Source organism: Streptomyces sp. NPDC032161, assembly GCF_040636995.1.
Classification (GTDB): Bacteria; Actinomycetota; Actinomycetes; order Streptomycetales; family Streptomycetaceae; genus Streptomyces.
The window spans coordinates 344,119-400,159 of the sequence record NZ_JBEZVN010000002.1; the positions used below are offsets into that span (position 1 = coordinate 344,119).

Genomic DNA, 56,041 nt, shown 5'->3' on the forward strand with positions numbered 1-56,041 from the left:
CGAGCCTGGCGAGCACCTCGGGCAGTTCGTCGTAGACCGCGTGCACCAGGGTGGCCCGGTCGCCGTACGGGGCGAGCCGTTCGCCGGAGAGCCGCAGCGCCTCCTTGTCCCGGTCGAGGGCGATCAGCCGCGCCGAGGGGAACGCCGAGAGCAGCGCCTCGCTGTGCCCGCCGAGGCCGAGGGTGCAGTCGACGACCACGGGATGCTGCGGCTCCGGCGCCTCCAGAGCAGGGGCCAACAGGTCCAGGCACCGCTGGAGCATCACCGGGACGTGTCGGGTCTGGCTCATGCGCCCTCTCAGGCTCAGGTCCGGTGCGGCGGACGTACGGGCGGGTCCCCGCCCGCTCAGAAGGGGAGGCCGTCCGGCGCCGGGGAAGGGGCACCGGGCGACCGTCGAGCGGGAGAGGGCCGGACCGTACGTACGCGGCACACGGGGGAATTCCACGGAATGTGCGGGGTGTCGTGACTTCCGGTCACTTTAGTCCACCCTGCCATTCGATCGATTCCCGATCAATCAGCCGGACAGCGCGTCGCCGGGCCCCTCGTCCACCTGGTCCTTCACCCGCAGGAATGAACTGTTGTGAGACTTGTGGGTTACCTCACAACAGAAGTCGTTGACGTTCTTTGTCCCCTTCCACAGCACGACGCGACCGGGCGCGGGAGATAACGTCGTAGCCATGTCGACTTCCGCGCACTCCCCCGCCGGGCCCTCCGCACCCGTTGCCGCCCCGGACCGCACCGGGGACACGGTCACCGACCGCCTGGTCGAGGCGAACGTCCGGTACGCCGCAGATTTCGAGGACCCGGGCATGGACGCCAAGCCGGTCCTGCACGTCGCCGTGGTCGCGTGCATGGACGCCCGGCTCGACCTGCACGACGCGCTCGGTCTCGCCCTCGGCGACTGCCACACCATTCGCAACGCGGGCGGTGTGGTCACCGACGACGTCATCCGTTCGCTGACCATCAGCCAGCGGGCGCTCGGCACCCGCAGCATCGTCCTGATCCACCACACGAATTGCGGTCTGGAATCGATCACCGAGGAATTCCGCCAGGAACTGGAGGCGGAGGTCGGACAGCGTCCGGTCTGGGCGGTGGAGGCGTACAAGGACGCCGATCAGGACGTGCGGCAGTCGATGCAGCGCGTGCGCACCTCGCCGTTCCTTCTGCACACGGACGACGTCCGCGGTTTCGTCTTCGACGTGACGACCGGCCTGCTGCGCGAGGTGCTCCCCGTCGCCTGACCGCCCCCGACCACAAGGACCGCCTCCTTGCCGGCAGGACCGCCTCCTTGCCGTCTTGGACGTCCGGACGGCCTCCCGTCCCCTCGGACGGCCCCTGCGGATCCCGACGAAACCCATCGAACCCGACATACCGCCCCGAGTTGTCCACAGGCGAGTGACACGAAGCGATAACGGCACAAGAATGCGCGTGTGACATCTCGCCGGACGCCTCCGGTGAGGTGTCCGTGTTTCGGGGTGGGCCGGACCGCCGCGCGCGCATCCGGTCCGTGAATGGGGTATCCCCTCTGCTCCTGGTGAGCGTGGGACAGGGCCGAGGAGGGCCGGGTGACGACCTATGACGATCGAGCGAGCCTCACAGATCTGACCGCGATCACGGAGCGGGTCCGCAGGTCGGTGGAGAGCGTGATCGAGGGCAAGCCCGAGGTCGTGCGGCTCTCGCTGACCGTGCTGCTCGCGGAGGGGCACCTCCTCATCGAGGACGTGCCCGGGGTCGGCAAGACGATGCTGGCCAAGGCGCTGGCCCGGTCCGTCGACTGCTCGGTGCGGCGCATCCAGTTCACACCGGACCTGCTGCCCTCGGACATCACCGGCGTGTCCGTCTTCGACCAGCAGCGGCGGGACTTCGAGTTCAAGCCGGGCGCGATCTTCGCGCAGATCGTGATCGGCGACGAGATCAACCGCGCCTCGCCGAAGACGCAGTCGGCCCTGCTGGAGTCGATGGAGGAGCGTCAGGTCACCATCGACGGGCACACGTACGAGCTGCCCGACCCGTTCATGGTGGTGGCCACCCAGAACCCGATGGAGATGGAGGGCACCTACCCGCTGCCCGAGGCCCAGCGCGACCGGTTCATGGCACGGGTGTCGATGGGCTACCCGAGCGCGGAGGCGGAGCTCCGGATGCTCGACGTGCACGGCGAGCTCTCGCCGCTCGACGATCTGCGGCCGGTGGCGCACGCCCATGAGATCGCGAAACTGATCGAGGCGGTACGGACCGTCCATGTGGCCGACCCCGTGCGGCGGTACGCCGTGGAGCTGGTCGGGGCCACGCGCGGCCATCCCGACCTCAGGCTCGGCGCGTCGCCGCGGGCCACCCTGCACCTGCTGCGCGCGGCGAGGGCCTCGGCGGCTCTGGCCGGCCGCGACTACTGCCTGCCGGACGACGTGCAGGCGCTGGCGGTCGCGGTGCTCGCGCACCGGCTGCTGCCGACGGCGCAGGCCCAGCTGAACCGCCGCACCGCCGAGGAGGTGGTGCTGGAGATCCTCGGGCGGACACCGGTGCCGTCCGCCGACGGCGGCGTCCGGATGCCCGCACCGGGCCGTCCGGGGTACGACCGGACGCGGCCCGGCGCGCGGCGGGTGTGATGGCCGCCGGGGGGCCGGACCCCAGGGACGACGGCGACGGCGGGGGCGGTCTTCGGGCCGCTCTGAGCGGGCTGACCACGCGCGGGCGGTCCTTCCTCGCGGCCGGTGTCGCCGCGGTGGTCTGCGCGTACGTGCTGGGCCAGGCGGATCTGCTGCGGGTCGGGCTGCTGCTCACCGCGCTGCCGCTGGTCTGCGTGGTGGTGCTCGTCCGCACGCGTCACCGGGTCGCGGGCACCCGCCGGCTCGCGCCGTCCCGGGTCCCCGCGGGCACGGAGGCACGGGTCCATCTGCGGATGGAGAACGTGTCGCGGCTGCCGACCGGGCTGCTGATGCTCCAGGACCGGGTGCCCTACGTGCTCGGGCCCAGGCCCCGGTTCGTGCTGGACCGGATGGAGCCGGGCGGGCGGCGCGAGGTGTCCTACCGGGTGCGGTCGGATCTGCGGGGCCGCTATCCGCTGGGGCCGCTGCAGCTGCGGCTGAGCGACCCGTTCGGCATGTGCGAGCTCACCCGCTCCTTCAGCGCGTACGACACGCTCGTCGTCGTACCGCGGACCGAGCCGCTGCCGCCGGTGCGGCTGGCGGACGGGGCCCCGGGGTACGGCGAGGGGCGGCAGCGGTCGCCCGCCCTCGCCGGCGACGACGACGTCATCCCGCGCGGCTACCGGCACGGCGACGACCTGCGCCGGGTGCACTGGCGCTCGACCGCGCGCCACGGGGAGCTGATGGTGCGGCGCGAGGAGCAGCCGCAGCGTCCGCAGTGCACGGTGCTGCTGGACACCCGGCGGACCGCGTACCGGGGGGCCGGGCCGGATTCCGCCTTCGAGTGGGCGGTGTCCGGGGCTGCTTCCGCTCTGGTGCACATGCTGGAACGGGGCTTCTCCGTCCGGTTGCTGACGGACGGCGGGAACGCCGTCCCGGCTGCGGCGGCGGGTGGTCTCGCGGGGTCGGCGCACGAGTCCGCCGAGTCGGCGAGCCTGATGCTGGACGTTCTGGCGGTGATCGACCACTCCGACGGAACCGGTCTGTCGCGCGCGTACGACATGCTGCGTGCCGGGGACGGGCTGCTCATCGCGTTCCTCGGGGACCTGGACGAGGAGCGTGCGGCGGAGGTGGCCCGGATGCGGCGGCGCAGCGCGGGTGCCGTGGCGTTCGTGCTGGACGGCGCGGAATGGGAGACGGACGACGTCCCGGCCGCGGGGACGCGGGAGGCGTTCGAGCGGCGGTTGCGGCTGCTGCGCGAATCGGGATGGACGGCGGTCCCGGTGGGGCGGGGGGCCGGTCTCGCCGATCACTGGCGGCGGGCGGGACAGGCCGGGGCGGCGGACGGGCCCGCTGCCGTCGGCACGACGGGTTTCTCCGGGGGGTGGTCATGAGCGGTCGTGGTCGGCTGACGCTGTGCGCCGTCGCGGCGACGCTGATGGCGGCGTGCTCGATGCTGCCGCTGGTCGAGCCGGCGGTGTGGATCCTGCCGGCTGCGATCCTGCTGGCGATGCAGGCCGGGGCGGGGGCGCTGATCCGTCGGGCGCCGGTGCCCCGGACGCTGGTCGTCGTCGCGCAGGCGCTGGTCGCGCTGGTCCTGCTGACACTGGTGTTCGCCAGGGAGCAGGCGGTGGCCGGAGTCCTGCCGGGCCCGGAGGCGGTTCAGCGGCTGGCGCATCTGCTGGTGTCGGGCGCGGAGGACGTCGGGCGGTACGCCACGCCCGCACCGGCGACGGACGGCATCCGGCTGATGCTGATCGGCGGCGTGCTGCTGGTCGGTCTGCTGGTGGACGCGCTCGCCGTGACGTTCCGCAGCGCGGCACCGGCCGGTCTGCCGCTCCTCGCGCTGTTCTCGGTCGCGGCGGGGCTGTCCGAGGGCGGGGCGGACTGGCTCTGGTTCCTGCTGGCGGCCGGTGGCTATCTGCTGCTCCTGCTGGCCGAGGGCCGGGACCGGCTCTCCCAGTGGGGGCGGGTCTTCAGTGGCGGCGCCGGGGCCCGGGGCGGTGCGGGCGGCGTCCTCTCCGGCGGCCGGCCGACGGCCCCGGTCCGTACCGGGCGCCGCATCGGCGTGCTGGCGCTGGGCATCTCCCTGCTGGTCCCGGCGGCGCTGCCCGCGCTCGACGGCGGTCTGCTGGCCGACGCGCGGTCCGGGGAGGGCAAGGGCGGCGGCACGATCTCCGCGGTGAATCCCCTGGTGTCCATGCAGGACAATCTGACGCAGGCGGACAACCGGCAGGTGATCTCCTACCGCACCGATTCCCGCAACCCGCAGGACTTCTATCTGCGGATCCTGGCCCTGGACACGTTCGACGGGAGCGAGTGGCGCCCCTCCACGCGCCGGCTGCGGGACGTGCCGAAGCGGCTCCCGACCCCGGAGGGTCTCGGCCCGGACGTCACGGTCACCGAGGTCAGGTCGAGCATCTCCGCCGCCCCTTCCTACCGGCAGACCTATCTGCCGCTCCCCTACCCCGCGACCGAGGTCGGGATCGACGGGAAGTGGCGGTACGAACCGGCGGGGCGGACCCTCGTCGGCGACGGCGGGGAGACGACGGGCGGCGCGCAGTACCGGGTCTCCAGCCTGGTGGTCCGGCCGACGGCCGACCAGCTCGCCACGGCGGGCGCCGTGCCGTCCGCCCTGCGGCAGGAGTACACCCGCGTCCCGCGGTCGCTGCCGAAGGTGGTCCGCGAGACCGCGGCCGAGGTGACCAAGGGCGCCGGCAACGACTACGAGCGCGCGGTGAAGCTTCAGGACTTCTTCGCCTCGGACGGCGGTTTCGCCTACGACACCTCCGTCGACTCGGGCACCGGGAGCGCCGCGATCGCCCGGTTCCTGAAGGAGAAGCAGGGTTTTTGCGTCCACTTCTCGTTCACGATGGCCGCGATGGCCCGGACGCTGGGAATTCCGGCGCGGGTCGCGGTGGGCTTCACTCCCGGCACCCCGCAGCCGGACGGTTCGATGTCGGTGGGGCTGCGCGACGCTCATGCCTGGCCGGAGCTGTACTTCGAGGGCATCGGGTGGACGCGCTTCGAGCCCACCCCCACACGGGGCACCGCCCCGTCCTACACGCTGCCGGACGCCCCGAGCGGTGAGACGCCCGCCCCCGCCGTGCCGGAGAGCGGACCCTCGGCGGTCCCGAGCGCCGAACCGTCCGTCGCGGACGACTGCCCGGCCCCCATGCGCAAGCAGGGCGAGTGCGGCAGCTCGGCGGCGCCGGGCACGGCGGTTCCGACGGACTCGGGGACACAGCCGGGCACCGTTCTCGGCCTGGCCGCGATCGCCCTGGTGATCCTGGCGCTGCCGCTGCTCCCCCTGATCTGGCGGCTCCGTGTGCGCAGACGGCGGCTGGGTCTCCCGGCGGGACGTACCCCGGGGGACACGACGGCCAGGACGCTGGCGGCCTGGCGGGAGGTCATCGACACGGCTTGGGACCACGGGATCGGGCCCGACGACTCCCTGACGCCGCGCAAGGCGGCCGACCGGCTGGTGCGGCTGGGGCGGCTCGGCCCCGACGCGTCCGCCGCGGTGCACCGGGTCGCGGGTGCGGTGGAGCAGGTGCTCTACGCCCCGGAGCCCCGGCCCGGCACGGGACTCGCCGAGGACGTGGAGGCGGTACGGGCCGGGCTGTGGGAATCGGCCGGGTGGAGGACGCGAGTCCGCGCCCTCGTCGCGCCGCGCTCGACCGCTCGGGTGGCCCGTGCCGCGTCGGAGCGCTGGACGGTGTTCGGCGAGGGGTGGGCGGCGCGGTGGGGCCGGATCCGGTGGACGGGTCGGCTGCGCGGGCCGTCCCGCCGGTGGGGATGACGTCTGCGGGAACGCGGTCCCCGGCGACGGCGTCCACGTCGGCAGGCGGCGGTGCGAGGGCCTGTCCTCGCGCCGCCGCCTGCCGTACGAAGCCTGGCATGCACGGCCCGGCCTCCGGCCGAAGGGCGGCGGTGCTAAGACGGGTCCGAGCACGGACGAGGGGCGACCGCGGTGTAGCGGTCGCCCCTCGCTCAAGCGTGCTTCGGGCCTCGGGATGCCTGTGTGCTCGCCCGGCCGGACGGCGGTTCGAGGACGGCGTCCCCGACAGCGCCCCCAGCGGCCCTGTTCGTCAGCGGCCCTGTTCGTCGCGGCGGCGCTGCCACCGCTGCTCGATCCGGTCCATCACCGTTCGACGCTGCTTGGGCCGACGGTTCGCACCGCCGACGTCGGCCGCCGGATGCTCCCCCGGCTTGGGCGCCTTGCGCCAACCAGTGACCGCGAGGACCGCGCAACCCAGCATGACGAGGAATCCCACCACGCCGATCCAGATCTGCTGGGCGACCATTCCGGCCATGAGGAGCGCGATACCCACAAGGAAGCCTGCGACCGCCTGGTAGACCCGTCGCCGGGTGTACGTACGCAGCCCGCTTCCCTCGAGCGCTGTCGCGAACTTGGGATCTTCGGCGTACAGCGCTCGCTCCATCTGCTCGAGCATTCGCTGCTCGTGCTCCGAGAGCGGCACGGAGTCCTCCTCGTCGTCGGCCGCGGGGGGCGGCCGGTCTGCGGCCCTTCCAGGATAGGCAGGGAATCGCCCCCGTGAAACCCGCCCTCTTTGCCACACAGCCAGTCCGGGCCGCCACGAAGGATCGGCTGTTGAGGCGTAGATTCCCCGACCTCCGATCCGTCATGCCGGATGCTGTCCTCCGATCATACGGGGCGCGGCCCCCGATCGGGCGTCTCGGGACGTACTCCGTCTGCGGCTGCGTCCCTGATCAGCCGCGCGGCGGCCGACCACCGCCGTGCGGCCGGGTTGCGGTCACCCGGCGGGCCGTGTCCTCGAACCGGTGGCGGTCGCACGACGCCTGGCCACGCGCACGCGCCGCGTTGCCGGAATCGTCCTTGTACGTCCAGTACGAGGGCGGTCCCCCGCCCCGAGATCAATGGGGTCTCCCCTGTTCGAGCGGAGCCGAGAACCCGGGGAAGCACCGGACGCCGCGCGGCCCGGCCGCCGGGCGAACGACGGCGGTTCGAAGGAACGGGCCCCGTGGTGCTCAGGCGCGCTTCGTGCCCAGGACGTGCAGCTGCGTCGCCACCGAGTGGAACGCGGGCAGCTCGGCGGCGGCCGCCTCCAGCCTGAGCAGCGCGTCCATGGCACCGGGCTCGGTGTCCACCAGGACGCCGGGCACCAGGTCGGCGAAGACCCGTACGCCGTGTACGGCCCCGACCTCCACGTCCGCCGCGGAGACCAGCTCGGTGAGCTGCTCGGCGGTGTAACGCCGGGGTACCGGGTCCCCCGCGCCCCAGCGGCCCGCCGGATCGGTGAGCGCCTGCCTCGCCTCGGTGAAGTGGCCGGCCAGCGCCCTGGCCAGGACGGCGCCGCCGAGCCCGGCCGCGAGCAGGCTGAGGGCCCCGGACGGGCGGAGCGCCTCGACGGCGTTGCGGACGCCCTCGGCGGGGTCGTCCACGTACTCCAGGACCCCGTGGCACAGGACCGTGTCGAAGCCGCCGCGCTCGACCACCTCGAACAGGCCGTGGATGTCGCCCTGGACCCCGCGGACGCGGTCGGCGACCCCGGCCTCGGCGGCGCGGCGCTCCAGCGCGAAGAGCGCGTTGGGGCTGGGGTCGACGACGGTGACGCGGTGGCCGAGACGGGCGACCGGCACCGCGAAGTTGCCTGTGCCGCCGCCGGTGTCCAGTACGTCCAGTGCGTCCCGGCCGGTCGCCTTGACCTGGTGGTCGAGGGCGTCCTTCAGGACCTCCCAGACCACGGCGGTACGGAGGGAGGCGCGGGGGCGCAGCTGGTCCGACACGGCAGTTGACTCCTCGGCACGGTGCCGCCGGTGACGGCGGAGCGTGAACAGTGCAGGTGGTACAGGTGCTCTCCACCCTATTGCCTCGCGCCGCCGTCGCCGTCATCGCGCGTCGGGCCGGTCCCTCCGGGGCCGCGGGAGGACCGGCTGGAGCCTCAGCATCCGTTCGACCAGTCGCAGGAACATCTCGGCGTCCCGCAGCAGGTCATCGGCGTCCCGCCGACTGGCCGCGCCCGGTATACCGGCTTCCGCTCGGGCCCTGCGCCGGGCTCCGGAGGCGAACAGCGCGCTCCACTCGGTCAGCTCCGGAGCCGTTTCGGGCAGAACCTCCCAGGCGCTGCGGATCCGTTCCCGGCGCCGCCGGGAGGTCTCCGGGCGGGCCCGGACGGCGAGCACCGCGGCGGCGGTGCGCAGGGCCGCGAGGTGGGCGGTCGCATAGCGCTCGTTCGGCACGTCGAGGGTGGCGGCCTCGTCGAGGCCGACGCGGGCCTGGGCGAGCAGGTCGAGGGCGGCCGGGGGTGCGGCGGTGCGGCGCGGGACGGGGTGGACGTCGTCGGCCGGACCGGTCGGCGAGGGGGCAGGGCCGCCCGCGCGGCGCCGGAGCGCGGCCGCAGCGGAGGAGTGGGCCATGACGGAACCTCCTGTCTCGTGCGACGACTTCCGTCGTGCAACGACTTCGTGGCCGTACGCATCCATGGTGGCGGGCACCACTGACAATCGGCCCGATCCGCCTGTCGACCTGCTGTTCCTCCCGGTGGCTGGGGGCACCCCGGCGGGCACCGCGGGGTGCCCGCCGGTGAGCACCGCGGCCGTGTTTTGCCTCGGGCCCGAGTTCCGGATAATCTTTTTGAACTGACTAGTCAGTTCAAAACAAGGGAGAGCCTGTGGACAGCCCGCACGGGGCGGCCGTCGCCGCCGGGGACTTCGGCCTCAAGGGGCCGCGCGGCTGGGTCTTCCGGGGCGTGGACATCGAGGCCGGGCCCGGGTCGCTGGTCGCGATCGAGGGACCGTCCGGCTCCGGCCGCACCTGCCTGCTGCTCGCGCTCACCGGCCGGATGCGCCCCACCGAGGGCCACGCGAAGATCGGCGGACTGCGTCTGCCCCGCAAGATGGCCGCCGTGCGCCGTATCAGCGCACTGGGCCAGGTGCCCGGGGTCAACGAACTCGACCCGGCCTTCACCGTCGCCGAGCACCTGCGCGAGCAGGCCCTGCTCCGGCACCGCTACGACGGCTCGCTGCGCGCCCTGCTGCGCCCGCGCGCCGAGCGCGTGGCCGCCGCGCGGGGACGGATCGACGCGGCGCTGGACGCCGCCGGGCTCGATCCCGCCACCCTGCCCAAGGGCGAGCGCACCTCCGTGCGGGATCTGGAACGGCTGGAGGCGCTGCGGCTGTCCATCGCCCTCGCGCTGATCGGCCGCCCCCGGCTGCTCGCGGTGGACGACACCGACCTCAAGCTCTCCGACGCCGAGCGCGCCCAGGCCTGGGAACTGCTGCGGTCCGTCACCGACGGCGGCACCACCGTGCTCGCCGTGTGCAGCCAGGCGCCCGAGGGCGCCGTCGTCGTACGGACCGACGCCACGGCCGCACCGGCGCACGCACGTGACACCGCGGCCGACGACACCCCGGCCGCCACGATCACCACCGACGGGCCCGCGGCCGACGGGCCCGCGGCCGACGAGGCCCCCGCCGACGGGACCACCACCGAGGAAGGACGGCCGGCCGATGCGTTCGCCGAGACTTGCCGCGCTTGAGCTGAGGCGTTTCGGCCGGGGGAAGCTGCCGGTCGCCGCGCTGATCGCGCTGCTGCTCCTGCCGCTGCTCTACGGCGCCCTGTACCTGTGCTCCTTCTGGGACCCGTACGGCCGCCTCGACAAGATCCCGGTCGCGCTGGTCAACGACGACAAGGGTGCCACCGTCGGCGGGAAGCACGTCAGGGCCGGTGACGAGATCACCGGCAAGCTGCTCGACTCCAAGACCTTCGAGTGGCACGAGGTGAGTTCCGCCGAGGCCCACAAGGGCGTGGAGGACGGCACGTTCTACCTCTCGCTCACCATGCCGTCGGACTTCAGCGAGCGGATCGCCTCCAGTTCGGGCGACTCCCCCGAGACCGGCGCGCTCCAGGTGCGCACGAACGACGCCAACAACTACATCGTCGGGCAGATCTCCCGTTCGGTCTTCTCCGAGGTGCGCACCGCCGCGTCGACCAACGCCTCCCGGACCTTCTACGACCGCATCTTCATCAACTTCTCCGATCTGCACGACGCGACGGCGAAGGCCGCCAAGGGCGCCGACGACCTCAAGGGCGGCATCGGCAAGGCGAAGAAGGGCTCGCAGGATCTCGCCGACGGGCTGAAGAACGCCAAGAACGGCAGCAGCAACCTGGCCGGCGGGATCATCAAGCTCAACAAGGGCGCCGGGGACCTCGAATCCGGCTCCCGGCAGGTCGCGAACGGAACCCAGGCGCTGGCCGACAAGGTCAACGCGGTGGCGTCCCACGCGCGCCCGTTCCTGAAGGACAACGGCAAGTCGATCGGCGACACCGCCCGGCTGGTGGCCGACTCCGCGCAGACCGTACGGGACAACCTCGACCTGCTGGTCGAGGCGGCGCCCGCCGCGGCCACCTCCGCCCGCACGGCCTCCGACGACCTGGCCGAGGTCTACCGCACCACGTGCACGCAAGCACCGCCCGCCGACGACGCCGTCTCCGCCTGCCCGCCTCTCGAGCGCGCGAAGACCGCGGCGGCCGATGTCGCGAAGGTCGCCGACGACGTCAACGCACTGGTGACGAACGAGAACGGGAACCTGAAGAAGCTGCGGTCCCAGCTGAGCACGTTGCAGCGGCAGGCCGACGACCTGGCCAAGAGCGCGCCGCGCCTGGACGAGGACCTCAAGTCCGCCGTGTCCAAGGTCAACGCGCTCAACACCGGTGCCCACAAGGTCGCCAAGGGAGCGGGCGAACTGCACACCGGTCTCGTCTCGGCCAGGACCGGCTCCGCCGACCTGGACACCGGCGTCGGCAACCTCAAGAAGGGCGCCACCGACCTGGACAGCGGCCTGGTCCGGCTCGGCGACGGCTCCGCCAGCCTCGCCCAGGGTCTCAACGACGGCGTCGGCAGGATCCCCGACTACGACGAGAAGGACCGCGAGGCGCGTTCGCAGGTCATGGCCGACCCGGTGCAGCTGGCCTCCAAGTCGCTGCACGCCGCCCCCAATTACGGCACCGGCTTCGCGCCCTACTTCATCCCGCTGTCCCTCTGGGTCGGCGCGATGGTGGCGTACATGCTCATCCAGCCGCTCAACCGGCGGGCACTCGCCGCCGGGGCCTCCGCCTGGCGGATCGCCTTCGCGGGCTGGCTGCCGGTGGCCGCGATCGGCCTGCTCCAGGTCGCCGCCCTGATGTCCGTACTGCACTGGGGACTTGGGCTGGAGATGACCAGAGCCGCCGGGACGATCGGCTTCCTCGCGCTGGTGACCTGCTGCTTCGCCGCGATCGTGCAGTGGCTCAACGCCCAGTTCGGGGCTGCCGGACGCATCCTGGTGCTGGCCGTGCTGATGCTCCAGCTGACCTCGGCCGGGGGCACGTATCCCGTGCAGACCAGCCCCGGCTTCTTCAACGCGATCCACCCCTATCTGCCGATGAGTTACATCGTCGACGGGCTGCGCAGGCTGATCACGGGCGGCGGGCTCGGCCCGGTCTGGCAGGGCTCCGCGGTACTGCTGGCCTTCACGGCGGGGGCGCTCGCCCTGACCGCGTTCGCCGCGCGCCGCAAGCAGGTGTGGACCCTGGACCGACTGCATCCGGAGCTGAGTCTGTGAGCGCGCCGGGACCTGTGAGAATCAAGGGCATGGAAAGCAGCAGCGGCACGCGCCGCCAAGCCACCCGGCAGAAGCTCTACGAGGCGGCTGTGACCCTCATCGCCGAGAAGGGTTTCTCGGCCACCACGGTGGACGAGATCGCCGAGCGCGCCGGGGTCGCCAAGGGCACGGTCTACTACAACTTCAAGAGCAAGACCGAGCTCTTCGAGGAACTGCTGCGCCATGGCGTCGGGCTGCTCACCGCGTCGCTGCGCTCCGCGGCCGAGGGGACGAAGGAGCGCGGCGGCACCCGGGTCGAGGCGCTGGACGCGATGATCAGGGCGGGCCTGGTCTTCATCGACCGCTACCCGGCCTTCACCCAGCTCTACGTCGCGGAGCTGTGGCGCACCAACCGGGCCTGGCAGTCGACCCTCCTGGTGGTGCGTCAGGAGGCGGTGACCGTGGTCGAGGGGGTGCTGCGCGACGGCGTGGAGCGCGGTGAGCTCAGCGAGGAGATCGACATTCCGCTGACGGCCGCCGCCCTGGTCGGCATGGTGCTGGTGGCGGCCCTGGACTGGCAGGCGTTCCAGCCGGAGCGGTCGATCGACGACGTGCACTCGGCGCTGTCGCTGCTGCTGCGCGGACGGGTCAGCGGGCGCTGATCCGCCCCTCACCGGGCCGGTGCGCGAGGACGCCGGTCCGGTGAGACCCGATCCCCCGGGCCCACGCCGAACCGGCGTCATCCTCGCTGCCGGAGAGCCTTCCCCCCTGGCCACGTTCTCCCGTGGCCCGCGGGCTCTCCTTCATTCTCCCCCGTCCCCCGGTCCGGAAGGAGTGCCGCGCCCGTTCCGCCGCCCCGTGCCGGCGGTGCCGCGCGCCGCTCCCCTGTCCGCGTTCCACTCTTCCGTCCGCGCGGGAGGGAACCCATCCGCGTACCTACTCATCTCACCGTCTAGGTACGGATACTCACGTCCTGCGCGGAACCCCGCCCGGGACCGGGGTCCGTCTGGCTACCATCACGTCCGTGTCCGTACTTCCCCTGGTGTTCACGAGCGGCTGGGCGAGCGGGATCAACGCCTACGCGGTGGTCCTGCTGCTCGGCGTCTTCGGCGTGACCGGATTCTCCGACGAGGTGCCCGCGGCGCTGCAGCGCACGGACGTCATGATCGTGGCCGGTGTGCTGTTCCTGTGCGAGATGGTCGCGGACAAGATCCCGTACGTGGACACGGCCTGGGACGTGGTGCAGACCGCCGTCAGGCCGGTCGCCGGGGCGGTCGTGGCGGCACTGCTGGCGGGCGAGAGCGGCTCGCTGCCGGAGATCGCGGCCGGTGCCATCGGTGGTTCCACGGCACTGGTCAGCCATCTGGTGAAGGCGGGCACCAGGATGGCGGTCAACACCTCCCCCGAGCCGTTCAGCAACATCGCGCTGAGCGCGGCCGAGGACCTGGGCGTGGCGGGGATCGTCGTCTTCGCCGTGTTCCATCCGCTGGCGGCCGCGATCATCGCCGCGACGCTGCTGCTGCTCGGCCTGGTGGCCGTGATCTTCCTGACGTCCCGCATCAGCCGGTTCCTGCGTCGCAGGGCCCGGCGGCGCGAGCAGCGGCGCCGGGCCGCGCCGTATGCGTCCGGACCACCGTTCCGGGTCCACGAGCGGTCGTGAGGCCCGTGGACGGGGTGCCGGAGGCCGGCGGTTAAGGTCGCTGGCATGGCACGAATTGCGGTGATCGGCGCCGGGATGGGCGCGATGGCGGCGGCTGCCCGGCTCGCGGTGGCAGGGCACCGGGTGACGGTGTACGAGCGGTCGGAGACCTTCGGCGGCTCGGTCGGCCGGTATGTCCATGACGGTTTCGCCTTCGACACCGGCCCCACGCTGCTGCATCTGCCCGCGGTCTACCGCGACCTGTTCGTGAAGACGGGCAAGGAGCCGCTGGAGCGGTGCGTCACGATGACCCAGGTCGACCCGGCGAGCCGTCACGTCTTCGCGGACGGCACGGCCGTCTCGCTGCCGAACGCCTCGCGAGCCGGTGTGGTCGCCGCGCTGGACGCCGCGCTCGGGGGCGGAGCGGGCGCGGCCTGGGGCGCGTTCCTCGACCGGGCGCGGGACGCCTGGGACCGGTCGAGACGCCCGCTCCTGGAGGAGCCGTTGCGCCCCGACTGGCAGGTGCTCGGCCGCGATCCGTATCCCGCGCCGCGGCAGCGTCGGCTGCTGCGGCCGGCCCGGCAGGCGGGCACGGTGGCGGAGGTCGGCGCATGGGAGCTGGCGGACGCCCGGCTGGCCGCCCTGCTCGACGGCTACGCCCTGTCGTACGGCCTGGACCCGCGCCGCGCACCGGCCGCCGCCGCCCTGCTGCCGTACATGGAGGAGACCTTCGGCAGCTGGTACGTCGAGGGCGGGATCCGGGCCCTGGCGCGGGCGGTGTACGAGCGGTGCCTGGCCCGGAGGGTGGAGTTCGCCCTGGGCCGCGAAGCGGCCCGGGTGGTCGAGAAGGACGGCCGGGCGGCGGGCGTCGAGTTCGTGGACGGCACGGTCGCGGAGGCCGAACACGTGGTGCTGGGGGTCCGGCCGCGCCCCGGCCTGGTGCCCGGTGAGGCGCTGCGGACGGAGGGGGACGGGCCGGGACGGGGGCGGGCGGCGGAGCCGGGCCGGTTCCTGGTCATGCTGTCGCTGAGCGGCGCCCGGCCCGCGGACGCCGCGCACCGGACGGTGGTGCATCCGGCGGACGGCGCGGCGGAGCAGGAGGCGGTGTTCGCCGGACGGGTCGCCGACCGGCCGACGGTGACGGTGCTGCGCCCGGACGATCCGACGACCCGCCCCGACGACGCGCACGAAGCGGTGACGCTGACGGCGACGGTCGCCCCGCACGGGACGGTGGACTGGACGGATCCGGCGACCCGCGCGCGCTTCGCCGACACCCTGATCGAGGCGGCGGGAGCGGTCGTGCCCGGCGTTCGGGAGCGGATCCTGCACACCGAGGTGCGCACCCCGGCCGAGACGGCGGCCGACACGGGCGCGGAGGGCGGTTCGGTGCCCGGGCCCGCGCTGGCCGGGGCCCAGGGGGCGTATCTGCGTCCCGGCAACCGCACCCGGCTGCCGGGGCTCTACCTCGCGGGCGGCTGGTCGCATCCGGGCGGCGGGCTCGCCCATGCCGGGATGTCGGGGGCGCTGGTCGCGGGGCTGATCGTGGAGGGGGACGGGTTCCGGGGCTCCCAGTGACCCCGGGGACGTCGCCTGTCGAGCCCGTCGGCGGCGGCGCCCCGGCGCTCAGTAGCGGTACTGCTCCCCGTCGTAGCCGTTGCCGTTGTGGTAGCCGTTCGGATACGGGGCGGGCTGGGCGGGCCGCTCCGGGGGCATGGCCGGATACTGCTCGCCCTCGCGCTGCTGCGGCACCCAGACACCGCCCGGCGGAGTCTCCGCGTACTGCTGCTGGGCGTACGGGTCGTCGTAGCCGTCGTACGGGACGGGACCGCCCGCGGTGCCGGTTCCGATGTAGGGGTCGGAGTACGCGGCGTACCGCTGCTGCCCGCCGGTGCCGTAGTCGTACGGCCCGGCGAAGGAGTTCTGGCCGCCCAGCGAGTCATGACCGGTCGAGAACGCGTCCTGACCGGTCGGGAACGCCGGGTGGCCGGCGGCGAACACGTCCTGATCGGTGGCGAACGCGGCCGGGCCGGCCGGGAACGTATCGTGGCCGGCCGGGGAATCCTGGCCCGGCGCCGGGTACGCGGTGGGGTCGGTGCCGCCGTCGTACGCGGCGTACTGCGGCTGCAGCCGCGTCTGTGCCTGGTCGTCGAGGCCGCCGCCCCGTGCCGCGCGGGAGTGATCGGAGTAGACGCCGTACTGCCCCGTGTCGTCGGGCAGCGGCTCCGGCTCGTAGACGTCGGCGGGCGAGGCACCGGCCATCGGCTGCGCGGGCACCTGCCCGTCCTGCGCCGCCTCCACGTCCGACACTTCGAGCGTGGGTGCCGCCCTGCGGCCGCTCCGGCCCTTGCCGCCCCTCCCGCCGCGGCGGCGACGGCTCTCGCCGGGGCTTCCTATGGCCCAGCCGGTGGAGAAGCCGCGCCGGAAGGACAGCGTGACGTACGTCTGACCGGTCGCGAACGCGATCGCGCCGACGACGATCACGAAGACGGACGGCAGCAGTACGCCGACCACCACGCAGAGGAAGCCCGCGAAGGCCAGCAGTCGCCAGCGCAGGCGCGCCTTGTACTGCAGGAGCACCTCGCCGAGCAGCCACAGCGCGACGATTCCGAACGCGATGTAGAGGACCGTCCAGCCCATGCCCGCCCCCTCCTACGGCCACCGCCCGGGTCGTGGCGGGTACGGCCGGTCACAACTGCTTGTGCAGTCCGAGATTCTCGTGGATTTCGAGCGTCGCCGTCGAGTTGTTGAGCGTGATGAAGTGCAGTCCGGGCACGCCTTCGGAAAGCAGCCTCGCGCAGAACCGCGTTGCGAAGTCGATACCAATGGAGCGTACAGCGGCGGGATCGTCCTTGACCGCGAGGATCCGTTCTTTCAGCGACGAAGGGAAAGAGGCGTTGCTGAGCTGTGCGAACCGGTCGAGCTGTTTGACGCTGGTCAGCGGCATGACCTCGGGAATGATCGGGGTTTCGCAACCCGCAGCGACTGCCCGGTCACGCATCCGAACATAATCGTCCGGATTGAAGAACATCTGGGTGATCGCATAATCGGCACCGGCACGACACTTGTCCACGAAATGCCGGATGTCGGTGTCCCAGTCGCTCGAACGCGGGTGCATCTCGGGAAATGCCGCGACCCCGACACAGAAATCACCGGATTCCTTGATGAGCCGGACCAGATCGGCCGCGTACCGCACGCCCCGCGGGTGCTCGACCCATTCGCCCATCGGGTCGCCGGGCGGGTCCCCGCGCACGGCGAGGATGTTCCGGATCCCGGCGCCGGCATACTGCCCGACCATGTTGCGCAGCTCGGCGACGGAGTGGTTGACCGCGGTGAGGTGCGCGACCGGGGTGAGGGTGGTGTCGGCGGCGATCTCCTGCGTGGCCTTGACCGTCCCTGCCCGGGTGGAGCCGCCGGCGCCGTACGTCACGGAGACGAAACTCGGCCGCACCGCCTCGACGCGGCGCAGGGCGTTCCAGAGGTTGCGTTCGCCCTTCTCGGTCTTGGGCGCCCAGAACTCGAAGGAGTACGAGGGCTTGCCGGTCGCGAGGAGTTCACGCACCGTGGGCGCGTGATCCGTCCTGGTGGTAGGTGTGCCAAGGGCCATACGGGCAGGTTAACCAGAGCGCGCGGACCGCAGGACCAGACCAGCGCTAAATGTCCGGATTGAACGTTTCTTTGTCCATCCTTCGGACATTCGGCCGTCCACGCTCCGGCCCACCGCGCCCCGATGTCTCCGGACCGCGCCCGGTCACGGGGCCGCGGTCACGCCTCCGCGCGGGCCCGGATCCTTCCGACGAGGTCGGCGGTGGCCGCCGCGGGATCGTCGGCCTCGGTGATCGCCCGTACGACGACCACCCGGCGCGCCCCGGCGTCCAGCACCTCGTCGAGGTTGCCCGCGTCGATCCCGCCGATGGCGAACCAGGGGCGCCGGGTGCCGAGCGAGGCCGCGTACCGCACGAGGTCGAGGCCCGGGGCGGGGCGGCCGGGCTTGGTCGGGGTGGGCCAGCAGGGGCCGGTGCAGAAGTAGTCGACTCCGGGCTGGGCCACGGCCGCGTCGACCTCGGACCGGGCGTGGGTGGAGCGGCCGATCAGCACGTCGTCGCCGAGGACGGCGCGGGCCGCGGGGACCGGCAGGTCTCCCTGGCCGAGGTGGAGCACGTCGGAGCGGATGGCGTGGGCGACGTCGGCCCGGTCGTTCACCGCGAGGAGCTTGCCGTGGCGCGCGCAGGCGTCGGCGAGGACCGCGAGGTGTTCGAGCTCCTCGGCGGCCTCCATGCCCTTGTCGCGCAGCTGGACGATGTCGACCCCGGCGGCGAGGACGGCGTCGAGGAAGGCCGGGAGGTCTCCCTGGCGCCTGCGGGCGTCCGTGCACAGGTAGAGCCGGGCGTCGGACAGCTGCGCGCGAGGCGTGGGCATGGTGCGGTTCCCCCCGAAAGAGCGTGAACGGTGATCGGAGCGGCTCGGGGTGCGGGCCGTGCGGCCCGCACCCCGACGGGCTCTCAGAGCCTGTCGGGCGACCTCTGACCGGGCGGCCACGCCCTGGCACGCACGCTTCCGGCGAGGCGTTGCCGGGATATCCGCGCAGTTCCACTACGAGGACATCCCGGCGCCTTGGAATCGCACGCACCCTACCGCGTCCGTATTCCGATCGAAGGTCACCCGGCAGGCTCTCAGACGGCGAGCGCCTGGGCGCGGCGCTTCACCTCCGTGCCGCGATTCTCGCTCAGTGCCTGGGCGGGGGTGCCCGGCAGGGTCGGGTCGGGGGTGAAGAGCCACTCCAGCATCTCTTCGTCGTTGAAGCCGTCGTCCCGCAGGAGGGTCAGGGTGCCGGAGAGGCCCTTGACCACCTTGTTGCCGGCGATGAAGGCGGCCGGCACCTGGAGAGCCCGGTTCTCACCGCGGCGTACGGCGATGAGCTGGCCCTCCTTGACCAGCTGCCGCACACGTGTCACCTCGACACCGAGCATGTCGGCGATGTCGGGGAGGTGGAGCCAGGCGGGGACGAGAGCATCGATCTTTGCGTCAATCTCGGTCACGGGACAAGCGTGCCATCCCGGACCGACAGTCGGTAGCCGGGCCGACCGTACGGGCGGTGCCGGTACGCCGTCGGAGGGTCGGCGGCCGCGGAGTACGGGTGTCAGAGGGCCGTCGACTTCAGGGGCACGGAGGGATCGGCGGCCCGCGCCGGGTCGATGCGGGTGCCCGCCTCGATGAGCCTGCGGCCCTGCGCCAGGTCGCGGGGGCGGCCCACGGCGAGGACCGCCACCAGGACGCCGTCGCGCAGCCAGCACACCGACCAGGCGGGGCCGGCGGCGTCGCCGCGCCACAACAGGGTGTCGGCGCCCGCGTGGTGGCCCGCGTACTGCACGAACCGGTCGAACTGCTCGGACCAGAAGTACGGGACGGGGTCGTAGGCGGGCGGCACCGGGTGGTCCCCGCCCGCCGCCGCGACGATGTCGGCGGCCACGGTCCGGGGGCCCTGGAGCGCGTTGTCCCAGTGGTGGACGAGCAGGCGTTCGCCGTAGCGGGCGGACGGGAACGAGGCGCAGTCGCCGACCGCGTACACGTCGGGCAGCGAGGTGCGCAGCGCGGCGTCGGCGGTCACCGAGCCGTCGGGGCCGAGCGCGATGCCCGAGCCGGCCAGCCAGCCGGTGGCGGGGCGGGCGCCGATGCCGACGACGACGGCCCCGGCCGGGATCGCGCGGCCGTCCGCGAGGACCACCCGGCTCGGTTCGACGTGGTCGACCCGGGCGCCGGTGAGGAGCTCGGTGCCGCTCTCGGCGTACCAGGCGGCCATCGGGGCGGCGACCTCGGCGGGCAGCGCGCCGGCGAGCGGCTGGTCGGCGGCCTCCAGGACGGTGACCGCGCAGCCGGCGGCGCGGGCCGCGGTGGCGAACTCGGCGCCGATCCAGCCCGCGCCGACGACCACCACGTCGTGCCGCTCGTCGAGGACGGGCCGCAGCCGGGCCGCGTCGTCGAGGGTGCGCAGCAGGTGGACGCCGGGGACACCCTCGGTGCCGGGCAGGACGATCGGTTCGGCGCCGGTCGCGATCACCAGCACGTCGTAGGGGACGGGACCGGACGGGGTGTCCAGTTCGTGCGCCGCGGCCCGCAGTCCGGTGACGTCGAGGCCGAGTGCGAGCTCGATGGCCAGCGCCTCGAAGTCGATGTCGAAGGCGGAGTCCTCGGCCTTGCCGAGCAGCACCGCCTTCGACAACGGGGGCCGGTCGTAGGGCTGGTGGGGTTCGGCGCCGATCATCGTGACGGGGCCGGTGAAGCCCTGTTCCCGCAGGGCCACGGCCGTCTGCACACCGGCCATGCCCGCGCCGACGACGACGACGCGGCGCTCCGCGCCCGGTTCCGGGCGCTCCGACTGCTGCGACTGCTGCTGATCGCTCACCTGTACACCATAAACACCTGACAGAACGTCATGGCAGGGGGAGTTGCTCCACGGTGCTGGTGCCGCTGCCCTCCTGCGACTCCCATTCCCACCGCTCCTCCAGCCGGACCCGGCCGTCCGGGAGATCGACGACGGTGGAGACGCAGTGGCCGCAGGACGTCGTTCCGTCCTGCTTGAGCTGCACGTACCGGAAGTCGAGGACGTCACCGGCGCGGGTGCCGACGAGATGGCCGCGTACCACGTCGCCGCCCGCGTACTCGGCCCAGATCCGGCCGCCCTCCTCGTGGTACGTGAAGCGGGTGCGGGTGCCGACCTGACCGGGCGCCTGGTCGGCGACCGGCGAGAGGACGAGTCCGTCGAGCGAACGGGCCATGGCGCTGCTCCCTTGCCTGGGTCCGGCGGTCCCTCACCCGGGTCCGGCGGGCGGGGTTTAGGGTGGCCACGGTAAGACACTCGCGGGAGCCCGGACGCAGCGGGCTGAGAGGGAGGCTGGAGCGGCCTCCGACCGTACGAACCTGATCCGGGTCATGCCGGCGAAGGGAGGGGCTGGACGCCCATGCGTTCTTCTCATCACGAGGGCCGGTGCGCCCGGGACGGGGGGCCGTACGACGTCCTCGTCGTCGGGGGCGGAATCATCGGCCTGGTGACCGCCTGGCGGACCGCGCAGCGCGGACTGCGCACCGCGGTCGCCGATCCCGATCCGGGCGGCGGGGCCGCCCGCGTGGCCGCCGGGATGCTGGCCGCCGTCACCGAACTCCACTACGGCGAGGAGCTGTTGCTGGGGCTGAATCTCGCCTCGGCCGCCCGCTACCCGGCGTTCGTGGCGGAGCTGGAGGAGGCGAGCGGCCGGGACACGGGCTTTCGCGCCTGTGGCACGCTCGCCGTCGCGCTGGACTCCGACGACCGGGCCCATCTGCGGGAGCTGCACGCCCTGCAACGGCGTTCGGGCCTGGAGTCGGAGTGGCTGACGGGCCGCGAGTGCCGCCGCCTGGAGCCGATGCTCGCGCCGGGCGTGCGCGGCGGGCTGCGGGTCGACGGCGATCACCAGATCGATCCGCGCCGGCTGGCCGCCGCGCTGCTGACCGCGTGCGAGCGGGCCGGGGTGGTCTTCCACCGGGCCCGGGCGGAGCGTCTGACGGTGGTGCGCGACCGGGCCACTGGAATCGTGCTCGCCGGGGGCCCGGAGCTGGCCGCCGACCAGGTCGTGCTCGCCGCGGGGAGTCTCAGCGGCCGGCTGCCGGGCCTGCCGGACGCGGTCGCGCCACCGGTCCGGCCGGTGAAGGGGCAGGTGCTGCGGCTGACCGTGCCCGCCCGGTACGCGCCCTTCCTCTCCCGGACGGTCCGGGCCGTGGTCCGGGGCGGCCCCCTCTATCTCGTACCGCGCGAGAACGGCGAACTGGTCGTCGGCGCCACCAGCGAGGAGATGGGCTGGGACACCACCGTCACCGCGGGCGGCGTCTACGAGCTGCTGCGGGACGCCCACGAGCTGGTGCCCGGCATCACGGAGCTGCCGCTCGTCGAGACCCGGGCCGGTCTGCGCCCCGGCTCCCCCGACAACGCCCCGCTGCTGGGCCCCACCGCGCTGCCCGGCCTCCATCTCGCGACCGGCCACCATCGCAACGGGGTGCTGCTCACGCCCGTCACCGGAGACGTCATGGCGGCGTCGCTGGCCGACGGAGAGCTGCCCGAGGTGGCCCGCCCCTTCACCCCGTACCGCTTCTCGCCCGCCGTCGACTCCGTACGTCAGGAGCAGCCCGCATGACCGAGCCCGCGCCCTCCCCCGCTTCCGGTTCCGTGCCCCTCGCCGACTCCGCGCCCGTCCCCTCCCCCTCCCCCGCCTCCGTGTCCGTGTCCGTGAACGGGGAGGTCCGGCTCCTCGCCGCGGGCACCGCCCTGGACGCGCTGGTCGCCGGGCTGACCTCGGCCCGCTCCGGTGTCGCGGCGGCCGTCAACGAGAGCGTCGTGCCGCGCGGGCAGTGGTCCGCCACGGCGCTGCGCGACGGGGACCGGGTCGAGATCCTGACCGCGGTCCAGGGAGGCTGACCGTGTCCGACGACCTCTTCGCCCTCGGGGACACCACGTTCGGCTCCCGGCTGATCATGGGCACGGGCGGGGCGCCCAGCCTCGATGTGCTGGAACGCTCCCTCGTCGCCTCCGGCACCGAGCTGACCACCGTCGCGATGCGCCGCCTCGACCCGGCCGTGCAGGGCTCGGTGCTCTCCGTCCTGCGACGGCTCTCCATCCGCGTCCTGCCGAACACGGCGGGCTGCTTCACCGCGGGCGAGGCCGTGCTGACCGCCCGGCTGGCCCGCGAGGCCCTCGGCACCGACTGGGTCAAGCTGGAGGTGGTGGCCGACGAGCGGACCCTGCTGCCCGACCCGGTCGAGCTGCTGGACGCCGCGGAGACCCTGGTGGACGACGGTTTCACCGTGCTGCCGTACACCAACGACGACCCGGTGCTGGCCCGCCGCCTCCAGGACGTGGGCTGCGCGGCGGTGATGCCGCTCGGCTCCCCCATCGGCTCCGGTCTCGGCATCCGCAATCCGCACAACTTCCAGCTGATCGTCGAGCAGGCGCGGGTGCCGGTGATCCTCGACGCGGGCGCCGGGACCGCCTCGGACGCGGCGCTGGCGATGGAGCTGGGGTGCGCGGCGGTGATGCTGGCCTCCGCCGTGACCCGGGCCCAGGAGCCCGAGCTGATGGCCGCCGCGATGCGGCACGCGGTGGCGGGCGGACGGCTGGCGTACCGGGCGGGCCGGATCCCGCGCCGGCACTTCGCCGAGGCGTCGTCGCCGGTGGCGGGGCGCGCGGTGCTGGACCCCGAGCGCCCGGCCTTCTGACCGGGGCGGCCGGACGTCCCGGCGGGCACCGGGCGGAGCGTGTCGCCGTCACGGCTCGGCTGCGGTTCGGCCCCGGGGCCGTCCGGGCCGTCGGACGTGTCCGCCGCGGCTCGTAGACTCGCATCCGTGGATACGACCCTCCAGGACCCGCTCGTCGGGCAGCTGCTCGACGGCCGCTACCGCGTCGATGCCCGCATCGCCGTGGGTGGCATGGCCACGGTCTACCGGGCCGTGGACACCCGGCTCGACCGGGTGCTCGCTCTCAAGGTGATGCACCCGGCACTCGCCACCGACGCGTCCTTCGTGGAGCGGTTCATACGCGAGGCCAAGTCCGTGGCCCGGCTCGCGCACCCGAATGTGGTCGGGGTCTTCGACCAGGGCGCCCAGGGCCAGTACGTCTACCTCGCGATGGAGTACGTCCCGGGCTGCACGCTGCGCGACGTGCTGCGCGACCGCGGCGCCCTCCAGCCGAGGGCCGCGCTGGACATCCTGGAGCCGGTGCTCGCCGCGCTCGGCGCCGCGCACCGGGCGGGCTTCGTGCACCGCGACATGAAGCCGGAGAACGTCCTGATAGGGGACGACGGCCGGGTCAAGGTCGCCGACTTCGGTCTGGTGCGGGCGGTGGGGTCCGTCACCAGCACCACCGGATCGGTGCTCGGGACCGTCTCGTACCTCGCCCCCGAGCAGATCGAACACGGCACGGCGGACACCCGTACCGACGTGTACGCCTGTGGTGTGGTCCTGTACGAGATGCTGACCGGCGCCAAGCCGTACGTCGGGGACACCCCGGCCCAGGTCATCTACCAGCATCTCAACGAGGACGTCCCGCCTCCGTCGGCCCTCGTCCCGGACCTCCCGGTCGCGCTCGACGACCTGGTGGCGAGCGCGACCGCGCGCAACCCCCAGGTCCGCCCGTCCGACGCGGTGGCCCTGCTCGCCGAGACCCGCGAGGCCCGTTCCGCACTCACCGACGCCCAGCTGGACGCCGTACCGCCGCAGGCCCGCGCCGGGGAGCGCGACGCCACCGAGGACCGCACGAGCGTGATCCCGCGGCTGCTCCCGGACGACCGGGGAGTCACCCATCGCACCAGCCGGCTGGAGATGCCGCCGCGGGAGCCCTCCGGGAGCGCGCCGCGAGCACCGCGCTCCTGGGGAGGCGTCCGGGCCCCGCGGCGCTCCGTCATGACCGCGGTACTCGCCGTCCTGCTGACCCTGGGCATCGGCACGGGTGTCTGGTACATCAACTCCGGCCAGTTCACACGGGTGCCCTCGCTGCTCGGCCAGACCGAGCAGACCGCCCGGGAACGGCTCTCGGACTCCGGTCTGGACCTCAAGGGCGTCGAGCGGGCCTACAGCGACACCGTGGCACGCGGCAAGGTCGTCGACAGCGACCCCGCGTCCGGCGCCCGCATCCGCAGGAACGACGGGGTGCGGCTGATCGTCTCGAGCGGCCCCGAGATCGTGAAGGTGCCCGACGTCCACGGCCTCGCCGTCGCCGAGGCCCGGCGCGAGCTGAAGAAGGCCGGGCTGGAGCCCGGCATGGTCACCAAGGAGTTCAGCGACGACACGGGCCGGGGCGACGTGATCCGGACCGACCCCGAGGTGGGCACCGAGCGGCATCCGGACTCCGCGGTCGCCCTCGTCGTGAGCAAGGGCGCCCCGGTCGACGTCCCCGACGTCACGGGCCTGTCCGTCAAGGACGCCACGGACGCGCTGGACGAGTACGGGCTGAAGGCCCGCGTGCTGCCCGGCCGGATCAACGCTCCCGAGGTCTCCGGCGACATCGCCCGCCAGTCACCGGCACAGGGCGCCCGGGTCGCCGAGGGCGACACCATCACGCTCACGGTCTCCAAGGGGCCGCGGATGATCACCGTCCCGGACGTCACCGGGAAGGACGTCGACGCCGCCAAGCGCGAACTGGAGGGCGCGGGGTTCGACGTGAAGGTCGACCGCCCCTTCCTCTCCTTCAGCGACACGATCGCGAGCCAGTCCGTCGAGGGCGGCGAACGGGCCCCCGAGGGCAGCACCATCACCATCAGGACCAAGGGGCTCTAGATCCACATGCGCAACCCAGTCGGCGGTCACGTCCCCGTGGCCGGCGGTCTCGCCAAGGTCGGCCTGCCCTACGCCCGGGAGATGGGGGCGGAGGCGGTGCAGGTCTTCGTCGCCAATCCGCGCGGCTGGGCGACGCCCGCGGGCAACCCCGCCGAGGACGAGCGGTTCCGCGCCGAGTGCGCCACCGCGTCCGTACCGGCGTACGTCCACGCCCCGTATCTGATCAACTTCGGCTCGCACACCGAGGCCACCGTGGAGAGGTCGGTGGACTCGCTGCGCCATTCGCTGCGCCGGGCCCGCGAGATCGGCGCGCTGGGCGTCGTGGTGCACACCGGGTCGGCGACCGGCGGCCGGCCGCGCGAACGGGCCCTCGCCCAGGTGCGTGCGCACCTGCGGCCGCTGCTGGACGAACTGACGCACGACGACGACCCGTACCTGCTGCTGGAGTCCACGGCCGGTCAGGGGTCCTCGCTCTGCTCACGGACCTGGGACTTCGGCCCGTACTTCGAGGCGCTCGACTCCCACCCCAGGCTCGGCGTGTGCCTCGACACGTGCCACGTCCACGCGGCGGGCCACGACCTGTCGGGTCCGGAGGGCATGCGGCAGACCCTGGACCTGCTGGTCGAGACCGTCGGTGCGGGCCGGCTGAAACTGATCCACGCCAATGACTCCAAGGAGGCAGCGGGAGCCCACAAGGACCGGCACGCGAACATCGGCGCCGGGCACATCGGCGAGGAGCCGTTCCGGGAGCTGTTCTCCCATCCGGCCACCGCGGGCGTGCCGTTGATCATCGAGACACCGGGCGGAAAGGACGGCCACGCGGCGGACGTGGCCCGGCTGAAGGGGCTGCGCGACCAGGAGTAGTCCTCGTACCCTTCCTCGGATTCCCCATCGGGAATACCCCACGGGGGTATACGGTTCCTGCTGTCGAAGGAGCCGTCATCCGGCATTGGGGGATCGCCATGCAGCACGACACGAAGAGCGGGCAGCACGGGCACGACCCGCACGCCGAGCACTCGGATCAGGCCGCCCACGGCGCCCACACCAGCCACTCGGGCCACATCAGCCATGAAGACCACACCGGTCACCATGACCATGTCGGCCACGAAGGCCATGCCGACCACGGGAGCCACGCCGGTCACGGCGGCCACACCGGTCACGGCAGCCACGCTCCCGGAAAGGTCGGCTGGGCCATGGCGGCCCGGGCCACCCTGCACTGCCTCACCGGATGCGCCATCGGCGAGATCCTCGGCATGGTGATCGGCACCGCGCTCGGCTGGGGCAACATGCGGACGATGGTGCTCGCGATCGTCCTGGCCTTCTTCTTCGGCTACACGCTGACGCTGCGCTCCATCCGCAAGGCCGGTGTCGACTTCCGCACCGCCCTCCGGGTCGCCCTCGCAGCGGACACGCTCTCGATCGCGGTGATGGAGCTGATCGACAACGGCGTGATCGCGCTGTGGCCGGGCGCCATGGACGCGACGCTCTCCGACGCGCTGTTCTGGGGGGCGCTCGCGCTCTCGCTCGCCGTGGCCTTCGTCGCCACCACGCCGGTCAACAAGTGGATGATCGGCCGGGGCAAGGGCCACGCGGTGGTGCACCAGTACCACCACTGACGGCGGACCGGGCGCGTCCGTCGCCCATCGGGTCAGAGCTCGGGGCCGTCCCCGGGCTCTTCCTGGTAGGAGTAGCGCTGCTCGCGCCACGGGTCGCCGATGTTGTGGTAGCCGCGCTCCTCCCAGAAGCCGCGGCGGTCCGCCGTCATGTACTCGACGCCGCGGACCCACTTGGGCCCCTTCCAGGCGTAGAGGTGCGGCACGATGAGCCGGAGCGGGAAGCCGTGCTCGGCGGTGAGCAGCTCACCGCCCTTGTGGGTGGCGAAGATCGTTCGGTCCGAGGCGAAGTCGGAGAGCCTCAGGTTCGAGCTGAAGCCGTACTCGGCCCAGACCATCACGTGCGTGACGTTCGGCGCGGGCGGCGCGAGTTCCAGAACCGTACGGGCGAGGACCCCGCCCCATTCGGCGCCGAGCATGCTGTATTTCGTGACGCAGTGCAGGTCGGCGACGACCGAGGAGTACGGCAGCGCCGAGAACTCCTGATGGTTCCAGCAGTGCTTCGCGCCGTCCGCGGTGGCGCCGAAGACGCGGAACTCCCAGCGGTCCGGCTTGAACTTGGGCACCGGCCCGTAGTGGGTGACCGGCCAGCCGCGCTGGAGTCGCTGTCCCGGCGGAAGCTCCGACTGCTCTGACGCGCGGTTTTCCCGGCTTTCCGGCTGACCCATGCCTCCATGGTGACAGACAGACAGGGGTGGTTCCGACCAGGGTGTAGATAATTCCGGCAAATCCCACTAAGCGTGTACTTACTGGACGATCAACGAGCACGGTGCGAGGATTCGGCCAACTTGCCGTATTCGTTGGCATTCACTGTCATTCACCGGTATTGGCCGGCACCCACCGGCCGGAAGGAGCCTCCGATGCAGGGCGATCCCGAGGTCCTTGAGTTCCTGAACGAGCAGCTGACCGCCGAACTGACCGCGATCAACCAGTACTTCCTTCATTCCAAGATGCAGGAGCACGCCGGCTGGCTGAAGCTCGCGAAGTACACCCGCGCCGAGTCGTTCGACGAGATGCGGCACGCCGAGATCCTCACGCACCGGATCCTCTACCTCGACGGACTGCCCAACTACCAGCGACTGTTCCACGTGAGGGTGGGGCAGACCGTCACCGAGATGTTCCAGGCCGACCTCCAGATCGAGGTGGAGGCGATCGACCGCCTGCGGCGCGGGATCGACCTGATGCGCGGGAAGGACGACATCACGTCGGCGAACATCTTCGAGGCGATCCTCGCCGACGAGGAGCACCATGTCGACTACCTCGAAGCCCAGTTGGAGCTCGTCGAGAAGCTCGGCGAACCGCTCTACATCGCGCAGCAGATCGAGCAGCCGCACGACGAGGGACACAGCGGCGAGACGGGCCTCAAGGGGTACGGAGGGCACTAGGGCGCATTTCGGAATCGGCGCCGTCGCCCGAAGGGCGGGGCCCGCGGCGTCCGGTGCGGTGCGTCGCAAGGCGAAGGGTCGCCCTCCTGCGGGGGCGTACGTGGACGATCCCGACAACGTGGCGAGGCGCCGTGCCAGGCGTCGCGGGCCGGACGGCACCCTCGATGCACACCCTGGCCGCGCTCCGAAAGCGCCGGAGCCGGGCGAAAGGGGTCAGGCCGCCTCGGGGAGCCGGGCAGGCCGTACGGCACCCGGGGCGACCACCGGGGCGAGGGCGTCGGCATCGCCCCCGGTGGCGTCGGAGTCGGCGCCGGGCGTCCGCTTCCGCTCGAGCAGCTCACGGCGCGGGCAGCTGCCGCGACCCAGGACGGCCTGGATGGCGCGGACGCAGCCGCCGCAGTCCGTGCCCGCCTTGCAGACGGAGGCGATCTTCCGGGGGGTGCAGGCTCCGGCTTCCGCATGCTCCTTGACCTGCTGCTCCGTAACGCCGAAGCACGAGCAGACGTACATGCGGTTCACCTCCCGACGGGTTCGGTCCTTGACTGCCAGACCGTCCCCCTACCCGGTGAGGCAAACCTAACCTTACCCCGTGCGCAAGGTGCCCGGAACCTTCGAAAGCCCTGTGGGGCACGGATCACAGCGATCCGTGCCCCACAGTCGTACGCCTGTCACCTGCGGTGACGCGGTGCCGCCTACTGGTCGCGGTACATCTCGGCGACCAGGAACGCCAGGTCGAGGGACTGGCTCCGGTTGAGGCGGGGGTCACAGGCCGTCTCGTAGCGCTGGTGCAGGTCGTCCACGAAGATCTCGTGCCCGCCGCCGACGCACTCGGTGACGTCGTCGCCGGTGAGCTCCACGTGGATGCCGCCCGGGTGCGTGCCGAGGCCCTTGTGCACCTCGAAGAAGCCCTTGACCTCGTCCAGGACGTCGTCGAAGCGGCGGGTCTTGTGGCCGGAGGCCGCTTCGAAGGTGTTGCCGTGCATCGGGTCGGTCACCCACGCCACGGTGGCGCCGGACGCGGTGACCTTCTCCACCAGCTCGGGGAGCTTGTCGCGGACCTTGTCCGCGCCCATGCGGACGATGAAGGTCAGCCGGCCCGGCTCCCGGTCGGGGTCGAGGCGCTCGACGTACCGCAGCGCCTCCTCGGCCGTCGTGGTCGGACCGAGCTTGATGCCGATCGGGTTGCGGATCTGCGCGGCGAACTCGATGTGCGCGTGGTCCAGCTGCCGGGTGCGCTCGCCGATCCAGACCATGTGGCCGGAGGTGTCGTACAGACGGCCGGTGCGCGAGTCGACACGGGTCAGGGCCGACTCGTAGTCCAGCAGCAGGCCCTCGTGCGAGGCGTAGAACTCGACGGCCTTGAACTCCGCCGGGTCCGTGCCGCACGCCTTCATGAAGTTCAGCGCGTTGTCGATCTCGCGGGCGAGCGCCTCGTAGCGCTGGCCCGACGGCGACGACTTCACGAAGTCCTGGTTCCAGGCGTGCACCTGGCGCAGGTCGGCGTAGCCACCGGTGGTGAAGGCACGCACCAGGTTCAGCGTGGAGGCGGACGCGTGGTACATCTGCTTCAGCCGCTGCGGGTCCGGGACCCGGGCCTCCTCGGTGAAGGCGAAGCCGTTCACCGAGTCGCCGCGGTAGGTCGGCAGGGTGACGCCGTCGCGGGTCTCGGTGGGCTTGGAGCGCGGCTTGGAGTACTGGCCGGCGATCCGGCCCACCTTGACGACCGGCACGGACGCCGCGTAGGTGAGGACGGCGCTCATCTGGAGCAGCGTCTTCAGCTTGGCCCGGATGTGATCGGCCGACACGGCGTCGAACGCCTCGGCGCAGTCACCACCCTGGAGCAGGAACGCCTCGCCCTTGGCGACGGCTGCCATGCGGGCGCGCAGCTGGTCGCACTCGCCCGCGAACACGAGCGGCGGATACGACGCGAGTTCCGCGAGTACATCGCGCAGAGCCTCGGCATCGGGGTACTCGGGCTGCTGCGCCGCGGGAAGGTCTCGCCAGGTGTTGCCACCGGCGACGGGGGTATTGGCGTTCACGGTCACACCGACAACATTACGGGGTCCGGCGCCGCGTCCATCCGAAAGCTCAATAGATGAGACGCGCGCTCGGATGACCCACCCCGCGGCCCACCCGCCCGCCGGGGCCGCTGCCTGTCCGTCGGAGGATCCGCCCACGCCTTCCCGGGCGGATCCTCCGACGGGGATCGCGCCGGTTTCCGTTGGGGGATGCCCCGCCCATCCGCTAGGGTTCGGGGCATGTTCGCGCAGACGACCCAGAACTGGTGGTGGACCGCTCATCCGGCGGCTCACTGATCGATCGCGCGACAGACCACGCGAAGGCCGCCCGAGGGGCGGCCTTCTTCGCGTTCGGGAGCCGTTCCTCCTCATGGAAGGAACACCCGTGTCCCAGCCCCAGCCCCGCCCCCGCCGTGCCGGCTCCGTCGTCGAACGGCTGCTTGGTGACGACTGCCCGCCGTTCGCCCTGCTGCACCGGCGCACCCCCGGCCACGACCAGGACGTCGTCGAGGTCCTGATCGGCCCGGTGCGGGAGGTGGACCGGCTCGCCGACCTCCCGGTCGGGCCGCTGCCCTCCCTCGCCCTGGTGCCGTTCCGGCAGATCGCCGAGCGCGGCTTCGACGTGCGCGACGACGGCACGCCGCTGTCCGTGCTGGTCGCCGACGAGGTGCACGAACTGCCGCTCGCCGAGGTGCTGGAGCACCTGCCGGTGCGGGACGTGCCGGTCGTCGGCGGCGGCTTCGACGTCCCCGACGAGGAGTACGCGGAGATCGTCCGCAGGGTCGTCGAGGACGAGATCGGGCGGGGCGAGGGCGCGAACTTCGTCGTCCGGCGCACCGTCCGGGGCGAGATCCCCGGCTTCGGCCGGGCCGACGCGCTGGCCCTGTTCCGGCGGCTGCTGGCCGGTGAGCGGGGCGCGTACTGGACGTTCGTGGTGCACACCGCGAGCGGACGGGGGGCCGACGGGGCTTCCCCGGAAGGACGGGGAACGGCCGGGCGGACGCTGGTCGGGGCAAGCCCCGAGGTGCACGTGCGGATGTCCGGCGGGACGGTCGTGATGAATCCGATCAGCGGCACGTACCGCTACCCCGCCGAGGGACCGACCGCCGAGGGCCTGCTGGAGTTCCTCGCCGACCGCAAGGAGCGCGACGAGCTCTCCATGGTCGTCGACGAGGAGCTGAAGATGATGTGCACCGTGGGCGACATGGGCGGGGTGGTGGTCGGGCCCCGCCTCAAGGAGATGGCCCATCTCGCGCACACCGAGTACGAGCTGCGCGGACGCTCCTCGCTCGACGTGCGGGAGGTGTTGCGGGAGACCATGTTCGCGGCGACGGTCACCGGCTCGCCCGTGCAGAACGCCTGCCGGGTCATCGAGCGGTACGAGTCCGGCGGGCGCGGCTACTACGCGGGGGCGCTGGCCCTCCTGCGGCAGGAGCCGGGCGGGGCGCAGACCCTGGACTCGCCGATCCTGATCCGTACCGCCGACATCGCGGCCGACGGCCGGCTGCGGGTGCCGGTCGGGGCGACGCTGGTACGCCACTCGGATCCGGAGGGCGAGGTCGCCGAGACGCACGCGAAGGCGGCCGGGGTGCTCGCCGCGCTGGGGGTGCGGCCCGGCCGGCCCGGGGCAGGGGCGGCGGGCCCGGCGCGGCTGGCCGACGACCCGCGGGTGCGGGCGGCGCTGGACGCCCGGCGGGACGGGCTCGCCCCGTTCTGGCTGCGGATGCAGGAGCGGACCCATGAGGGGGCCGGCCGTGCGCTGGTGGTCGACGGGGAGGACACCTTCACCGCGATGCTGGCCCATCTGCTGCGCTCCTCGGGGCTTCAGGTGGCGGTGCACCGCTTCGACGAGCCGGGGCTGCGCGAGCGGGTGCGCGGCCACGCGGGTCCGCTCGTGCTGGGCCCCGGGCCCGGGAACCCCGGCGACACGGCCGATCCGAAGATGCGGCTGCTGCGCGGGCTCGCGGCGGAGCTGGTCCGCGACCACCGGCACGGGCTGCTGGGGGTCTGTCTGGGCCATGAGCTGATCGCGGCGGAGCTGGGGCTGGACATCGTCCGCAAGACCGTGCCCCATCAGGGCGCCCAGGTCCGGATCGACCTCTTCGGGCGGCCGGAGACGGTCGGCTTCTACAACAGCTTCACGGCGCGCTGCGACGAGGCGGCGGCCGTCGAGCTGGCGGCGCACGGCATCGAGTCGAGCGTGGACCCGGCGACCGGGGAACTGCACGCGCTGCGCGGACCGGGCTTTGCGTCGGTGCAGTTCCATCCGGAGTCGGTGCTGACGCTGCGCGGCACGGCGATCGTGGCGGAGCTGCTCGCGGGGCTGCCCGTCGGCGGCTGAGACGCGTCCGAGGAGCGGGACGGGCCCGGGGACCGGTGCGGCCCCCGGGCGTCAGCCCGCCGGGAGCGCCGGTACGAGGACGTTCTCGCTCCGGCGGCCGGCCAGGTGGTCGGCGATGTTGTGCACCGTGGTGTCGATGATCTGGGACACGGCGTCCCGGGTGTAGTACGCCTGGTGCGAGGTCACGACGACGTTGGGGAAGGTGACGAGCCGGGCGAGGGTGTCGTCGTCGATGCCCTCCAGGGACTTGTCGACGAAGAAGAGCCCGGCCTCCGCCTCGTACACGTCGAGTCCCACGCCCAGGAACCGGCCCGCGCGCAGCTCGGCGACCAGCGCGTCGGTGTCGACGAGACCGCCGCGGCTGGAGTTGACCAGGATCGCGTCGTCCTTCATCCGGGCCAGGGCCCGGGCGCCGATCAGGTGGTGGGTCGCGGGCATCAGCGGGACGTGCAGGCTGATCAGGTCGGACTCGGCGAGGAGCCGGTCCTTGTCGACGTACTCCATGCCGAGTGCGGTGCAGACGGGGTTCTCGGTGACGTCCCAGCCGAGCAGTCTCATGCCGAAGCCGTGGGCGATGCGGGTGAACGCCTCGCCGATCCGGCCCGTGCCGATCACCCCGGCCGTGCGCCCGTGCATGTCCCGGCCGAGGAGGCCGTCGAGCCGGAAGTCGAAGTCGCGGGTGCGGCCCGCGGCCCGGACGACGCGGCGGTTGACCGCCATCGCGAGGGTCCAGGCGAACTCCGCGACCGAGTACGGCGAGTAGTGGGAGACCCGGGCGACCCGCAGGGCGAGCCGTTCGGCGACGTCGAGATCGATGTTGTTGAAGCCGGTGGACCGCTGGGCGATCATCTGCGTGCCCCCGGCCGCGAGGGTCTGCAGGACGCGGCTGCCGAGGTCGGCGTTGACGCTGGTGGAGATGATCTCGTGGCCCGCCGCGATGGGGGCGGTGTCGGCGGTGAGGAAGACGTCCAGGCACCGGACCGCGTGCTGCCCGGCGAAGGCCCTGTCGAAGGCCCTCTCGATCAGCGGCTTCTCGTCGGACTGCACACCGAAGGCCAGGATTTCCACGACTGCTCCCGTTCGACGCGCGGACCGGGGACCGGGGCAGGGCAGGCGCCGGTCGTCGCGAATGTGCCGGTCATCGCGAATATACGGTCCCGGTCCCCGCCGCGCCGCTCGGAGGCCGCCGCCCGCCCGGCGGGCCCGGACGCGCTGGTGCCGCTCCCGGCACTAGGCTGCGACCGGAAAGGTATACCGGCTCGCGACGCCCGGCACGGCACCTCGCCGCGTTGTCGCATCACCCGAGTACGTCCAGTACGAGGGCGATCCTCCGCCTCGCGATGCACCGCACCGGACGCCGCGAGCTTCCCGGCAAACGTTTCCGGCCACAGCACTAGACGTCGTCGAGGCCGCGCTCGATCGCGTACCGCACGAGCTCCACGCGGTTGTGCAGCTGGAGCTTGCCCAGGGTGTTCTGGACGTGGTTCTGGACGGTGCGGTGCGAGATGACCAGACGCTCGGCGATCTGCTTGTACGAGAGCCCCTTGGCGACCAGCCGCAGAACCTCGGTCTCGCGCTCGGTGAGCCGCGGGGCCTTGGGCTCGTCGGCGGCGACGGGCGCGGGGTCGGAGGCGAGCCTGCGGTACTCGCCGAGGACCAGTCCGGCCAGGCCCGGGGTGAAGACGGGGTCGCCGGCCGCGGTGGACCGTACGGCCTCGGTCAGCTCCTGCGTACTGGCCGACTTGAGCAGATAGCCGGTGGCGCCGGACTTGACCGCCTCCAGCACGTCGGCGTGCTCGCCGCTCGCGGAGAGCACCAGCACCCGCAGCCCGGGCAGGGCGCCGACGAGTTCCTTGCAGACCTGTACGCCGGGCATGCCGGGCAGGTTGAGGTCGAGGACGAGGACGTCGGGCGTGACCGCCTTGGCCCTGCGGACGGCCTGCGGCCCGTCGCCCGCGGTCGCCACCACCTCGAAACCCGACTCGGACAGATCGCGGGCGACGGCGTCGCGCCACATCGGATGGTCGTCGACCACCATCACCGTGGTGGTCCGCTCCTCGGCGCTCCGGTCGCCCTGCGTGCTCATCCCGCTGATCCTGCCTTCCCCCGTGAAACCTTCGGAACCTTCAACTCCACCTCGGTGCCCTGACCGGGCACCGAGACCAACTCCGCCGTACCGCCCAGGTCACGCAGCCTGCCGCGGATCGACAGCGCGACCCCCATCCGTCCCTCCCCCTCCGCCTGGGCGAGCCGCCCCTCCGGAATGCCCGGCCCGTCGTCCCGGACCGTCACGACCACCTCGTCCGGCCAGTCCTCGACGAGAATCCACGCCTGGGCGTCCTCCCCCGCGTGCACCCTCACATTGTCCAGGGCGGCACCGACGGCGGCCGCCAGCTCCGCCGCGGTGGCGGGGGCGAGCAGCACCGGGGCCCCCGGCTCCGCGAAGGTGATCCGGGAGCCCGCGTGCGGGGCGAGCAGGGTGCGCAGGTCGCACGCGGCCGGGCCGGACGGTTCGTCGTCGACCTCCACGCTGCGGACCACCGCGCCCTCGGCTGCGTCCTCGGAGACCCGGGTGGCGGGCACCAGTCCGCTGGTGACCAGGGTGCGCAGGGCGATCTCCTGCTCCCCGGCCAGCCGGCCCAGCTCGGCCGCCTCGCCGCCCAGCGCGGTGCCGCGGCGCTGCACCATCGCCAGCACCTGGAGGACGCTGTCGTGGATGTCGCGGGCGAGCCGTTCCCGTTCCCGGGTGGCGGCCTCGATCTCCAGGGCGCGGGCGAGGGTGCGTTCACTGGCCCGGGCGACCTCGACGACGTACCCGATGGCGATGGAGGCGACCCAGACCAGCAGGACGTTGTGGAAGGTGTCCCGGCTGGGATCGCCGCGTTCGACGATGTTGACGACGGCGACGAGGGTCGAGGCGAACGCCGCCCAGCGCCAGCCGCCCTTGAGGGCGAAGGCCAGCACCGAACCCGCGGTCCAGATGGACGGCAGCGTGGGGCCGTCCACCGACTGGGCCTCGAAGTCGGCGAGCGGGGTGAGGAGGATGCCGGCGAGGGCGAGCGCCAGGTCCACGCCGAGGAAGCGCTTGGTACAGGCGACGGCGCCGGAGACCTTCGGGAGCGAGGCGAGCGTCCAGACCGCCAGCACGGTCAGGAAGACGACGGCGACCCACGGCCGGTCGTACCGCTCCCGGCCGAACACGGCGAGCAGCACCGCGTAGACCATCGTCAGCACGCGATAGGCCGTCAGGGCACGCCACAGCGGCTGCTCGACCGACATCCGTACGACGCGTTCGCGCCTGACCACTTCTTCCCCCTCGGACAGGACCGGCGCGCTGTGCGCCGAACCGTTCCGTCACCCCTGTGTTCCGGACTCTCCGCCCGCGCGCTTCTCCTCGGCGCGGCGCTTGGTCTCCTCCGCGCGGCGCTTGGTCTCCTCCGCGATCTGCCGCTTGGCGACGGTCGCGTAGATGTCGACGTACTCCTGCCCGGACAGCTTCATGATCTCGTACATCACCTCGTCGGTGACCGAGCGCAGGATGAAACGGTCCCCGTCCATGCCGTGGTAGCGGCTGAAGTCGAGCGGCTTGCCGATCCTGATCCCCGGGCGCATCAGCTTGGGCATCACCTTGCCGGGCGGCTGGATCTTCTCCGTGTCGATCATCGCGACGGGGATGACGGGGGCGCCGGTGGCCAGCGCGACCCGGGCGAGTCCGCCGGGCTTGCCCCGGTAGAGACGGCCGTCGGGCGACCGGGTGCCCTCCGGGTAGATGCCGAACAGCCCGCCGCTCTCGATGACTTCGATGCCCGCCCGGACGGCGGCCTCACCGGCGCCCCGGGCGCCCGAGCGGTCCACCGGGAGCTGGCCGACGCCCTTGAAGAAGGCGGCGGTGAGCTTCCCCTTCACGCCGGGCGTGGTGAAGTACTCGGACTTGGCGATGAAGGTGACCTTGCGGTCCAGGACGGCGGGCAGGAAGAACGAGTCGGAGAAGGACAGGTGGTTGCTCGCGAGGATCGCCGGCCCGTGCGCGGGGATGTTCTCCAGGCCCTCCACCCAGGGCCTGAAGGCGAGCTTCAGCCCGTTGCCGATGGAGAGCTTCATTGCGCCGTAGATCAACTCGGTGCCTCCTGTGTGCTGTCCGACAGACCTTAACCCGTGCGGGCGTCCCCGTTCCCGCCCGGACCGGGCGTTGCGGCGGACGGGGCCGGGACGGCCCTGGTCGGTGTCAGTCCGGTCGCGTACGGTGAAGCAATCCTCTGTACTTCCCTCTTTCCTTCCCCTTCAATTCTCGTTCCCCTTCGAGCTCTCGTCCCCTTCGAGCCTCACGAACAGGAGATCCCCGGTGCCGGTCCTGCCTGGAGCCGAGCCGTTCCGCCACGAGGGCGGAGAGGTCGGTGTCCTTCTCTGCCACGGATTTACCGGTTCCCCCCAGTCGCTGCGCCCCTGGGCCGACCATCTGGCGGAACGCGGCCTCACCGTCTCGCTCCCGTTGCTGCCCGGACACGGCACCCGCTGGGAGCACATGCAGGTCACCGGCTGGCAGGACTGGTACGCGGAGGTGGACCGGGAGTTGCGCGGGTTGCTGGAGCGGTGCGCCCGGGTCTTCGTCTGCGGCCTCTCCATGGGCGGCGCGCTGACGCTGCGGCTCGCGGCGAAGCACGGTGACGCGATCAGCGGGCTGGTGCTCGTCAATCCGGCGAACAAGGTGCACGGACTGTCGGCGTACGCGCTGCCGGTCGCCCGCCACCTGGTGCGGACGACGAAGGGCCTGGCGAACGACATCGCCAAGGAGGGCTCGCCGGAGCTGGGGTACGACCGCGTGCCGCTGCACGCGGCGCATTCGCTGCGGCAGTTCCTCCGCCTGGTCGACGCCGAGCTGCCCCAGGTCACGCAGCCGCTCCTGCTGCTGCACAGTCCGCAGGACCATGTGGTGCCGCCCGCCGACTCGGCCCGGATCCTCAGCCGGGTGTCGTCGACGGACGTCGAGGAGATCCTGCTGGAACAGAGCTACCACGTGGCGACGTTGGACCACGATGCGGAGCGGATCTTCGACGAGAGCCACAGGTTCATCGGCCGCCTCGCTCCGAGCGTCGGGAAGAAGGGGAGCGGGTCCGGTGGCTGAGCACGAGGCGGAGCGCACGGGAGGCGAGGACGGGCGCGAGTCCCTTCCCGCCGAGGGAACCGCACGGCCCGTGGAGGGCGTGGCTCCCGAGGCCGCGGACACGCCCGCGCCCGGGGACGGACGCCGGGGCGGGGACCGTACGGACGCGCGGGACGCGGGCCCGTCGTCGGCTCCGGCCCCGGCCGAGAAGGCGTCCGCCCACGCCGGCCCGCCGGACGGCCCCGGCCCGGGAGAGGGCCCGGACGACGGACGGCTCGACGAGAACGCTGCCTGGCAGGCGATCGTCGCGGGGTACGGCGAGGAGCCACCGGACCCGCCGGGTGCCAGGCCGTTCCGGTCGATCGAGGATCTCGCGGGGCTGGAGGACGACCGGTCGGCCGTGCTCGATCCGGACAAGGGGATCGGCAAGAAGGCCCCCGGGCCGCCGGAGCGCCCGCTCGGCAGCTCGGTCGTGTTCGCGCCCGGTGTCGGCGGACCGCGCGACTACGAGCTCGCGAAGCCCGGTGTCGGCGGACCGCGCGACTACGAGCTCGCGAAGCCCGGTGTCGGCGGACCGCGCGACTACGAGCTCGCGAAGCCCGAGGACGACGACCTCGACGACACGGACGAGGGGCACTTCGTGCCCCCGGAGCCGCCGCCGCTGCCGGAGGCCGACGTCACGGCGAAGTTCGCCTGGCTCGCGGTCGTCGGCGGTCCGGTGCTGATGCTGCTCGCGGTCCTGCTGCGGTGGGAGATCACCTGGTGGCTCGGCACGGTCTGCGTCGGCGGTTTCGTGGGCGGCTTCATCACGCTGGTGGCGCGGATGGGGGACGACGACGAGGACGAGGACGACCCGGGGCGCGGGGCGGTCGTCTGAGAGCCTGTCGGGTGACCGCCGGGGCGGGCGCCCGTCACCCGGGCGCTCCGCGTGCCCCGTTCCCCCGGCAACCGGGGGCGGGCGGCGGGATCAGGGCCTGAGCGCGGGCACCCGTAGCGCCGCCAGGACCGGCAGGTGGTCGGTGGCCGCCCGCAGGTCCGCGTCGGCGAGGCCCGGCAGCCCGGTGGGGACGCCGCAGCCGAGCACCTCGATCCCCTCCGTCGCGAAGACCGCGTCGATGCGCTGCCGGGGGTGGTCCGACGGCGAGGTGTTCTCGTCGCCCCACGGCCGTACCGCCCAGCAGTCCTGGAGCCGCCCGGCCAGCCGCCGGAACGCGGCCCCGCCCGGGGTCTCGTTGACGTCCCCGGCCGCGATGGCGTGCTCGACGCCCATCGCGTCCAGGCGTTCCAGCACCATCCCGGCCTGGGCCAGGCGTTCGTCGGAGCGCAGGCTCAGATGGAAGCTGAGCAGACCGATCCGGGTACCCGCGATCCGTACCACCGACGTGGCGAATCCTCTGCGGTGCAGACCGGGGGTCAGCGGCAGCAGGAGGTCCTCCGTGCGCTCCACGGCGGCCCGCAGCGAGCAGAGCAGCAGCGGCCCGGCCGCCGTGGCGCCGCCGCCGAGCACGACGAGGCCGGTACGGGCCGCGAGCCAGGCGGCGTGCTTGCGCCAGCGGAAGAAGCGCGGGGCCTCCTGGACGAGGACGAGGTCGGGGGCACAGGCGCCGATGACCCGGGCCAGTGCCTCGCGGTCGTCGCGCATCGACCGGACGTTGTAGCCGAGCACTCTGATGACCGCCGAACCGTCCGGCTCGGTGCGGGAGTCGGGCAGTGGCGTCGCAACCATGGGGCCCACGATACGGCGGACGCCCGTCGCGTCCCATGGGGCGCGACGGGCGTCCGGTTCCGTACGGTGGCGGCTCGGAGCCGCCGGGGAACTGACGGCCTCTCAGAGCCTGTCGGGTGACCTCTGCCCGGGCGGCCACGCCCTGGCACGCACGCTTCCGGCGTTGCCGGAATGCCCCCGTAGCGCCTTCCCCGAGCCCTCAAGGAGCAGGGGAGACCCCGTCCGAAGACCTCCCGGCGCCTTGGAATCGCACGCACCATGCCGCGTCCGCTTTCCGATCAAAGGCCATCCGGCAGGCTCTCAGCCCTGGCGGGCCAGGTCCGCCGCACCCACCAGCCCCGCCTTGCCGCCCAGTTGGGCCGCGAGCACCTGGGCGTGCGGGCGCCACTGGCTGCCGATCAGCCAGCGGCGGAACGACTTGCGGATCGGGTCGAGGACCAGTTCGCCCTCGTCCGAGACACCGCCGCCGATGATGAACGCGGACGGGTCGAAGAGCGAGGCGAGGTCGGCGAGTCCGGCACCGGCCCAGCGGGCCAGCTCGCGGAACGAGTCGATCGCCACCGGGTCGCCCTGCCGGGCGGCCTGGCTGATGTGCTTGCCCTCGATGCCGTCGATCGTGCCGTCGCCGAGCGACAGCAGGACCGCGGCGTTCTCGGGGGCGGCGTTGGCGCGCTGCCTGGCGTACCGGACGAGGGCGCGGCCGGAGGCGTACTGCTCCCAGCAGCCCTGGCTGCCGCAGCCGCAGAGCAGACCGTCCGGGACGACCCGGATGTGGCCGAACTCGGCGGCCACGCCGAAGCGTCCGCGGCGCAGCTTGTTGCCGATGATGATGCCGCCGCCGAGGCCGGTGCCGAGCGTGATGCAGATGACGTCGTCGTGGCCCTGGCCGGCGCCGAAGCGGTACTCGCCCCAGGCGGCGGCGTTGGCGTCGTTCTCGACGACGACGGGAAGGCCGACGCGCTGTTCGACCTTGTCCTTCAGCGGCTCGTGCCGCCAGTCGATGTTCGGTGCGAACAGGACGGTGGCGCGCTTGTCGTCGACGTACCCTGCGGCGCCGATGCCGACCGCGTCGATGCGGTGCCCCTCGCTCGCGCCGGACACCGCGTCCGCGATCGCGTCCACGATGCCGTCGGCCGTCGACGGGGTCGGCACCTTGAACGTCGAGAGGATGCGGCCCTCCTCGTCGACCACTCCAGCCGCGATCTTCGTGCCGCCGATGTCGACGCCGATGGTGAGTCCCATGAATCCCTCAGTTTCGGTCGAGCCCCGCTGGGGCCAACCGTACCCGAGCCGCGGGCCCTGACTTCCGCGCAGGTCAGTCCAGGTCGATGTGCTCGCCGCCGGAGGCTCCCCCGTCGCGCGGGTCGGTGGGGTCGTCGGACCGCTTCCCGGTGCCGGACCGGTCCCCCGCGTCCCTGGTCCAGCGGCGTTCCTGACCCTCCACGGCGGAGCGGTAGGCGGCGAGGAGCTCGCCGCCGGCCGCGGCGAGATGGTCGAAGACGTCCGGGTTGCGTTCGATGACGGGCTGGGCGGCGGACTTCGCCTGTTTGATGATCTGCTGCACGGTGCCCTGGGCCGCCGGGCCGAGCAGCGGCGTCGGGAGGGACGAGATCCGGTCGGCCACGGCGTCGATCAGCTTGCGCAGCTCCTCGGCGGCGGTTCCGGGGCCCGGGCCGTGGTGGGCGCGGCGGCGGGCCTTCTCCGCTTCGAGGTCCTCGGCGCAGGCCCGTGCCCACGCGTCGTCGTCGACGGGACGATCGGTGGCTTCGCTCATGGCGGACTCCTGCGACGTGGTTCGCCCGCGGTCGCGCCTGCGGGACCGTACGGGTACGTACTACCGACGTTACCCGAACGGTGGGGTGCCGTTCAGTCCGTACGGGGCCACAGTCCGGGGTCGGGGGTGAACCTGACCCGGAGCACCCCGTCGGTGAGGGCGGCGCCGGAGACGGTGCAGCGGCGCAGTCCGGACTCCAGGGGGATGATCCGGTGGAACGGGCCGACGGTGAGCAGCAGTTCGTCGCCGCGGCGCACCAGTTGCAGGTCGGACTTGACGGCCCCGGGCAGCGGCAGGCACCAGACGAGGACGGTGCCGCCGTCGGCCGGCGGGGCGCCCGTGGCCCGGGGGCCGGGCGGCGGGGTGCGTCCGTCGTCCGCGGCGCCCGGTTCCCCGGTCCGCCGGGGGTCCTCGATCCACCAGGGGTCGTCGGCCCGGCCGGGGGCCGGTTCGTCCGGTGCGGCGCACAGTCCGTCCCCCGCCCCGAAGCCGCCGGTGACCGCCCCGGCGGGCGCGGTGGAACGGGCAAGGCCGTCGAGGAGGGCGAGGTCGTCGAGGTTCCGGGGGTCGCGGCCGAGGTGGGGCACCTCGTACAGGGCCGTCGTGGGGCCCCATTCCTCGTACCAGTGGTCGACGGTCTTCTCCTGCCGCGCGGCGAGGTCCGCGAACCAGGGGTCGCCGGAGTGCCGGGGCAGGACCCGGTTCACGGCGAGGGCGTCGACGCGCAGCCCGTGCAGGGCGAGGCCGGTGCGCGCGCTGCGCAGGGCGTCCTCGGCGGCCGGTCCCGGTTCGGCGACCAGCCGGAGCGTGGTGGCGCGGTCCTCGATCAGGGCCTGGACGGCGGCCAGTTCGGCGTCCTTGCGGGCGGCGGCCTCGTACAGCCACTGGGCGGGCATGGGCACCCCGGCGAGCTGGGCGAGCATGGGGCGCAGGGCCCGGGCGGCCTGGCGTTCCGGGGGCAGCAGCCGGCGCAGATAGCGGCGCAGCTGTTCGGGGAGGGCGAGGACGGCGAGTGCTTCGCGCAGCGGCGGCAGGTCGACGACGAGGAGGTCGAAGCGGCCGTCCGACCAGTCGCCCTCGGCGGCGCGGCGCAGCGCGTGCAGCAGGGCGAGCTGGGGGCTGCCGGGGAGTTCGGTGAGTTCCTCGCCGTCCATCCGGTGCCCGCCGAGCAGGTCGAGCACGCCGGAGGCGCGGTCCTGGAGGGCGAGGAGTTCACCGCGGAAGTGCTCGCCGGAGTCGATGCGGGCGGACCGGAGGCCGTCGGCGACCTCGACGGGTTCCGTGCCGTCGGGGAAGCCGGGTATGGGGTCGGCGGAGAGCAGCAGGACGCGGCGGCCCCTGCGGGCGGTGGCCAGGGCGGTCGCCGCCGCGACGGTGGTACGGCCCGCGCCTCCGGGCCCGGTGACGAGAACCGTACGCACCTGGTCAGCCCTTCGGTACGGACTCGACGCGCTTCTTCAGGCCGGCCAGGGCCCGGTCGATGATGACCTTCTCGGCCTTGCGCTTGATCATGCCGAGCATCGGGATCTTGACGTCGACGGTCAGCCGGTAGGTGACCTCGGTGCGGTCGCCGTCGCCGAGCGGGGCGAGCGCGTAGGTGCCGTCGAGGGCGCGCAGCATCTGCGACTTGACGAGGGTCCAGCTGACCTCGCGGTCGCCGGTCCAGGTGTACGCGAGGGTGTGGTCGTCCTTGATCGCCCCGGCGTCGAGGACGAGGCGGACCTTCTCGGCACGGCCCCGGTCGTCGGTGGCGAGCACCTCCGCCTCCTTGACCTCGCCGGTCCACTCCGGGTAGCGGGCGAAGTCGGCGATCACTCCCATGACGTCGGCCGGTGCCGCCTCGATCGTGATCGTCGAGCTGGTGTGTTCAGCCATCGCCGTGGCTCCTCCAGTGCGGTGTGACCGGTGCGTCGGCAGATGCCTGCCGTCAGAAGGCTATCGCGTGCCCGTGGTGCTCCGTCCCAGGGTCCGGCGCCGTGGCCGGTGGGGCGGCCGTGCGGGTCGAGGTCCGTCGCCGGGCCCGGAGGCCGTGCCGGGAGCGGCCCCCGGGCCTGTCACCACTCCAGGGCCCACGGCCTTCCGGTGGAGGCGAAATGGCCGACGTTCACGCATTCGGTCGCGCCGATCCGCATCCGGCGGACCAGGGGCTGGTGGACGTGGCCGAACAGCGCGTAGCGGGGGCGGGTCGCGCGGATGGCGTCGAGCAGGGCCCGGCTGCCGCGTTCGAAGCGGCGCGCCACCGTGTCGTAGGTCAGTTCCGGCACGTCGGGCGGGATGTGGGTGCAGAGCACGTCGACCGTGCCGACCGCCTCGATCTTGGCCGCGTACTCCTCGTCGTCGATCTCGTACGGGGTGCGCATCGGGGACTTCAGGCCGCCGCCGACGAAACCGAGGACCCGGCCGCCGATCTCGACGCGCCCGCCGTCGACGACCGTGGTGCCCGGGCGGGCGTACTCGTCCCACAGTCCGGGGATGTCGACGTTGCCGTAGGTGGCGTACGTCGGGGTGGGGAAGGCCGCGAAGAGTTCCGCGTACTGCTTGCGCACACCCGCGACGATCGCGGCCTCGCGGTCCATGCCCGCCCACAGGCGACGGCCGAGCTCGCGGGCCTCCTCGAAGCGGCGGGCGGTGCGCAGGGCCACGAGCCGGTCGGTGTTCTCCACGCCGAAGAGTTCGGGGAAGATGCCGCGCGAGTGGTCGGCGTAGTCGAGGAAGAGGACCAGGTCGCCGAGGCAGATCAGGGCGTCGGCGCCGTCCCCGGCGCGGGCCAGGGCCTCGGTGTTGCCGTGCACGTCACTGACCACGTGGAGGCGCGTGCGCCGTGCGGCGGGGCTGACTCGGGTGTCCGGTACGGCAGGCATGACGGCCAGCCTAGGTCCTGCGTCGGCCGCTCGGACAGGGCCTCCGGACCTGCGGCGGGCCCCGGGCCGTGACGCGCGGTGGGCTACTGTGCGCGCAAGGATCACCATCGTGTGTGACGCACAAGACATTGGCCCGAACCCTCTATCGGGAACTGAGTACTGGTGGGTAACGTCCGGGCAGTCCAGTCGTGCTCACTTCACACATGAGCATCTGCCTATCTTGGACCGCAGCCGGTGGGCCACACAGAGCCGTGGCACCGGAGCCCGATGAGGAGCAGCAGTCTTGCGCGAGTTCAGCCTTCCGGCCCTGTACGAGGTCCCCTCGGACGGCAACCTGACGGATCTCATCCGCCGCAATGCCGCTCAGCATCCCGACGTCGCGGTGATGAGCCGCAAGGTGGGGGGCGCGTGGGCCGACGTGGACGCCAGGCAGTTCCTCGCCGAGGTCAGAGGGGTCGCCAAGGGGCTGGTCGCGGCGGGCGTCGAGGCGGGCGACCGGGTGGCCCTGCTGTCCCGCACCCGTTACGAGTGGGTGCTGCTCGACTTCGCGATCTGGAGTGCGGGCGGGGTCACCGTCCCCGTGTACGAGACCAGCTCGCCCGAGCAGATCCAGTGGATCCTCGGGGACTCCGGCGCCGCCCTGTGCGTCGTGGAGTCCGCGGCGCACGAGGCGTCCGTGGAGTCGGTCCGGGCGGATCTGCCCGCCCTGAAGGGGATCTGGCAGATCGAGGCGGACGCGATCGCCCGGCTGACGGAGGCGGGCGCGGACGTTCCGGACGAGACCGTGGACGCGCGGATGGCGAGCGCCAAGGCGGACGACCCGGCCACCATCGTCTACACCTCGGGCACCACCGGCCGCCCCAAGGGCTGTGTGCTCACGCACCGCAGCTTCTTCGCGGAGTGCGGCAATGTGGTCGAACGGCTCAAGCCCCTGTTCCGTACCGGCTCGTGCTCGGTGCTGCTCTTCCTGCCCACCGCGCACGTCTTCGGACGGCTGGTCGAGGTGGCGTCGGTCATGGCGCCGATCAGGCTCGGCTGCGTACCGGACATCAAGCACCTCACCGATGAACTGGCCTCGTTCCGGCCGACGTTGATCCTCGGCGTGCCGCGCGTCTTCGAGAAGGTCTACAACGGGGCGCGGGCCAAGGCGCAGGCCGACGGCAAGGGCGCGATCTTCGACCGGGCCGCGAACACGGCCATCGCGTACAGCCGCGCGCTGAGCACCCCGCAGGGCCCGTCCCTGGGACTGCGTCTGAAGCACAAGCTGTTCGACAAGCTGGTCTACGGCAAGCTGCGCGCGGTGCTGGGCGGACGCGGCGAGTACGCGATCTCCGGCGGCGCGCCGCTGGGCGAACGGCTGGGCCATTTCTACCGGGGCATCGGCTTCACCGTCCTGGAGGGGTACGGCCTGACCGAGACCTGCGCGGCCACCGCGTTCAACCCGTGGGACCGCCAGAAGATCGGCACGGTCGGCCAGCCGCTGCCCGGCTCGGTGGTCCGGATCGCCGACGACGGCGAGGTGCTGGTGCACGGCGAGCACCTGTTCACCGGCTACTGGAACAACGAGGCGGCCACGGTCGAGGCGCTGGCCGACGGCTGGTTCCACACGGGCGACCTCGGCACGCTCGACGAGGACGGCTACCTCGCGATCACCGGCCGCAAGAAGGAGATCATCGTCACGGCGGGCGGCAAGAACGTCGCTCCCGCCGTGATCGAGGACCGCATCCGCGGGCACGCCCTGGTCGCCGAGTGCATGGTGGTCGGTGACGGGCGGCCGTTCGTCGGCGCGCTGATCACCCTGGACGAGGAGTTCCTGCGCCGCTGGGCCGAGGAGCACGGCAAGCCGGCCGGGGCGACGGCCACCTCGCTGCGCGAGGACCCGGAGCTGCTGGCCGAGGTGCAGCGGGCGGTGGACGACGGGAACGCCGCGGTGTCCAAGGCGGAGTCGGTCCGCAAGTTCCGCATCCTGTCCTCCCAGTTCACCGAGGAGGCGGGGCACATCACCCCGTCGCTGAAGCTGAAGCGGAGCGTGGTGGCGAAGGACTACGCGGACGAGATCGAGGCGATCTACCAGCGCTGACCGCGACCGCACGGACGTCGGCGCCGAGCACGGGTCACCGGCGCCGAGCGCACGAACCACCGGAACCGAACGCGACCGCGCGAACGGGCCCGCACCGGACAGGGTGCGGGCCCGTTCGCGTTCTACCGTCCGGACGGCGTCAGAGCAGCTCCTCGAGCCGCTCGGCCAGCAGGTCCCAGCGCCACTTCTCCTCGACCCAGGCCCGTCCCCGCTCCCCCATCCGCTGCCGCAGCTCCGGGTCGTGCAGCAGGGTGACGACCCGGTCGGCGGTCTCCTCGACGGAGCCTCCGCGCACCACCCACCCCGTCTCGCCGTCGAGCACGGCGTCCGGCGCGCCGCCCGAGTCGCCCGCGACGACCGGCAGCCCGGTCGCGGACGCCTCCAGGAAGACGATGCCGAGCCCCTCCACGTCGAGCCCGCCGCGCCGGGTGCGGCACGGCATGGCGAAGACGTCGCCCGCGCCGTAGTGGGCGGGCAGTTCCTCCCACGGCACGGACCCGGTGAAGCGCACCGACTCCTCGACACCCGTCCGACCGGCCAGCCTCTTCAGGTCGTCGGCGTACGGTCCGCCGCCGACGATCAGCAGGACCGCGTCCGGGACCCGCTCCAGGATCGCGGGCATCGCCAGGATCAGCGTGTCCTGGCCCTTGCGCGGCACGAGCCGTGACACGCAGACGACGACGGGCCGGTCGGCGAGCCCGAGCCGGGCCCTGACCAGGTCCCCGCCGGAGCCCGGATGGAAGGTCTTCTCGTCGACGCCGGGCGGCAGCTGGACCATCCGGCCGGCCGCCGCGGGGCCGAGCGCCGAGGCGATCCGGGAACGGGTGTACTCCCCGAGGTAGGTGAGGGTGTCCGTGCCGTCGCCGATCCGCCGCAGCAACTGACGGGCCGCGGGCAGCTGGGCCCAGCCGGCCTCGTGCCCGTGCGTGGTGGCGACCAGGCGGCGGGCCCCGGCCCGGCGCAGCGCCGGGGCCATCAGCCCGAGCGGGGCCGCGGCGCCGAACCATACGGACGTACAGCCGTGTTCGCGCAGCAGCCCCACCGCGCGCCGGGTGACCCGGGGGGTGGGCAGCAGCATCGTCGTGGGGTCCCGGACGACGGTGAACGGCTGCTCGGCGTCGAAGGCGGAGGTGGCCGCGACGCCTTCCGCGGTCCGCTTCCAGGTGGAGGCGTACACGACGACCCGCCCGGGGTCCAGCCGCAGGGCCATGTTGTGCAGGAACGCCTGGATGCCGCCGGGGCGCGGCGGGAAGTCGTTGGTCACGATCAGGGTCTTGTCCATCGCGGCCGACAGTACCGGGCGGGTGGTCTTGATGGCCGACGCAGGGGGCGGGCGGGCATGATGGCCCCTCGTGCCGCGCGTGTCCGCCCGTGTCCGCGCCGTACGCACCGCACACGCACGACGGAACGGATGAGCTGCCATGACGGGATCGACCGGGGCGCGGCTCGCTCCCGCGGTGTGGGCCCTCACCAGGATCGCGCTGCTGCTCTGCGTCACGAAGGTGATCGTCCTGCCCGGTCCGGACGTGACCGGTGACGTCTCGGTGATCTACCGGGGCTGGTCGGAGGTGCTGCGCTCCGGCACGTACCCGATGTCGGACGTGACCTGGCAGTACCCGCCGCTCGCCGCGCTCGCGGTGCTCTCCCCCACTCTGCTGCCCTTCCTCGACTACACCTCGGCGTTCTTCGTCCTCGTGCTGCTGTGCGACGGTCTGGTGCTGGGGCTGCTGCTGCGCGCGGGCCGCGGGAAGGACCGGTCGGCGGCGGGGGTGTGGGTGTGGGTGGCCGGGGTGCCGCTGCTGGGCACGACCGCGTACGCCCGCTACGACCTGATGGTGACGGCGGTGGCGGTGGCGGGGCTGCTGGCGGGGGTGCGGCACCCGCGGGTGCTGGGGGTGCTGGCCGCGGCCGGGGCGCTGCTGAAGGTGTGGCCGGCGCTGATCCTGGCCGGCACCGCGCCCGGCTCCCGGACGCGCCGGGCGTGGACGGCGGCGGCGGTGACGGCGGCCGGGCTCGCACTCGGCTGCGCGCTGGCGCTCCCCGGGGCGTTCGCCTTCCTCGGCTTCCAGCGCGACCGGGGCACCGAGGTCGAGTCGCTGGGGGCGCTGGTGTTCCACGTGGCGCGGGCGTCCGGCTGGCCGGGGCGGGTGGAACTGCACTACGGCTCGCTGGAGTTCCTGGGGCCGGGGGTGGAGCTGGTGAGCACCGTCTCCCTCGCTCTGTCCGTACTCGCCCTCGGCTGGCTGCTGGTGTGGCGGCTGCGCGCCCGTGCCTTCCGGGCGAGCACCCCGGCCGACGCGGCGTTCACGGCGGTCCTGCTGTTCACGACCACGAGCCGGGTGATCAGCCCGCAGTACATGCTGTGGCTCGTCGGGCTCGCGGCGGTCTGCCTGGTCTTCCGGGGCAGCGGGATGGGGCTGCCGGCCGGGCTGGTGCTGCTCGCCACCGGCGTGACCCAGGCGGAGTTCCCGTTCGGCTTCGACAGCGTGGTGGCCAGTGACGCGACGGGCGTGGCGCTGGTGTTCCTGCGCAACGGTCTGCTGGTCGCGGCGACGCTGATCGCCTGCCGTCGGCTGTGGCGGCGCACGGCACCCGGGGCCCCCGGCGACGACGCCGGGAGCTGGGGCGGGATCGCGGCGGGCCGCCGTCGCGCCGCCCGGGAGTCGGAGCGCGTCGGTTCCTGAGCCGGGTGCGCGGGCCGTGGCAGGGGGCGTGTCCGGGACCGGCCGGACTTCCCCCGTACGGGGCTCAGCCGAGCCGGGTGCGCAGGTACTCCCGCCAGCGCGCGGTGAACGCGGCGGGGGTGCTGGAGAGCACCTCCCGCAGGGCCCGTTCCACCGCCCCGTCCCGCTCCCGCTGTCCGGCGACGGCACGGTAGAACGCGGAGAGCCTCCGCTCGCCCCAGTCGTCGGCGATCAGCTCGCAGGCCAGCAGGCCGCCCTCGTACGCCTTCGCCAGCCGGGCCTCGTCGCCCGCGAATCCGAAGTCCTCGTCCGCCGGGAGCGCGGCGGGAAGCTCCCCGCGCCGGACCGCGGCGGCCAGTTCGGGCGCCGCCTGCGCGGCGGTGCGGTGCTCGGCGCGGTAGGCCACCCGGTCCGCGAAGCCCTCGGAGAGCCAGACCGGGGTGGCGCCGGTGGTGCGGGCCCGGGTGGCGACATGGGTGATCTCGTGGGTGAGGACGACCCGTTGCCCGAACGCGCCGAGTGCGCCGTACGCCTGCGGATTGACGATCACCCGGTCCGCGGGGGCCCCGTCCGGGCCGCCGGGCCGCGCGGTGGTGACGGCCGCCATGCCGCGGTAGTCGGCGGCGGGCGCACCCAGCAGCCCGGCCATGTCCTCCACGGTATGCGGTACGAGCACCAGCACCCGGCCGGGCCAGCGTTCCGGCCAGGCACCGGAGACCACGGGAACCGCCCGGTCGGCGGCCCGGGAGATCGCGCGCAGCTCGCGCCCGGTGCGGCCGACACCGAGGACGAGACTGTGCGTGCCGCGCACCGCCCGGACCCGCCCCTGCTGCCAGAGCAGGCCGCCGCCGTCCGCGCCCGGCCGGTCGGCGGTGAGGTGCCAAGCGCCGTCCGCCCCGTCCCGGCGCAGGTCGAGCACCCGGTCCGCGGTGGCCGGGGCCCGGTCGTACCCCTTGATCCGGTAGCTCAGCCGGACGTGCGCGGTGACGTGGTCGGCGCCCCGTCCGGTCAGTTCCGTGACCCGGTACGTCCAGGACGCCAGCGGCACGTCCGCGAGGTTGTCCAGCTCCTTGCGCTGGGCCGCGCGCAGCCCGGTGGCGCGGGGATCGACGGAGGCCAGGTAGGCGTCCGTGTCATGGGACGTCACGGCGGCGGCGCGGCGGTCGAGGAGGGCGCGCACGGAGCGGGCGTCGGCCCCCGGGACGCGACCGGCGGACCCGGACCCGGGGCCGCCTGGAGCCGCGCAGCCGGACAGGAGCAGCGCCCCGGCGAGCAGCACTCCCGCCGCGCGCCGCCCACCGTCCCGTCCCCGTCGCCGACCCATCCGGTCGAGGGTACGGGCCGGGCGCGGGTGAGGGCAGCGCCGGTGACCGGGAACCGGACGCGGACGGCCGGTCAGACGCGGGTGACCGAGGAGACCGGCATCATGCCGACGGGGTCGTAGCGCACCGGGGCGCCCGGGTACGGGGCGTGGACGACCCGGCCGTTGCCGACGTACATGGCGATGTGGCTGGCGTCGGCGCGATACGCCACCAGGTCCCCGGGGCGGGCCCGGGAGAGCGGCACCATGTGTCCCGCGTACCGCTGGGCCTGCGAGGTGCGAGGCAGGCCGACACCTGCCCGGGCGTACGCCCACTGCATGAGTCCGGAGCAGTCGAAGGCGTCCGGTCCGTTGGCCCCCCAGACGTAGGGGCGTCCGAGGGCCTGCTGGACCGCCATGACGGCGACCGCCGCCCGCGCGGAGCCGGCCGGCAGTCCGGCCGCGCCCGCGAACACGTCCTCGTGGCCGGAGCGGGAGGCGTGGGCGAGGCCGGCCCGGTCGGCGCCGGGCAGCGTGCCCAGCAGCCGCTTGGCCTGGGCGAGTTTGCGCTCGACGGTCCGCTTGTGGCGGGCGGCCGTCTCGCGGTTGCGTTCCAGTCCGGCCAGGGCGCGGGCGGCCTCCACGCGGGTCTGTTCGAGGGAGCGCCGGGTCTGCCGGAACTCCCGGAGCCCAGCTGCCTGACGCTCCGTCAAACGGTCCAGCGCCGCCGCGCGTTCGAGGTAGGTGTCGGGGTCGGAGGAGAGCAGCAGGGCGAGCGAGGGGTCCACGCCGCCGGAGCGGTACTGCGCGGTGGCCAGCGAACCGAGCGAGGTGCGCAGCCGGTTGAGGTGTTCCTGCCCCCGGGCCGCCCGGTAGCGCGCCCGGTTCACCTCGTCGCGCAGCCGGTCGGCGCCCTCCCCGGCCCTGTTGTACTGCTCGGTGGCACGCTCGGCCTCGACGTACAGCCGGTCGATCCGGGCCTTCACGCTCCGGGGCGTGTCCTGCGGTTCGGCGTTCGCGCTGGGCGCCCCGAGCGTGGCGGCGGCGGTCACCGCCGCGGCCGACAGAACGGTGGCGCGAGCCCCCCGGTCGAGACCGGGCTGTGTGGAACGGCGATGGGACACCACAGGACACCGCACTCCCTTCCGCTGTGCACGGATGTGCGCGGCCCCTGCCGCCCGGACGGGCGGACCGACGACGGGAGCCGCACAGCAGGCAGACAGTAGTCGTACGGCCGGGCGGCGACCAAGGACCTCGCCGGGCGGCCGGACGGGCGGGAATGCGGGCGCCCCGCCGGTGACCTGTGGTCTCCGGCGGGGCGGGCCGATCTGTGGGGCGCGGGAATTCGCCCGTTCGGGCGTCGTCAGGCGACGCGCACGCCGAACTGGAAGCTGCCCATGGTGTTCATCGACTCGTAGCGGACGTACGCGCCCGGGTACGGGGCGTGCAGCACGGTGTTGTTGCCGGCGTAGAGGCCCACGTGCGAGGTGTTGTTGAAGAAGACCAGGTCGCCCGGCTTCAGCGCGCCGCGCCCGATCCGGGGGCCGTCGTTGACCTGCGTGTACGTGACCCGGGAGATCTGGACGTTGGCCTGTGCGTAGGCCCACTGCGTCAGCCCGGAGCAGTCGAAGGAGTTGGGGCCGGTGTGACCGGAGGCGTACGGCTTGCCCACCTTGGTGGAGGCGGCGCTCAGGGCGGCCGCGCCGCGGGCGGAGGCTGGGACCTCGTTGCCCAGATCGACCCGGTCGACGGCGTCGCGGCTGGCGCGGCTGCTGGCGTGCTGTTCGGCCTCCTGCATCTTCGCGCGCTCGGCCGCGGTCAGCGTGTTGAGCAGCTGGCGCGCCTTGGCGAGCCTGGCCTGGAGCTGCTTCTTCTTCTCGCCCATCACCTTGCGGGCGTCCGCGAGGTCACCCAGCTTGTCCTGGGCCTCCTTGCGCTGCTGCGCGAGGACCCGCTGCTTCTCCTGGATCTTCCGGAGCGCATCGGCCTGCTTGGCCGTCAGCTGGTCGAGGGCGGAGGCCTCGTCGAGGAAGGTGTCCGGGTCGGAGGAGAGGAAGAGCTGCACCGACGGGTCGAGGCCACCGGAGCGGTACTGCGCGGCAGCGAGCGAACCGAGGCCGCTGCGCAGGTTGTTGATCTCCTGCTGGCCGCGGGCCACCTTGTCCTGCAGCGCGCTGACTTCCTTCTCCAGCTTCTGCTGCTTCTCCTTGGCACCGTAGTACTGCTCGTTGGCCTCGCCGGCCTCGTGGCCGAGCTTTTCGACCTCCGCCTTGACCTCGCTCTTGGAGGGCTTGGGGTCGGCCTGGGCCGCCTGGGAGGACAGGGCCACGGCTGCGGCGGCGGTCGCGGTGAGCACGGTCACACGGGCGCGGCTCGGCTGCTTGGGACGACGGTGGGACGCCACGAAGGCGATCTCCTTCTTCCTCCGGCCGCCTACCGGGCTGTGGGGGGCTCGGGTCCCCGGCTCCGTGCACGTCACGGACTCGGCGGGTCCTTCGCCGTCACCCCGGATGGGTGATCAACCGAGCGAAGGTTCGAGGGTGACCCTAGTGACCAACTTGTGATCAGTTCAAATCCTCACCGGAAAAATCTCACCACAGCAGGCACTTCTTTACCCATATCACACAGGCCGTAGCGACGGCCTGACGGTCCGTTCCGTGAAATCCGGCGAGTCGTGACAACTGTCATGAGACGCGCGAAAGACGCTTCAGGAGCAAGGCGGACGCGACGGGTCGGGCGCCGGCTTTCGCCACCCCGTCGGCGACCTCGCGGTCGGTGGAGACCACCACGACCGGGCGTCCCGGCGGTTCGGCACGGGCCAGTTGGCGGATCAGCTCGTCCGCGGTCACGCCCGGCTTGCTGAACAGCACGCGGACGCCGCGCGGCGGCGCGAGCAGCACCGGGGCGGCGAGTTCGGCCCCGTCGAAGACACAGGTCATCTCCGCGCCGGTCTGCGCGGCGAGCACCGAGAGACCGCCCAGCAGCCTCAAGCGCTGCTTCTCCAGCGGCAGTTGGGGGTAGCCGGTCTTGGTGACGTTGTAGCCGTCCACGATCAGGTGCGCCTGCGGCAGCGCGAGCAACTGGTCGAGCAGGGCCGGATCGGTCTCCGAAAGCGCCCTGGCGGCAATGTCCTTGGGCGACATCCGGCCGGGCTCGACCGCGTCGACCCCGTCCGCGGGGCGGATCGAGGCCGGGGGCAGGGCCAGTTCACGGCGCAGCCCCCGGGCCGCGTCCAGCACCGTGTCCAGCAGCAGCCGCAGTCGCATGTCCTCGACCGAGCGGCCCTCCCGCGCGGCCCTGCGGCCCGCCTCGGCGGACGCCTCGGCCTCGCCGAGCCGCGCCTTGAGCCGACGGGTCTCGCTCTCCGCCGCGGAGAGCTGGGCGGCCGCCTCGGCGCGCACGGCCTCGGTCTCCGCCCGGCTGCGGCGCAGCGCGGCCTCGCCGCGCCTGACGTCGTTGACCGCGCTGCGCAGTTTGCGCTGGAGGGAGTCGGCCTCCTTGCGGGCGGCGTCCAGTTCGGCGCGCAGCCGTTCCGTCTCGCTCCTGGTCTGGGCACGGGCCCGGGCGAGCTCCTCGCGCAACTGCTCCAGCTCGCGGCGGCTCGCCTCGTCGGCGCGTTCGGCCTCGGCGCGCTGGACCTCCTCGCCCGCGGCGGCGACCAGCTTCACCCAGCCCACCGGGCGCAGCACATAGGCGGCCGCGGCGACGTCGACGGGATCGGCGGCAGCGGGCGGCGAACCGGACTCCAGGGCACGGGCCAGCTCCGGCTGCCGCTCCCCCAGCCGTTCACCGATGCGCTGCCGGAACAGCGCGTCGCTCTCCAGCGCCGCCGCCATCGCGTTCCCGGCGAACTTGGCACGCCGGGTCGGCGTGAAGCGGGCGTACTGTCTCAGCGGGGCCGGGAGTTCGCCGACCGTCAGACCGCCGAACGCGTCCGAGACCAGCGCGACGACCCGCCGTCGCACGCCTTCGGGCAGCGGGCGGTCGAGCGCCTCGACAGCGCCGTCGGCCGCCTCGGCCGGTTCGGCGCCGCTTGCGGGCCGCTCCACCATCCGTCACCTCAAAATCGATTGTCTGTGCGCGGCTCCGTCAGGAGTCGGCACCCGGCCTGGCGACCAGTTCGATCTGGTCCACCGCGTTGCACCAACGGCAACGCACCGACTCGATGGTCTCACTGACCACCTCGCGTTCCTCGACGGTCGCCTCCCCGGCCAGGTCGAGATGGACGTACTCGACGACCTTGGAGGAACGCGTCACGTCGAAACGCGTGAGATTTCCGCAGAGCGTGCAGCGCCAGCGGGTCCCGTCGGTCGGCTGCGGAACCGTCGTCATCGTTGCGTCCTCTTTCGTCGAGCCTGGTGCCGTCTGTTTCAAGGATCTCGCGGTGCGCCGTCGAACTGCGGATTGTCCTGCCGTGCGAGGGACCGCTCTGCTCACCACCGGCCCCTCTTAACCCTACGGCCTCGCCGCGTCCGCCCGACACGGCGAGGCGGTCTGTCCCGTTCCCTCCGCTTGCGTCATGCTCTGTTCATGATCGATCTGCGAGTTGCGGCCGGCAGGCTGACCAGCGGACTCCTACGGACGGTCACCTCCGGCGGCCCGCTGGTCACCCACACCCTGATCGCGGCGTGCTGCCTGATCTTCGTGCTCGGCCCGCTCTCCGGCCTCCGCCCGCCCCAGGGCAGCGCCGACGCCGTGCTCGCCGCGCAGGCCGGCTACTTCGAACGCTGGGGGGTGATCCCGAACGAGCTGTGGAACGGCTCCGGGCGCGTCCTGCTCACCCCGCTCACCGCCCTCTTCGTGCACGGCAGCTGGCTGCATCTGCTCGGCAACATGCTGTTCCTGTACGTGTTCGGGGCGATGACCGAGGAACGCATGGGCCGCGCCGAGTTCACCCTCTTCTACGTGGTGTGCGGCTATCTCGCGCTGACGGCCTACGCCGCCGCGCACGCCACGTCCGACCAGACACTGGTCGGCGCCTCGGGAGCCATCTCGGCGGTGCTGGGGGCCTACCTGTACCTGTTCCCCAGGGCCCGGGTCACCAGCCTGTTCCCGTTCCTCTTCTTCCTGCCGCTGCGCTTCCCCGCCTGGATCGTCCTGATCTTCTGGTTCGTCCTGCAGTGGCTGGCGGTCCGGAACTCCGGCGACGGCGGGCCCGGCGTTGCCTATCTGGCCCATGTGGTCGGCTTCGCGCTCGGCTTCCTCTACGCATGGGGGCGCTACCGGCGTGCGGATAGAGTGAAGGCCCCAGCAGCGGCCACCGAGGGAGAGAACCAGCCGTGATCAGCGCGATCGTGCTCATCAAGACCAGCGTGGACCGGATTCCCGAGATCGCCGAGGCCATCGCCGCGCTGGACAACGTCAGCGAGGTCTTCTCCGTCACCGGCACCTACGACCTGATCGCCATGGTCCGGGTGGCCCGGCACGACGACCTGGCGGACGTCATCCCCGGCCGGATCAGCAAGATCCCCGGCGTCGAGGCCACCGACACGCACGTGGCCTTCCGCACGTACTCGCAGCACGACCTGGAGGCCGCCTTCAACATCGGCCTCGACGCGTAGCGTCCGCCTCCCGCGCCCCGGTGGAGACGGCCCCGCCGCCCCCACCGGGTCACGCACCTCTCAGCCCCGGTCCGGCACGCAGCGACCGCCCTCGGTGCGGTAGGTCCACCGGGCGCCCTGGCCGACCAGTTCCTTGACCGCCCGCACGAAGCGCTCGATGTGCTCGTCGGGCGTACCGGCGCCGAAGCTCACCCGGATCGCGTTGAGCGACCTTTCTCCCGGCGCGGCCTCGGGAGCACCGCACTCGCCGACCTCCTGCGGGTCGCTGCCCAGCAGCGTACGGACCAGCGGGTGGGCGCAGAACAGTCCGTCGCGCACCCCGATGCCGTACTCGGCGGAGAGCGCCGCGGCGAAGTGCGAGCTGTTCCAGCCCTCCACCACGAACGAGATGACACCCACCCGCGGGGCGTCGTCGCCGAACAGCGAGAGCACCGTGACCTCGGGGACCTCGGCGAGCCCGGCGCGGACTGCGGCGACGAGGTGCTGCTCCCGGGCGACCAGGTCGTCGAAGCCC

The 56,041-nt window shown here is 72.9% G+C and carries 55 protein-coding genes and 1 riboswitch (2 of these 56 running past the window's edge); of the genes, 24 read left to right on the forward strand and 31 right to left on the reverse strand.

Features of this window, described 5'->3' with window-relative positions:
• Positions 1–289 carry the start of a 16S rRNA (cytosine(1402)-N(4))-methyltransferase RsmH gene (gene rsmH, locus AB0E67_RS07310; protein ID WP_351623602.1) on the reverse strand. 677 nt of this gene lie to the left of the window's left edge, so only the first 289 of its 966 coding nucleotides appear in the window; its start codon is at positions 287–289; its stop codon lies beyond the left edge, outside the window.
• A 225-nt stretch (positions 290–514) separates the two neighbouring features.
• Positions 515–679: a hypothetical protein gene (locus tag AB0E67_RS07315; RefSeq protein ID WP_362022157.1), complete on the reverse strand. Its 165-nt coding sequence runs from the start codon at positions 677–679 to the stop codon at positions 515–517.
• On the opposite strand from AB0E67_RS07315, the gene AB0E67_RS07320 reads away from it, so the two are divergent.
• The 4 genes from AB0E67_RS07320 (at position 678) to AB0E67_RS07335 (ending at position 6,384) form a co-directional block, all read left to right on the forward strand.
• On the forward strand, positions 678–1,241 hold the full coding sequence (locus AB0E67_RS07320; protein ID WP_362022160.1) for a carbonic anhydrase: 564 nt from the start codon (positions 678–680) through the stop codon (positions 1,239–1,241). The two genes, AB0E67_RS07315 and AB0E67_RS07320, sit on opposite strands and share 2 nt — an antisense overlap.
• Before the next feature lie 324 nt (positions 1,242–1,565).
• Positions 1,566–2,603, forward strand: coding sequence for an AAA family ATPase (locus tag AB0E67_RS07325; protein ID WP_362022162.1), 1,038 nt, complete (start codon positions 1,566–1,568; stop codon positions 2,601–2,603).
• Entirely contained in the window at positions 2,603–3,976 is a 1,374-nt protein-coding gene (locus tag AB0E67_RS07330; RefSeq protein ID WP_362022165.1) for a DUF58 domain-containing protein, read from the forward strand. The genes AB0E67_RS07325 and AB0E67_RS07330 overlap by 1 nt, the downstream gene beginning before the upstream one ends.
• Positions 3,973–6,384, forward strand: coding sequence for a DUF3488 and transglutaminase-like domain-containing protein (locus AB0E67_RS07335; protein WP_362022167.1), 2,412 nt, complete (start codon positions 3,973–3,975; stop codon positions 6,382–6,384). Before AB0E67_RS07330 ends, AB0E67_RS07335 begins: the two co-directional genes overlap by 4 nt.
• Positions 6,385–6,673: 289 nt before the next feature.
• Here the strand turns inward: AB0E67_RS07335 and AB0E67_RS07340 are convergent, their stop codons facing one another.
• The 3 genes from AB0E67_RS07340 to AB0E67_RS07350 all read right to left on the reverse strand — a co-directional run bounded on the left by AB0E67_RS07340 (position 6,674) and on the right by AB0E67_RS07350 (position 8,984).
• Complete coding sequence (locus AB0E67_RS07340) at positions 6,674–7,066, reverse strand: DUF3040 domain-containing protein (protein WP_362022170.1); 393 nt, start codon at positions 7,064–7,066, stop codon at positions 6,674–6,676.
• 529 nt (positions 7,067–7,595) lie between these two features.
• Complete coding sequence (locus AB0E67_RS07345) at positions 7,596–8,354, reverse strand: methyltransferase (RefSeq protein WP_362022173.1); 759 nt, start codon at positions 8,352–8,354, stop codon at positions 7,596–7,598.
• Between the two features lie 102 nt (positions 8,355–8,456).
• On the reverse strand, positions 8,457–8,984 hold the full coding sequence (locus AB0E67_RS07350; RefSeq protein WP_362022176.1) for an SAV_6107 family HEPN domain-containing protein: 528 nt from the start codon (positions 8,982–8,984) through the stop codon (positions 8,457–8,459).
• A gap of 254 nt (positions 8,985–9,238) precedes the next feature.
• On the opposite strand from AB0E67_RS07350, the gene AB0E67_RS07355 reads away from it, so the two are divergent.
• From AB0E67_RS07355 to AB0E67_RS07375, 5 genes are all read left to right on the forward strand, one after another.
• Entirely contained in the window at positions 9,239–10,105 is an 867-nt protein-coding gene (locus AB0E67_RS07355; protein WP_362022179.1) for an ATP-binding cassette domain-containing protein, read from the forward strand.
• A complete protein-coding gene (locus tag AB0E67_RS07360; protein ID WP_362022182.1) occupies positions 10,077–12,170 on the forward strand; it encodes a YhgE/Pip domain-containing protein in 2,094 nt (697 codons plus the stop codon). Before AB0E67_RS07355 ends, AB0E67_RS07360 begins: the two co-directional genes overlap by 29 nt.
• Positions 12,171–12,199: 29 nt before the next feature.
• Entirely contained in the window at positions 12,200–12,811 is a 612-nt protein-coding gene (locus AB0E67_RS07365; RefSeq protein ID WP_073788852.1) for a TetR/AcrR family transcriptional regulator, read from the forward strand.
• A gap of 362 nt (positions 12,812–13,173) precedes the next feature.
• Positions 13,174–13,809, forward strand: a complete 636-nt coding sequence (locus tag AB0E67_RS07370; protein ID WP_362022185.1) for a DUF4126 domain-containing protein — start codon at positions 13,174–13,176, stop codon at positions 13,807–13,809.
• Positions 13,810–13,854: 45 nt separating this feature from the next.
• Positions 13,855–15,363, forward strand: a complete 1,509-nt coding sequence (locus tag AB0E67_RS07375) for an NAD(P)/FAD-dependent oxidoreductase (protein ID WP_362022187.1) — start codon at positions 13,855–13,857, stop codon at positions 15,361–15,363.
• Between the two features lie 48 nt (positions 15,364–15,411).
• Here AB0E67_RS07375 and AB0E67_RS07380 read toward each other — a convergent pair whose 3' ends face one another.
• The 6 genes from AB0E67_RS07380 to AB0E67_RS07405 all read right to left on the reverse strand — a co-directional run bounded on the left by AB0E67_RS07380 (position 15,412) and on the right by AB0E67_RS07405 (position 20,561).
• The gene (locus AB0E67_RS07380) at positions 15,412–16,425 is read right to left on the reverse strand and encodes a hypothetical protein (RefSeq protein ID WP_362022190.1); all 1,014 of its coding nucleotides are present in this window, start codon (positions 16,423–16,425) and stop codon (positions 15,412–15,414) included.
• Positions 16,426–16,474: 49 nt separating this feature from the next.
• The gene (gene metF, locus AB0E67_RS07385; RefSeq protein ID WP_362022193.1) at positions 16,475–17,392 is read right to left on the reverse strand and encodes a methylenetetrahydrofolate reductase [NAD(P)H]; all 918 of its coding nucleotides are present in this window, start codon (positions 17,390–17,392) and stop codon (positions 16,475–16,477) included.
• Between the two features lie 158 nt (positions 17,393–17,550).
• Positions 17,551–18,204: a thiamine phosphate synthase gene (thiE, locus tag AB0E67_RS07390; RefSeq protein WP_362022196.1), complete on the reverse strand. Its 654-nt coding sequence runs from the start codon at positions 18,202–18,204 to the stop codon at positions 17,551–17,553.
• Between the two features lie 254 nt (positions 18,205–18,458).
• A complete protein-coding gene (locus AB0E67_RS07395) occupies positions 18,459–18,824 on the reverse strand; it encodes an Rv2175c family DNA-binding protein (RefSeq protein ID WP_073788863.1) in 366 nt (121 codons plus the stop codon).
• A gap of 101 nt (positions 18,825–18,925) precedes the next feature.
• Positions 18,926–20,107 carry an FAD-dependent oxidoreductase gene (locus AB0E67_RS07400; RefSeq protein WP_362023547.1) on the reverse strand — a complete coding sequence of 394 codons (1,182 nt, stop codon included), beginning with the start codon at positions 20,105–20,107 and terminating at the stop codon, positions 18,926–18,928.
• A gap of 109 nt (positions 20,108–20,216) precedes the next feature.
• The gene (locus tag AB0E67_RS07405; RefSeq protein WP_362022199.1) at positions 20,217–20,561 is read right to left on the reverse strand and encodes a hypothetical protein; all 345 of its coding nucleotides are present in this window, start codon (positions 20,559–20,561) and stop codon (positions 20,217–20,219) included.
• A gap of 72 nt (positions 20,562–20,633) precedes the next feature.
• Positions 20,634–20,747: riboswitch (TPP riboswitch) on the forward strand.
• Between AB0E67_RS07405 and thiO the strand changes: the two genes are divergently transcribed.
• The 6 genes from thiO (at position 20,745) to AB0E67_RS07435 (ending at position 26,699) form a co-directional block, all read left to right on the forward strand.
• Positions 20,745–21,950 carry a glycine oxidase ThiO gene (gene thiO, locus AB0E67_RS07410; RefSeq protein WP_362022202.1) on the forward strand — a complete coding sequence of 402 codons (1,206 nt, stop codon included), beginning with the start codon at positions 20,745–20,747 and terminating at the stop codon, positions 21,948–21,950. Its footprint overlaps the riboswitch before it by 3 nt.
• A complete protein-coding gene (thiS, locus tag AB0E67_RS07415) occupies positions 21,947–22,231 on the forward strand; it encodes a sulfur carrier protein ThiS (RefSeq protein WP_362022205.1) in 285 nt (94 codons plus the stop codon). The genes thiO and thiS overlap by 4 nt, the downstream gene beginning before the upstream one ends.
• Before the next feature lie 2 nt (positions 22,232–22,233).
• On the forward strand, positions 22,234–23,028 hold the full coding sequence (locus tag AB0E67_RS07420; RefSeq protein WP_362022208.1) for a thiazole synthase: 795 nt from the start codon (positions 22,234–22,236) through the stop codon (positions 23,026–23,028).
• A gap of 126 nt (positions 23,029–23,154) precedes the next feature.
• Complete coding sequence (pknB, locus tag AB0E67_RS07425; RefSeq protein WP_362022210.1) at positions 23,155–25,083, forward strand: Stk1 family PASTA domain-containing Ser/Thr kinase; 1,929 nt, start codon at positions 23,155–23,157, stop codon at positions 25,081–25,083.
• Positions 25,084–25,089: 6 nt separating this feature from the next.
• Complete coding sequence (locus AB0E67_RS07430) at positions 25,090–25,947, forward strand: deoxyribonuclease IV (protein WP_362022213.1); 858 nt, start codon at positions 25,090–25,092, stop codon at positions 25,945–25,947.
• 98 nt (positions 25,948–26,045) lie between these two features.
• Positions 26,046–26,699, forward strand: coding sequence for a DUF4396 domain-containing protein (locus AB0E67_RS07435; RefSeq protein ID WP_362022216.1), 654 nt, complete (start codon positions 26,046–26,048; stop codon positions 26,697–26,699).
• A gap of 32 nt (positions 26,700–26,731) precedes the next feature.
• Here the strand turns inward: AB0E67_RS07435 and AB0E67_RS07440 are convergent, their stop codons facing one another.
• Positions 26,732–27,364, reverse strand: coding sequence for a sulfite oxidase-like oxidoreductase (locus AB0E67_RS07440; protein WP_362022218.1), 633 nt, complete (start codon positions 27,362–27,364; stop codon positions 26,732–26,734).
• A 192-nt stretch (positions 27,365–27,556) separates the two neighbouring features.
• Here AB0E67_RS07440 and bfr point away from each other — a divergent pair, with 192 nt between their 5' ends.
• Positions 27,557–28,081 (forward strand): bacterioferritin, encoded by a 525-nt coding sequence (gene bfr / locus AB0E67_RS07445; protein ID WP_073788879.1) that lies wholly within the window; start codon positions 27,557–27,559, stop codon positions 28,079–28,081.
• A 213-nt stretch (positions 28,082–28,294) separates the two neighbouring features.
• On the opposite strand, the gene AB0E67_RS07450 is transcribed toward bfr, so the two are convergent.
• Positions 28,295–28,591: a (2Fe-2S)-binding protein gene (locus tag AB0E67_RS07450; protein WP_362022221.1), complete on the reverse strand. Its 297-nt coding sequence runs from the start codon at positions 28,589–28,591 to the stop codon at positions 28,295–28,297.
• Positions 28,592–28,773: 182 nt separating this feature from the next.
• Entirely contained in the window at positions 28,774–30,120 is a 1,347-nt protein-coding gene (locus AB0E67_RS07455) for a class II 3-deoxy-7-phosphoheptulonate synthase (RefSeq protein WP_362023550.1), read from the reverse strand.
• A 219-nt stretch (positions 30,121–30,339) separates the two neighbouring features.
• Between AB0E67_RS07455 and AB0E67_RS07460 the strand changes: the two genes are divergently transcribed.
• Entirely contained in the window at positions 30,340–30,396 is a 57-nt protein-coding gene (locus AB0E67_RS07460) for a trp operon leader peptide (protein ID WP_078513512.1), read from the forward strand.
• A gap of 88 nt (positions 30,397–30,484) precedes the next feature.
• On the forward strand, positions 30,485–32,440 hold the full coding sequence (locus AB0E67_RS07465) for an anthranilate synthase family protein (RefSeq protein WP_362022224.1): 1,956 nt from the start codon (positions 30,485–30,487) through the stop codon (positions 32,438–32,440).
• A 51-nt stretch (positions 32,441–32,491) separates the two neighbouring features.
• On the opposite strand, the gene AB0E67_RS07470 is transcribed toward AB0E67_RS07465, so the two are convergent.
• The 4 genes from AB0E67_RS07470 to AB0E67_RS07485 form a co-directional block, all read right to left on the reverse strand.
• Complete coding sequence (locus AB0E67_RS07470; RefSeq protein WP_362022227.1) at positions 32,492–33,508, reverse strand: 2-hydroxyacid dehydrogenase; 1,017 nt, start codon at positions 33,506–33,508, stop codon at positions 32,492–32,494.
• Positions 33,509–33,833: 325 nt separating this feature from the next.
• Complete coding sequence (locus tag AB0E67_RS07475; RefSeq protein WP_362022230.1) at positions 33,834–34,526, reverse strand: response regulator transcription factor; 693 nt, start codon at positions 34,524–34,526, stop codon at positions 33,834–33,836.
• Entirely contained in the window at positions 34,523–35,746 is a 1,224-nt protein-coding gene (locus AB0E67_RS07480; RefSeq protein ID WP_362022232.1) for a DUF5931 domain-containing protein, read from the reverse strand. The genes AB0E67_RS07475 and AB0E67_RS07480 overlap by 4 nt, the downstream gene beginning before the upstream one ends.
• A gap of 48 nt (positions 35,747–35,794) precedes the next feature.
• Entirely contained in the window at positions 35,795–36,556 is a 762-nt protein-coding gene (locus tag AB0E67_RS07485) for a lysophospholipid acyltransferase family protein (RefSeq protein WP_362022234.1), read from the reverse strand.
• Positions 36,557–36,782: 226 nt separating this feature from the next.
• Between AB0E67_RS07485 and AB0E67_RS07490 the strand changes: the two genes are divergently transcribed.
• Positions 36,783–37,562 (forward strand): alpha/beta fold hydrolase, encoded by a 780-nt coding sequence (locus tag AB0E67_RS07490; protein ID WP_362022236.1) that lies wholly within the window; start codon positions 36,783–36,785, stop codon positions 37,560–37,562.
• Complete coding sequence (locus AB0E67_RS07495) at positions 37,555–38,418, forward strand: hypothetical protein (RefSeq protein ID WP_362022238.1); 864 nt, start codon at positions 37,555–37,557, stop codon at positions 38,416–38,418. Before AB0E67_RS07490 ends, AB0E67_RS07495 begins: the two co-directional genes overlap by 8 nt.
• A 90-nt stretch (positions 38,419–38,508) precedes the next feature.
• Here the strand turns inward: AB0E67_RS07495 and AB0E67_RS07500 are convergent, their stop codons facing one another.
• The 6 genes from AB0E67_RS07500 to AB0E67_RS07525 form a co-directional block, all read right to left on the reverse strand.
• Entirely contained in the window at positions 38,509–39,267 is a 759-nt protein-coding gene (locus AB0E67_RS07500; RefSeq protein ID WP_362022241.1) for an endonuclease/exonuclease/phosphatase family protein, read from the reverse strand.
• A 300-nt stretch (positions 39,268–39,567) separates the two neighbouring features.
• Positions 39,568–40,509 carry an ROK family glucokinase gene (locus AB0E67_RS07505; RefSeq protein ID WP_362022244.1) on the reverse strand — a complete coding sequence of 314 codons (942 nt, stop codon included), beginning with the start codon at positions 40,507–40,509 and terminating at the stop codon, positions 39,568–39,570.
• A 73-nt stretch (positions 40,510–40,582) separates the two neighbouring features.
• Complete coding sequence (locus AB0E67_RS07510; RefSeq protein WP_362022247.1) at positions 40,583–41,041, reverse strand: DUF5304 domain-containing protein; 459 nt, start codon at positions 41,039–41,041, stop codon at positions 40,583–40,585.
• 92 nt (positions 41,042–41,133) lie between these two features.
• Complete coding sequence (locus AB0E67_RS07515; RefSeq protein WP_362022250.1) at positions 41,134–42,462, reverse strand: ArsA-related P-loop ATPase; 1,329 nt, start codon at positions 42,460–42,462, stop codon at positions 41,134–41,136.
• Positions 42,463–42,466: 4 nt separating this feature from the next.
• Positions 42,467–42,916 carry an SRPBCC family protein gene (locus AB0E67_RS07520; RefSeq protein ID WP_073788906.1) on the reverse strand — a complete coding sequence of 150 codons (450 nt, stop codon included), beginning with the start codon at positions 42,914–42,916 and terminating at the stop codon, positions 42,467–42,469.
• 179 nt (positions 42,917–43,095) lie between these two features.
• Complete coding sequence (locus AB0E67_RS07525) at positions 43,096–43,902, reverse strand: metallophosphoesterase (RefSeq protein ID WP_362022253.1); 807 nt, start codon at positions 43,900–43,902, stop codon at positions 43,096–43,098.
• 283 nt (positions 43,903–44,185) lie between these two features.
• Between AB0E67_RS07525 and AB0E67_RS07530 the strand changes: the two genes are divergently transcribed.
• On the forward strand, positions 44,186–45,982 hold the full coding sequence (locus AB0E67_RS07530) for an AMP-dependent synthetase/ligase (protein WP_362022256.1): 1,797 nt from the start codon (positions 44,186–44,188) through the stop codon (positions 45,980–45,982).
• Positions 45,983–46,121: 139 nt separating this feature from the next.
• Here the strand turns inward: AB0E67_RS07530 and AB0E67_RS07535 are convergent, their stop codons facing one another.
• Positions 46,122–47,264, reverse strand: coding sequence for a glycosyltransferase family 4 protein (locus AB0E67_RS07535; RefSeq protein WP_362022259.1), 1,143 nt, complete (start codon positions 47,262–47,264; stop codon positions 46,122–46,124).
• Between the two features lie 139 nt (positions 47,265–47,403).
• Here AB0E67_RS07535 and AB0E67_RS07540 point away from each other — a divergent pair, with 139 nt between their 5' ends.
• Positions 47,404–48,666, forward strand: coding sequence for a glycosyltransferase family 87 protein (locus AB0E67_RS07540; protein ID WP_362022262.1), 1,263 nt, complete (start codon positions 47,404–47,406; stop codon positions 48,664–48,666).
• Positions 48,667–48,730: 64 nt separating this feature from the next.
• Here the strand turns inward: AB0E67_RS07540 and AB0E67_RS07545 are convergent, their stop codons facing one another.
• From AB0E67_RS07545 to AB0E67_RS07565, 5 genes are all read right to left on the reverse strand, one after another.
• On the reverse strand, positions 48,731–49,990 hold the full coding sequence (locus AB0E67_RS07545; protein ID WP_362022265.1) for a hypothetical protein: 1,260 nt from the start codon (positions 49,988–49,990) through the stop codon (positions 48,731–48,733).
• A gap of 71 nt (positions 49,991–50,061) precedes the next feature.
• Positions 50,062–51,093: an NlpC/P60 family protein gene (locus AB0E67_RS07550; protein WP_362022268.1), complete on the reverse strand. Its 1,032-nt coding sequence runs from the start codon at positions 51,091–51,093 to the stop codon at positions 50,062–50,064.
• Positions 51,094–51,329: 236 nt separating this feature from the next.
• A complete protein-coding gene (locus AB0E67_RS07555; protein WP_362022270.1) occupies positions 51,330–52,370 on the reverse strand; it encodes an NlpC/P60 family protein in 1,041 nt (346 codons plus the stop codon).
• A 280-nt stretch (positions 52,371–52,650) separates the two neighbouring features.
• Positions 52,651–54,015 carry an NYN domain-containing protein gene (locus AB0E67_RS07560; protein WP_362023553.1) on the reverse strand — a complete coding sequence of 455 codons (1,365 nt, stop codon included), beginning with the start codon at positions 54,013–54,015 and terminating at the stop codon, positions 52,651–52,653.
• 40 nt (positions 54,016–54,055) lie between these two features.
• On the reverse strand, positions 54,056–54,298 hold the full coding sequence (locus tag AB0E67_RS07565; RefSeq protein ID WP_073782241.1) for a hypothetical protein: 243 nt from the start codon (positions 54,296–54,298) through the stop codon (positions 54,056–54,058).
• Between the two features lie 198 nt (positions 54,299–54,496).
• On the opposite strand from AB0E67_RS07565, the gene AB0E67_RS07570 reads away from it, so the two are divergent.
• Both AB0E67_RS07570 and AB0E67_RS07575 read left to right on the forward strand, forming a co-directional pair.
• The gene (locus tag AB0E67_RS07570; RefSeq protein WP_362022273.1) at positions 54,497–55,249 is read left to right on the forward strand and encodes a rhomboid family intramembrane serine protease; all 753 of its coding nucleotides are present in this window, start codon (positions 54,497–54,499) and stop codon (positions 55,247–55,249) included.
• Positions 55,246–55,527, forward strand: coding sequence for an Lrp/AsnC ligand binding domain-containing protein (locus tag AB0E67_RS07575; protein ID WP_073782239.1), 282 nt, complete (start codon positions 55,246–55,248; stop codon positions 55,525–55,527). The genes AB0E67_RS07570 and AB0E67_RS07575 overlap by 4 nt, the downstream gene beginning before the upstream one ends.
• A gap of 60 nt (positions 55,528–55,587) precedes the next feature.
• Here the strand turns inward: AB0E67_RS07575 and AB0E67_RS07580 are convergent, their stop codons facing one another.
• Positions 55,588–56,041: the 3' portion of an aminotransferase class V-fold PLP-dependent enzyme gene (locus AB0E67_RS07580; protein WP_362022276.1), read on the reverse strand. 911 nt of this gene lie beyond the right edge of the window; only the last 454 of its 1,365 coding nucleotides appear in the window; its start codon lies beyond the right edge, outside the window; the stop codon is at positions 55,588–55,590.

Excerpts from the sequence above, each read along its gene's own strand:
- AB0E67_RS07320 (WP_362022160.1), top strand. The coding sequence starts at position 678 with ATGTCGACTTCCGCGCACTCCCCCGCCGGGCCCTCCGCACCCGTTGCC.
- AB0E67_RS07315 (WP_362022157.1), bottom strand. The coding sequence starts at position 679 with ATGGCTACGACGTTATCTCCCGCGCCCGGTCGCGTCGTGCTGTGGAAG.
- AB0E67_RS07330 (WP_362022165.1), top strand. The coding sequence starts at position 2,603 with ATGGCCGCCGGGGGGCCGGACCCCAGGGACGACGGCGACGGCGGGGGC.
- AB0E67_RS07335 (WP_362022167.1), top strand. The coding sequence starts at position 3,973 with ATGAGCGGTCGTGGTCGGCTGACGCTGTGCGCCGTCGCGGCGACGCTG.
- AB0E67_RS07350 (WP_362022176.1), bottom strand. The coding sequence starts at position 8,984 with ATGGCCCACTCCTCCGCTGCGGCCGCGCTCCGGCGCCGCGCGGGCGGC.
- AB0E67_RS07360 (WP_362022182.1), top strand. The coding sequence starts at position 10,077 with ATGCGTTCGCCGAGACTTGCCGCGCTTGAGCTGAGGCGTTTCGGCCGG.
- AB0E67_RS07365 (WP_073788852.1), top strand. The coding sequence starts at position 12,200 with ATGGAAAGCAGCAGCGGCACGCGCCGCCAAGCCACCCGGCAGAAGCTC.
- AB0E67_RS07375 (WP_362022187.1), top strand. The coding sequence starts at position 13,855 with ATGGCACGAATTGCGGTGATCGGCGCCGGGATGGGCGCGATGGCGGCG.
- AB0E67_RS07380 (WP_362022190.1), bottom strand. The coding sequence starts at position 16,425 with ATGGGCTGGACGGTCCTCTACATCGCGTTCGGAATCGTCGCGCTGTGG.
- metF (WP_362022193.1), bottom strand. The coding sequence starts at position 17,392 with ATGGCCCTTGGCACACCTACCACCAGGACGGATCACGCGCCCACGGTG.
- thiE (WP_362022196.1), bottom strand. The coding sequence starts at position 18,204 with ATGCCCACGCCTCGCGCGCAGCTGTCCGACGCCCGGCTCTACCTGTGC.
- AB0E67_RS07400 (WP_362023547.1), bottom strand. The coding sequence starts at position 20,107 with ATGGCCGGTGTGCAGACGGCCGTGGCCCTGCGGGAACAGGGCTTCACC.
- AB0E67_RS07405 (WP_362022199.1), bottom strand. The coding sequence starts at position 20,561 with ATGGCCCGTTCGCTCGACGGACTCGTCCTCTCGCCGGTCGCCGACCAG.
- thiO (WP_362022202.1), top strand. The coding sequence starts at position 20,745 with ATGCGTTCTTCTCATCACGAGGGCCGGTGCGCCCGGGACGGGGGGCCG.
- thiS (WP_362022205.1), top strand. The coding sequence starts at position 21,947 with ATGACCGAGCCCGCGCCCTCCCCCGCTTCCGGTTCCGTGCCCCTCGCC.
- AB0E67_RS07430 (WP_362022213.1), top strand. The coding sequence starts at position 25,090 with ATGCGCAACCCAGTCGGCGGTCACGTCCCCGTGGCCGGCGGTCTCGCC.
- AB0E67_RS07435 (WP_362022216.1), top strand. The coding sequence starts at position 26,046 with ATGCAGCACGACACGAAGAGCGGGCAGCACGGGCACGACCCGCACGCC.
- AB0E67_RS07440 (WP_362022218.1), bottom strand. The coding sequence starts at position 27,364 with ATGGGTCAGCCGGAAAGCCGGGAAAACCGCGCGTCAGAGCAGTCGGAG.
- bfr (WP_073788879.1), top strand. The coding sequence starts at position 27,557 with ATGCAGGGCGATCCCGAGGTCCTTGAGTTCCTGAACGAGCAGCTGACC.
- AB0E67_RS07450 (WP_362022221.1), bottom strand. The coding sequence starts at position 28,591 with ATGTACGTCTGCTCGTGCTTCGGCGTTACGGAGCAGCAGGTCAAGGAG.
- AB0E67_RS07475 (WP_362022230.1), bottom strand. The coding sequence starts at position 34,526 with ATGAGCACGCAGGGCGACCGGAGCGCCGAGGAGCGGACCACCACGGTG.
- AB0E67_RS07500 (WP_362022241.1), bottom strand. The coding sequence starts at position 39,267 with ATGGTTGCGACGCCACTGCCCGACTCCCGCACCGAGCCGGACGGTTCG.
- AB0E67_RS07505 (WP_362022244.1), bottom strand. The coding sequence starts at position 40,509 with ATGGGACTCACCATCGGCGTCGACATCGGCGGCACGAAGATCGCGGCT.
- AB0E67_RS07510 (WP_362022247.1), bottom strand. The coding sequence starts at position 41,041 with ATGAGCGAAGCCACCGATCGTCCCGTCGACGACGACGCGTGGGCACGG.
- AB0E67_RS07520 (WP_073788906.1), bottom strand. The coding sequence starts at position 42,916 with ATGGCTGAACACACCAGCTCGACGATCACGATCGAGGCGGCACCGGCC.
- AB0E67_RS07525 (WP_362022253.1), bottom strand. The coding sequence starts at position 43,902 with ATGCCTGCCGTACCGGACACCCGAGTCAGCCCCGCCGCACGGCGCACG.
- AB0E67_RS07535 (WP_362022259.1), bottom strand. The coding sequence starts at position 47,264 with ATGGACAAGACCCTGATCGTGACCAACGACTTCCCGCCGCGCCCCGGC.
- AB0E67_RS07540 (WP_362022262.1), top strand. The coding sequence starts at position 47,404 with ATGACGGGATCGACCGGGGCGCGGCTCGCTCCCGCGGTGTGGGCCCTC.
- AB0E67_RS07545 (WP_362022265.1), bottom strand. The coding sequence starts at position 49,990 with ATGGGTCGGCGACGGGGACGGGACGGTGGGCGGCGCGCGGCGGGAGTG.
- AB0E67_RS07565 (WP_073782241.1), bottom strand. The coding sequence starts at position 54,298 with ATGACGACGGTTCCGCAGCCGACCGACGGGACCCGCTGGCGCTGCACG.
- AB0E67_RS07570 (WP_362022273.1), top strand. The coding sequence starts at position 54,497 with ATGATCGATCTGCGAGTTGCGGCCGGCAGGCTGACCAGCGGACTCCTA.